Source organism: Streptomyces hygroscopicus subsp. hygroscopicus, from assembly GCF_030269125.1.
Taxonomy (GTDB): Bacteria; Actinomycetota; Actinomycetes; order Streptomycetales; family Streptomycetaceae; genus Streptomyces; species Streptomyces hygroscopicus_C.
Genome location: NZ_BSSM01000025.1, coordinates 1 through 55,990, shown reverse-complemented (window position 1 = coordinate 55,990; position 55,990 = coordinate 1). Strand labels below are relative to the sequence as shown.

Here is a 55,990-nt window from a genome sequence, read left to right as displayed (position 1 = left end):
TTGACGGTGCCGAAGACGCCGAGGGTCTTGGCGGCGGCGGCGTCGACGGGGGCCGGGGTGGGGGCGAGGGGCCGGCGCGAGCGCAGTTCCTTGGCGAGGAGCTTGGTGCGGTAGTCGCGGGGCATGTCGGCGTAGCGCCAGGACTCCTCGCCGAGCCGGTCGAACAACTGGCCGAGGGCGTGGTGGTGGGCGTCGGCGTGTTCGCGGACGTCCATGGTGGCGAGCTGGAGGCCGAAGGCGGCGAGGGTGCGGATGGTGCGGGAGAGGCGGCCGTCGGCGAAGAGCGCGCCGCGGTGCTGCCTCAGGGAGGTCTGGATGAGACGCAGGTCGGCGAGGAGTTCGCCGGTGCCGAGGTAGTCGCGGCCTTCCTCGTGGGAGGTGCCTCTGGCGAGGCGCTGCTTGGTGTTCTCCAGCTTCTGCCGGATGCAGGTGGCCTTGAGCCGGTAGGGCTCCTCTGCGTTGAGGCGCTTGTAGCGGGGGCTGATCTCGGGCAGCCGGTCGAGATCGGCGCGCAGGGAGTCGAGGAGTTCCTCGGTGGCTCCGGTGTAGCGGATGGAGTTGGAGAGGAGACCGCGCAGTTCGTCGATCATCTCCAGGGCGTCGTTGATGCCGTGTTCGTGCTGGAGGATGAGGACGTCCCAGGTGACCTGCGGGGTGACGTTGGGGTTGCCGTCGCGGTCGCCGCCGATCCAGGTGCCGAAGGTGAGGGGGCGGGTGTCGTCGGGGAGCTTGACGCCGACGCGCTCCAGCTCCGCGGTGAGGTCCTCCAGGACGTCGCCGACGGCCTCGGCGTGGAGTTCGTCCAGGTAGTAGATGGCGTTGCGGGCCTCGTCGGCGGGTTCGGGACGTACGACGCGCAGTTCGTCGGTCTGCCAGACGAGGTCGATGTTCTCGGCGAGGCGGATGTCGTGGCGGCGGCGGTCGGAGTCCAGGACGGGGGTGTCCAGGAGGGCCGCGATGCGCCGGAGCTTGTTGAGGACGGAGCGGCGGGCCGCCTCGGTGGGGTGCGCCGTGAAGACGGGCCGCACGTTGAGGTGGTGGACGGTTCCCCGCAGGTGTTCGGGGTCGGCGTCCTTGAGGCGGTCGGCCGTACGGGCGATGAGGCCGCCCTCGGCGGCGCGCCTGGCGCGCAGTTCGCGGCCCCGGTGCACCTGTTCGGTGATGTTGGCGAGGTGGAAGTAGGTGGAGAAGGCGCGCACCAGCTTGGCCGCGGTCTCCAGTTCGGTGCCTCGCAGCAGCTCGGCGGCGGCCTCGCCGTCCTCGCGGGTGAGGCGGCGGACCTTCTCGACCAGTTCGAGGAGCTCGGGGCCTTCCTGCCGTACGAGGGTCTCTCCGAGGAGATCACCCAGGCGGCGGATGTCGGCGCGCAGCTCGCTGCCGGTCGTGGTGGTCTGGTCGTCGGCACTGCTCACAGGTGCGGCTCCTTGCAGTGTTGAAGCTCAGCTGGGTGGAAACCCGGCCGTCTGCCGCGCGGCCTGGTGCCGCATGCGGGCCGGAGCGTCCGGGAAGGAAACTTCAGCGGACCGCGCTGTCCGACCGATTCCAAGGATAGGTGTCGATGGAGACGCGCAGGCTCTCGGGCTCTTGCCGCCGCCCGACACGCTGCCATACTTACGACGCCGTAGGTTACGGAACCGTAGGGACGAACGGACTCCCCGCGTCCGGTTCCGGTGGCCCGGCGCCCACCCCCGACCCTCGACCCCACAGGGGACGCGCATGACCTCACACTCCGATGTGATCGAAGAAGCCCGCGAGGCCACCGACACTTCCACTCCTCTGGCCACGCTGGGCGGTGAGCAGAAGCGGTCGATCGAGCAGATCACACTGCTGCTCTTCATCACCGTGCCGTTCCTGGCGCTGGTGGCCGCGGTGCCGCTGGCCTGGGGTTGGGGGGTGAGCTGGCTCGACGTGGGCCTGCTGGTGTTCTTCTACTACCTCGGGTGCCATGGCATCACGATCGGTTTCCACCGGTATTTCACCCACGGTTCGTTCAAGGCGAAGCGGCCGCTGCGGATCGCGCTGGCGATCATGGGGTCGATGGCGGTGGAGGGGCCGCTGGTGCGCTGGGTGGCCGATCACCGCAAGCACCACAAGTTCTCCGACGCGGAGGGGGACCCGCACTCCCCGTGGAAGTACGGCGAGACGGTGCCGGCGCTGATCAAGGGCCTGTGGTGGGCGCACATCGGCTGGATGTTCGACGAGGAGCAGACGCCGCAGGAGAAGTACGCACCCGATCTGATCAAGGACCCCGCGCTGCGGGCGGTCTCCCGGCAGTTCGTGCTGTGGACGGCGGTGTCCCTGCTGCTGCCCGCGCTGATCGGCGGTCTGGTGACGATGTCCTGGTGGGGCGCGGTCACCGCGTTCTTCTGGGGGTCACTCGTCCGGGTGGCGTTGCTGCACCATGTGACGTGGTCGATCAACTCGATCTGCCACGCGGTGGGCAAGCGTCCGTTCAAGTCGCGGGACCGTTCGGGCAACGTGTGGTGGCTGGCGGTGCTGTCGTGCGGCGAGTCCTGGCACAACCTGCACCACGCCGACCCGACCTCGGCGCGGCACGGGGTGATGCGGGGGCAGATCGACTCCTCGGCCCGGTTCATCCGGATCTTCGAGCGGCTGGGCTGGGCGTACGACGTGCGCTGGCCGTCACGCTCGCGTATCGATTCGCGCCGTAACGACGTGGATGGCGGCTCCCGACGCCGGAAGGAGACCGCCGAGGCGGCATGATTGACGCCGTGGCGACCGATTCCAGCAGCACCAGTCCAGGAACCGACAAGCAGCGGCGGACCCGCCGGACCCGTATGACCGGTGCCGAGCGCCGCCAGCAGCTGCTGGAGATCGGTCGCACCCTCTTCGCGGCGAAGGGCTTCGAGGGCACGTCGGTGGAGGAGATCGCGGCGAAGGCCGGGGTCTCCAAGCCGGTGGTGTACGAGCACTTCGGCGGCAAGGAGGGGCTGTACGCGGTGGTGGTCGACCGTGAGATGCGCCGGCTGCTCGACATGGTGACCAGTTCGCTGACGGCCGGCCATCCGCGTGAACTGTGCGAGCAGGCGGCGTTCGCGCTGCTCGACTACATCGAGGAGTACACGGACGGTTTCCGCATCCTCGTCCGCGACTCGCCGATCCCGCAGTCGACGGGGTCCTTCGCGTCCCTGATCTCCGACATCGCCACGCAGGTGGAGGACATCCTGGGCCGCGAGTTCAAGTCCCGCGGCTTCGACCCCAAGCTCGCCCCCCTCTACGCCCAGGCCCTGGTCGGCATGGTCGCCCTGACGGGCCAGTGGTGGCTGGACGTCCGCCGCCCGAAGAAGGCGGAGGTGGCCGCACACCTGGTGAACCTGGCGTGGCACGGCCTGGACGGGCTGGAGCAGCGGCCGCGGCTGATAGGCCACCGGAAAAGCTGAGGTCCACGGGGGAAGGTGACACCAGTGGTCCCTCCGGTTCCCCTTGCGGATTCATGACCGCGTACTTCAGACCGCGATCGGCGCCGCCCGCTCCCGGCCCGGTGGTCTCGTTGCCGGGGCTGTGTCCGTGACCTGTCGCGTCGCCTGGGAGCCGGGCGCCACGGACCAGGCCCTGCGGTCGAGGACGACCCGGCCGGGCTCGCGTCCGTGTTCACGGGCCGTCGACCAGCTCGCCGAGACGCCTCGCCCGGCCGACTCGACCCCTACGGCCCGGACATCCGCCGCCTGCGTCGGCGACCACCGCGTCCTCCGCGTCATCGATGACGCGGTGGTCCCCATCCTGGTCACCCACCCCGGGCGGACCGCCTGACCGGCTCCAGGAACTCCAGCCGGTTGCCGACCGGGTCCAGCGAGTAGAAGCGCAGATACCCCGGGAGGTTGTCGTCCCAGGTCACGGGCGCACCCTGGGCGGCGATCCGGGCGGCGTACCCCTCGATGCCGCGGACCTCAAGGCCGGGGTGGGCCTTCCGGGCGGGCCGGAAGCCGGCCTCGACGCCGAGGTGGAGGCGGACGGAGCCGGTCTCGAACCAGCAGCCGCCGCGCGCGGCCAGGGCCGGGGGCTTGGGCACCTCGGTCATCCCGAGGACGCCGACGTAGTACGAGCGCAGGGCGTCCTCCGATCCGGGCGGCGCGGCGAGCTGCACGTGATCGACGGCGACGAGCATCGTCAGGCCCCCTTCACGGCCACGGCGAACAGCCGTCGGAAGGGCAGGACCGTGCCGTAGGGCGCGCTCGGGTAGGCGCCGCGGAGCAGGTCCCGGTACTCGGCCAGGAACGCGTCCCGCGCCTCGGGGTCGTCGGCGAGGGCGGTCAGGGCGGGCCGCAGACCGGTGCCCTTCACCCAGTCCAGGACCGGGTCCTCGCCCGCGAGGACGTGGAGGTACGTGGTGTGCCAGACGTCGGGGGCGCAGCCGAGGCGGGCGAGGCGGTCCAGGTAGACGCCCGGGTCGTACACCGAGCCGGTGCGGCGCAGGACCCCGGCGAGCCGGTCCTTCCAGCGGGGGGCCGCGGCCAGTTCGCGCATGAGGGCGTGCAGCGGGGCGTCGATGTTGTCCGGCACCTGGAAGGCGAAGGTCCCGCCGGGCGCGAGGGCCGCGATCCAGTCGGCGAACCGGTCGAGGTGCCCCGGCACCCACTGGAGGGTGGCATTGCTGACGATCAGGTCGTACGGCTCCTCGGGCGTCCAGTCGCGGGCGTCGGCGTGGGCGAACTCCAGGCGGCCGCCGCCGGCCGTGGGGCCCTCGTGCTCGGTGTGGGCGCGGTCCAGCATCTCGGGCGAGTTGTCGTAGCCGGTGATGTGCGCGGTGGGCCAGCGTCCGGCGAGCGAGGCGGTGACGTTGCCGGGGCCGCAGCCGAGGTCCGCGATGCGGGGCCGGGCGCCGGGCAGGGCGGGGACACGGGCGAGGAGGTCGGCGAAGGGGCGGGCGCGGTGGCCGGCGTGCCGGAGGTACTGCTCGGGGTCCCAGGTCGGTGTCGTCATGATGTCCACCTTCCCGCCGCCATTATCTTGATGTCAAGATACTCGACTCAAAGATGCTCGATTCCAAGAGACTTCATGTCGACACAACCACTACACTGATCTCATGGAGGACGAGGTCGATCGGCTGGTCGCAGCGTGGCGCCGGGAGCGCCCGGACCTCGACGTGGAGCCGCTGGAAGTGCTCAGCCGGGTGAGCCGGCTCGCCCGGCACCTGGACCGCGCGCGCCGGCTCGCGTTCGCGGAACACCAGTTGGAGCCCTGGGAGTTCGACGTGCTGACGGCGCTGCGGCGCGCGGGCACGCCGTACCAGCTCTCCCCCGGACAGCTGCTGACCCAGACCCTGGTCACCTCGGGCACCATGACCAACCGGATCGACCGCCTGGCCAAGAAGGGCCTGGTCGAACGCCTCCCCGACCCGAGCGACCGGCGCGGTGTACTGGTGCGGCTGACCGACACCGGCCGGGACCGCGCGGACGAGTCCCTCGCGGGGCTGCTGGCGCAGGAGCGGGCCATCCTCGGCGAGCTGTCCCGGGCGCAGCGGGCGGAGCTGGCGGGACTGCTACGCCAGCTGACCGCCCCGTTCGACAACGTCCCCGGCTAGGTCCACCGGGCCCACCCCGGCCCGCCGGGCGAGGGCGACGGCGGCGAGGGTGGAGTGGACGCCGAGCTTGCCGAGGACGTTCTGCATGTGGGTGCGGACGGTGTGCGGGGAGAGATACAGCCGTTCGGCGACGGCCTTGCGGCCCAGACCCGCGACCATGCAGCGCAGCACCTCCCGCTCCCTGGGTGTGAGGGACTCCACCAGGCGTTCGCTCTCGGTGCGGTGCCTGCGCGCGGCGGTCAGTTCCTTGAGTACGCCGGTCAGCAGGGCGGGCGGCAGATGCGTCTCGCCGCGCAGCACGCCCCGGATCACCGCGAGCAGCCGGGACAGGGAGCAGTCCTTGGCGACCCACCCGCAGGCGCCCGCGCCCAGGGCGAGGGCGGCGCGGCGCGGGTCGTCCTTCTCGGCGAGGACGACGGTGCGGACCGCGGGCTGGGCCGACCGCACCCCCGCGACCAGCGAAAGCCCGTCGACCAGACCCTCCTCGTCCGCCGCCCGGACGGGCACCGTCGGCCGGCCACCGGTCGGCTTACCGCCCAGGTCGGCGTCCACGAGCAGGACGTCGTAGCGGCGGCCCTCGGCGAGGGCCCGCTCCAGACACCGCAGTGCCGCCGGACCGCTGCCGGCGGCGGCGACCTCGACGTCGGGCTCGGCGGCCAGGGCGGCGGCGAGCGACTCGGCGAAGATGCGGTGGTCGTCCACGACCAGGACTCGGATACGAACCACTGAACCCCCTGAACGGCACCGGCCCCCACCGGCGTCGTATCTCAGCGTACGGATACCGGCACGCAGCGGAAGGAGATTTACAGAACTGGCCGTCCGGCGCGTTTATGGTGTGCCGCATGTTTCGTATCGAGGCGGAAGTCGACAAGGCACGACAGGAACTGCTCCGCACCCGGCTGCTGGACACCAACACGGCGGCCTCCCCGGTCCTCGCGGCCCTGCGCGGCACCCCCGCGGAACGCGAAGTCCCGCTCCACGTCTGGGCCCTCGACCCCGCCGGCTCGCTCGCGGGCGGCCTGGTCGGCCACACCTGGACCAGCTGGCTCCACGTCACCTACCTCTGGGTGGACGCCCCGCACCGCGGCACGGGCCTCGGCACCCACCTCCTCGCCCGCGCCGAGCACCTCGCCGCCACCGACCGCGGCTGCTCCGCCTCCCGCCTGGAGACCTGGGACTTCCAGGCCCCGGACTTCTACCGCAAACAGGGCTACGACGTGGTCTGCGAGATCCCCGACTATCCCCCGGGCATCACGGAGTACACGCTGGTGAAACGCCTGGCCTGACGGGGCTCACGCCGAGGGCGGCGGGGGCGGGGCGGGTATGACGGCCGGGGCGGCACCCGGGGTCCGGGCGGCGTGGACGGCGCGGGCGGGGGCGGCTCCAGCGAGCGCCGCGGGCGCGGCGCCGGCAGGCGGGGGGTGAGCGGCGGAGCCGGCCGGGGCGGCGGCGGAGGTTCGGTCGACTCCCCCCTCCACCAGCAGCGGTCCGCCCGCCCGCAGCCGCTCGATCGCCTGCTCGGCCCGGCGCCAGGCGCGCGGATCGTCGTCGCGGCGGAAGAACAGTGCGATGGTGACGGGCCCGCGTTACCCGAGCGGGGGCATCGCGGTACGGCGGGTTTCGGTGGACACCAGCCGATACCCGAGGGCGTGCGCGATCGGTTCGGCCCGCGCCTTGATCGACTCCCCGCCCCGGATCTCGACCATTCCCCGGCCGTCGAACCGGGACCGTATCTCGTCGTCCGTCATCAACCGCGCACACCCCCGTCTCACGACATGCGCCGCGCCCCGGTCCGGCGTCAGACCAAGCGCCGCGCCCCCGCCGACGGTACCGCCTCGAAGACCCGCGGAGCCATGAAGTCCGCTGTCGCGAAGGCTGCTTCCAGGGCCTTGGTCAGGGAGGGGACCTCGGAGGATTCCGCGAGGATGAGGGCCGAGCCGCCGAAGCCGCCGCCGGTCATGCGGGAGCCGAGGGCTCCGTGGGCGAGGGCCGTGTCCACCACGAGGTCCAGTTCCGGGCAGGAGATGCGGAAGTCGTCGCGCAGGGAGGCGTGGCCCTCGGTGAGGATCGGGCCGATGGCGCGGGGGTCGCCGGCGCGCAGGAGGGCGACCGTGCGTTCGACGCGCTCGTCCTCGGTGACGACGTGGCGCACCAGGCGGCGGATCTCCTCCTCGTCGCCCAGGCGGGCGAGCGCCGCGTCCAGGTCGGCGTAGGCGATGTCGCGCAGGGCGTCGACGCCGAGCAGGGCCGCGCCCTTCTCGCAGCCGGCCCGGCGCTTGCCGTACTCGCCGCCGCTGTGGGCGTGCTTGACCTGGGTGTCGACCACGAGGAGGCGCAGTCCCTCGGCCGCGAGGTCGAAGGGGATCTGCTGCTGGGAGAGGTCCCGGGTGTCGAGGAACAGGGCGTGGCCCGGTGCGCAGCACGCGGACGCGGTCTGGTCCATGATGCCGGTCGGCGCGCCGACGTAGACGTTCTCGGCGCGCTGGCACAGGCGGGCCAGCTGCCAGCGGGCGAGGCCGAGGTCGTACAGGTCGTCGAACGCGAGGGCGATCACGACCTCCAGGGCGGCGGAGGAGGACAGGCCCGCGCCCGTGGGCACGGTCGAGGAGAGGTGGACGTCCGCCCCGGTGATCGCGTGACCCGCCTCGCGCAGGGCCCAGACGACGCCCGCCGGGTACGCCGTCCACGCGGAGTCGGTGCCCGGGGCGAGCGCGTCGAGGCGCAGCTCGACGACGCCGCCCTCCATGTCCGCCGAATGCAGGCGCAGCAGGCCGTCGTCCCGGCGGGAGACCGCCGCGACCGCCTGGTGGGGCAGTGCGAACGGCATGACGAAGCCGTCGTTGTAGTCGGTGTGCTCGCCGATCAGGTTGACCCGGCCCGGCGCCGCCCACACTCCCTCCGGGCGCGCCCCGTACAGCTCGGTGAAGCGCTCGGCGACCTGCTGTGCCCCCACTAGTTCTCCTTCGACAGGTTCTGTGCGAACTCCCAGGCGTCCGCGACGATGCCCGCGAGCTCCGCTCGGCTCGGGTTCCAGCCCAGTTTCTCGCGGGCGGTGTCCGCGGCGGCGACCAGGACGGCCGGGTCGCCGCCCCGGCGCGGGGCGACGACCTCGGGGATCGGGTGGCCGGTGACCTCGCGGACGGTCTCGATGACCTGGCGCACGGAGAACCCGTTGCCGTTGCCGAGGTTGCAGATCAGGTGCTCGCCCGGGTTCGCAGCCGTCAGCGCCAGCAGATGCGCGTCGGCCAGGTCCGCCACGTGGATGTAGTCGCGGACGCAGGTGCCGTCGGGGGTCGGGTAGTCGTCGCCGTAGATGGAGATGGCGTCGCGCCGGCCCTGGGCGACCTGGAGGACGAGCGGGATGAGGTGCGACTCGGGGTCGTGCCGCTCGCCGTACGCGCCGTACGCGCCCGCCACGTTGAAGTAGCGCAGGGAGACCGCCGCCAGGCCGTGGGCGTGGGCCTCGCTGGTGATCATGTGGTCGACGGCGAGCTTGGACGCGCCGTAGGGGTTGGTCGGACGGGTCGGGGCGTCCTCGGTGATCGGGACCTGCTCGGGCTCGCCGTACGTGGCGGCCGTGGAGGAGAAGACGAGCTTGCGCACGCCCGCCTCGCGCAGGGCGCCGAGCAGGGCGAGGGTGCCGGCGACGTTGTTGTCCCAGTACTTCTCGGGCTTCACCACGGACTCGCCGACCTGCGAGAACGCGGCGAAGTGCAGCACGCCGTCGTACGAGCGGTCGAGCCACTTCGCGGCGTCGCGGATGTCGCCCTCGATGAAGGCGGCGCCGGCCGGGACCCCCGCGCGAAAGCCGGTGGAGAGGTTGTCGAGGACGGTGACCTCGTGCCCGGACTCCAGCAGATGCTGGGCCACCACGCTGCCGACATATCCCGCGCCACCCGTCACCAGGTACTTCATGAAGTCGCTACCTCTCGCAGTCGCTCGGCCGCGCGTTCCGGCGGCACGTCGTTGATGAACACGCTCATGCCGGACTCGGAACCCGCGAGAAACTTCAGCTTGCCGGAAGTGCGGCGGATGGTGAAAAGCTCCAGATGGAGCGCGAAGTCGTCCCGCGTCACCCCGTCGAATCCGGCGAGCTGCCCGAACGGCGCCTGGTGCCAGGCGGCGATGTACGGCGTCGGCGGCTCGCCGGGGCCGAAGATCCGGTCGAAGCGCCTCAAGAGTTCCAGATACACCTGGGGGAACTCTGTGCGCGCCGCCTCGTCCAGCGCGAGGAGGTCGGGGACGCGGCGCTTGGGGTACAGGTGGACCTCGTACGGCCAGTGCGCCGCGTACGGCACGAAGGCCGCCCAGTGCTCACCCTCCAGGACGACCCGCTCGCCGGCGAGTTCCCGTTCGAGGACCGCGTCGAACAGGTTCTCCCCTCCGGTCCCCGCCCGGTGCGCGGCGAGCGACTGGAGCATCAGCGCGGTGCGCGGGGTGGTGAAGGGGTAGGCGTAGATCTGTCCGTGCGGATGGCCCAGGGTCACGCCGATCTCGGCGCCGCGGTTCTCGAAGCAGAACACCTGCTCGACGCAGGGCAGCTGCGACAGCTCCGCCGTCCGGTCGGTCCACGCGTCGAGCACCAGGCGTCCGTGCTCGGGGGTCAGATCGGCGAAGGAGGCGTCGTGGTCGGAGGTGAAGCAGACGACCTCGCAGCGCCCGGAGTCGCCGGCGAGCGAGGGGAAGCGGTTCTCGAAGACGACGACGTCGTACGAGGAGTCCGGGATCTCGCTGAGCCGGTCGCCCTCGGTCGGGCAGAGCGGGCACCGGTCGGCCGGCGGATGGTAGGTGCGGCCCTGCCGGTGGGAGGCGACGGCGACCCGGTCGCCGAGCAGCGGATCCCGGCGGATCTCGGAGGTGGTGGCCGTGCGGTCCAGCGGGCGCCGGTCGACCGCGTCGCGGACGGTGTCGTCCCGCAGGTCGTAGTAGATCAGCTCACGGCCGTCGGCCAGCAGGGTCGGGGTCTTCTTCACACCGGACTCCTCTCAACAGAATCAAACATAACAGACCACAACCCGACACAGAATCAGATCATCACAATCGAACAAAGATCACCATCATAAGTGTTCATTTTCTCAACACACAGGCGTAGGTTCCGCTCTGATCAGTTCGCGCAACGAAGCGAGTTCTTATGCAAACCCCCACATACGCGCATACGTATCTGGCGGCGGCCGGGCTACGGCTCCCGACCAACTGGCTGGACTACACGATCCTGGCGATCTACTTCGTCGTCGTGCTCGGCATCGGTCTCGCGGCCCGCCGCTCGGTCAGGACGAGCCTCGACTTCTTCCTCTCCGGACGCTCGCTGCCCGCCTGGATCACCGGCCTCGCCTTCATCTCGGCGAACCTGGCGGCCACCGAGATCCTCGGCATGGCCGCCAACAGCGCCCAGTACGGCGCCTACACCGTGCACTGGTACTGGATCGGCGCCATCCCCGCCATGGTCTTCCTCGGCCTGGTGATGATGCCCTTCTACTACGGCAGCAAGGTCCGCTCGGTCCCCGAGTTCCTGCTGCTGCGCTTCGACAAGGCAGCCCACCTGCTCAGTTCGATCCTGTTCGCCTTCGCCGCGATCCTGATCGCCGGTGTCAACCTGTACGCGCTCGCGATCGTGGTCGAGGCCCTGCTGGGCTGGCCGCAGTGGGTGGCCATCGTGGTCGCCGGCGCCTTCGTGCTCGCGTACATCACGCTGGGCGGTCTGTCCTCGGCGATCTACAACGAGGTCCTGCAGTTCTTCGTGATCCTCGCCGCGCTCATCCCGATCACCATCCTCGGCCTGCGCAAGGTCGGCGGCTGGGGCGGGCTGACCCACAAGCTCGCCGAGACCCACGGGCACGACTTCACCACCGCGTGGGGCGGCACCGGGATCGGCAGCAGCAACCCGCTCGGCGCGAACTGGCTGACCATCGTCCTCGGCCTCGGCTTCGTGCTGTCCTTCGGTTACTGGACCACCAACTTCGCCGAGGTGCAGCGCGCCCTGTCCGCGAAGAACCTCTCGGCCGGGCAGCGGACGCCGCTGATCGCCGCGTACCCGAAGATCTTCATCGTCTTCCTGGTGATGATCCCGGGCCTGGTCGCGGCCGCGCTCGTGCCGGGCATCGGCACCAGCGGGTCGGGGTTGCAGTACAACGACGCCATCCCGTACCTGATGCAGGAGCTGCTGCCCAACGGTGTGCTCGGCATCGCGGTCACCGGTCTGCTCGCCGCGTTCATGGCCGGCATGGCGGCCAACGTGTCGTCCTTCAACACCGTGTTCACCAACGACATCTGGGCGAAGTACGTGGTGCGCGGGCGGGAGGACGCCTACTACGTCCGGTTCGGCCGGTGGATCACCGTGATCGGTGTCTGCGCGTCCGTCGGCACGGCGTTCCTCGCGTCGTCGTTCTCGAACATCATGGCCTACCTCCAGACGCTGTTCTCCTTCTTCAACGTGCCGATGTTCGTCGTCTTCATCATCGGCATGTTCTGGAAGCGGGCGTCGGTCAAGTCCGGCTTCTGGGGCCTGCTCGCGGGCACCGTCACCGCGATGGTCAACTACTTCGTCCTCTACAAGAAGGGGATCATCTCCATCCCCTCCGACCAGGGCGCCAACTTCGTCTCGGCGATCGCCGGGTTCGTCGCCGGTGCGGTCGTGATGGTCCTGGTCTCCCTGTTCACCGAGCCGAAGCCGGCGCAGGAGCTCCAGGGCCTGGTCTACGGCACCCGCTCCCCCGGCATGTCCGAGCCGCCGGCCCCCGGTGACGACGCCTGGTACCGCAGGCCCGCCCTGCTGGGCTGGGGCGCGGTCGTGCTCGCCGCCGCCTGCTACATCCCGTTCTCGTTCTGACGCGGGAGGATCGAGGGAACATGTCCGAGAACTCCGAACACCATTACACCGAGGACGAGATCGCGCGGGAGGTCACCGAACTGGAGGCCAGGTCCGCGACGGCCGCCCGCATCTTCGACCTGCGCCGCATCATCGGCGGGCTCTTCGTGGTCTACGGCGTCATCGTCACGATCACCGGCATCACGGACTCGCGGTCCGCGATCGACAAGGCGCAGGGGGTCAACATCAACCTGTGGACCGGGATCGGGATGCTGGCGCTGGGTGCCTTCTTCCTGGTGTGGCTGAAGCTGCGGCCGACGGCTCCGCCGCAGGAACGGCAGGAGTAGCGCCGTCGGGGCGCGGGGGCCGTCCGCCGGCTGCGTGGCCGGTCGCGCGGTTCCCCGCGCCCCTACGGGGCGTTGCGGTCGCCCGCGCGATCCAGCAGTCCCGTGCGGGCGGCCAGGGCCGCCGCCTCCAGCCTCGACCCCACACCCAGCTTCATCAGCACCCGCTGGACATGCGTCCGGGCCGTGCTCGGCGCTATCCGCATGCCGGAGGCGATGACGCGGGTGTCCTCGCCGTCGGCGACGCGGACGAGGACCTCGACCTCGCGGGGGGTGAGGACGCGGAGGAGGCGCTGGGCCTCGTCGTCGGGCTGGGCGGTGGGGTTGAGGAGTTCGGTGAAGGCTTCCTGGAGGAGGGCGGGGGAGACCGCCGACTCACCGGAGCGGGCCTTCAGGATCGCGCGCTCGACGCCCTCGATGCGTTCGTCGTGCCGTACGTACCCCGACGCCCCGGCGGCGAACGCCGCGGCGATCCCCCGGGGCGACGGCACCGGGCCGAGCACCACCACCGCCACCTGCGGCCGCTCCCGCTTGATCTTCGCCACCGGGTCGAAGGCCCCGGGCTCGGCCGGGGCGGCCGTACCCAGCAGACACACCTCCGGCGCCCGCGCGATCACCAGGTCCGCGGCGCCCGCGGCGGGCGCGGCCGAGGCGAGCACCCGGTGCCCGCGCAGTTTCAGCGCCGATGCCAGCGCCTCCGCGAGCAGGCGATGGTCGTCCACGACCATGAGCCGTACTCCCATAGAGAAACCCCCCAGTCCCGCCCATGGATGCCCCACTATGGACGTCCACCGGCCCGAAGGACAGAGGGCCCCCCGGCACCTCGCCCCTTCCATGCCCCCGGAAGCTACACGCTTGTTCGACGCCGCGCCGCCCTGGACAGCAGAAGTGCCCCGGATCGATGACATCCGGGGCACCGCTGACCAAGTCACCCGTTCGGGTGATTGTGCTGCGGCGGTCAGCCGTCCGTGCCGAAGGCCAGCACCAGGTACGACTTGTCGTCGCCCGGGTCCGCCTTGTCGACGAAGACGTCGGACATGTACAGCCGGCCGTTCGCGAAGAGGATCTCCGCGTAGTCCGGCAGCATGCTGCCCTCCGCCCGCCGGACGCTCTCCGCGGAGGGGTTCTCCAGGAGCTTGGTCTCCTTGAAGGTGGAGCCGTCGATGCTGACGATCTGGCCGCCCTTGTCGTACGGCGGCTTCTTGTAGGCGATCAGGTTGCCGCCGTCCATGCGCAGCGGCGACAGCAGATAGCCGTCCCCGGCCTCGGCGCGCTGGCCGGTGGGCTTGCCCGTGGCCAGGTCGAAGGCGACGACCTCGTTGGTCGTGCTGTAGGAGGTCCCGCTGCCGTCGTGCTCCTCGGTCGGCACGAACAGCTTGCCGCCGCCGACGACGACCTCGTGGCAGTCCTCGATCCGGGTGATGCCGTCGCAGCGGCCGCCGTAGGTCTTGCCGGGCGCGGAGATCCGGGCGAGCAGCTTGCCGGTCTTGTTGTCGATGGAGAAGTAGTCGGAGATGCCGCTGCCGTCGCCCGCGCTGTCGCCGACGTCGGCGGCGACCACGAGCGGGTCGGTGGAGACGACCGAGGCGTACTCGATACCCGGGTCCATCTTGTACTCGGAGACGACCTTGCCCGACTGCGGGTCGATGGTCTGGATGGACAGCTGGGTGTTGTCCGAGTCGCCGCAGCTGCGCACCGCGACCAGCTTGGCGCCGCCGCCGTAGCCCGCGTCGTAGCAGTCCTCGCCCGGCTTCGGCTGCCACAGCGGCTTGCCGGAGTCGATGTCGAAGGCCGCGCCGCCGTTGCTGTCGCCGAGCGCGACGGTGCGCTGGGACACCGTCACGTTCTGGTAGTTGACCGGGTAGTCACCGACGTTGACGGTCTTCGTCCACAGCTTCTTGCCCGCGTCGAGGTCGATCGCCGCGATGTCGGAGCAGCCGTCGTACTTCTTGTTCGTCGGCTGGTACGTGATCGCCGTCTTGTGGTCGGCGGTCATATGCCGGCTGGCCGCGCAGACCGGGCCGGGCAGCTTGACCGTCCACAGCCTGGTGCCCTTGACCGGGTCGTAGCCGTCGATCTCGTCCACCCCGGTCTTGGCGTACACCTTGTCGGTCAGCCAGGAGCCCGAGGTGCTCACCGTGTCCCCCACGGAGGGCGTCGGGATCTGGAAGAGGACCTTGGCCGCGGGGTCGGCCGGCACCTTCTCCTTGCCGCCGGTCGAGCCGCCGGAGCCCTTGTCCTGGCCGCCGCCGTTGCCACCGCCGCCGGAGGAGGCGGTGTCCTGCTTGGTGCCGCCGTCACCGGAGCCCGCGACCCAGATGCCGCCGACGACGATCAGCGCGATCACGACGACCGCCGCGATCACGATGTACAGCGTGGTGTTGTTCCGCCCGCCGCCGCTGCCCTGCTGCTGCATCGGCATGGTCGGGGGCTGGCCCGGATAGCCGTAGCCCGGCTGGGCGGGCATGGCGTACGGGTTCTGCTGCGGGGCCCCGTAGGGGGCGGCCGGCGGCTGGCCGTACGGGTTCGGGGGCGCGGCGGGGTAGCCGTAGCCCGCCGGCGGTGCCGGGGGCGGCGGCTGCATCGGCTGCGGGTAGCCGTAGCCGGGCTGGGGCTGCTGCGGGGGGCCGGGCGGCTGCTGGCCCGGGGCGCCCTGCGGGGGCGGCGGGGTCGGCGGGCCGAAACCCCCCTGCTGCGGGGGCTGGTTCGGCGGGGGCGGCTGGGTCATGGCTCGGGTACCTCGGTGACACTCGGAAGGCCGGACGGCGGACGGAACGGGGAGCGGCCGGGCTCAGTTGCCGAAGGCCATGATCAGCTTCTCCTTCGCCTCGTCACTGCCGTTCAGCCGGCCGGACGAGATGATGAAGCGCCCGTCGGCCCAGTCCACGACGCCGTCGTAGAAGGTGTCCTCGATCTCCGCGGTGCCCTGCGGGTTCTGGAGCAGCTTCGTGGTGCCGTGGGAGGAGCCGGCGGTCGGGATCGAGACGACCTGGCCGCCCGCGTCGTACGACGGCTGCACATACGCGATGAGCCTGCCGCCCTCGGTCTTCATCGGCGACATCGGCTCCTCGGCCGGGGACTTGACCCGCCACTTCGCCTTGCCGCTGTCGAGGCTGATCGCGACGATCTCGTTGGCGCCGGTCGTCGCGTCCGTGGGCAGGTACAGCGTGTCGGCGTCGGCCGCGACCCCCTGGCAGCCCTGGAGGTCGCGCTGCAGGATCGCCCAGCCGCAGCGGGGCGAGAACTTCTCGTCGACCTTGACCTGGGAGCGGAACGTGCCGCCCGAGGTGAAGGTGGAGATGTTCCACACCTTCTTGTCCTCGTTGGTCAGGTAGACCACCAGCGGGTTCATCGAGTACACCCGGCTGACCTGCCAGCCCTTCTTCAGGCGCTGGGTCCACTTCACCCTGCCGGTGGCCGGGTCGAGTTCCTGCAGCTCGTCGTGCTCGGTGCTGGTCGACGCCGCGCAGGACGCCACCTGGACCAGCCGGCCGTCGCCGCCCGCGTACCCGGCCGGGAAGCAGGCGTTGCCGTAGCGCTTCTTGTCGTACAGCTTCTTGCCGCTGTCGATGTCGTAGGCCGTGCCCGACTCGGAGCGGCCCACCATCAACGTGCGGCCCACCACGCTGAGTTCGACGTTGAGCGCGCTGTCGAACAGCCCGCCGTCGGCGACCTGGGCGCTCCAGCCTTTCTTGCCGGTGGCGAGGTCGAGCTGCTCCATCTGGTTGCACTTGGCGTTGTCGCCGGCGCCGTTCATGTACGCCACGACGACCTTGCCGTCGTCCGACTTCTGCGGGGTGACCGCGCAGATCTTCTGCGGGAAGTCGAGGGGCCCCCAGGGGGAGCTGCCGTTGCCGGTGTCGTAGGCGAAGACCTGCTTGTACGCCGCCTTCACCACCGTGTTCCCGGCGATCCACATGCCGGGGGCGTCGGCGCCCGAACCGGGGGCGTCCGGCGCCGACTTGTACCAGAGCACCTTCGCCTCGCCGGGCGCGCGGCCCTTGTTGAGGTCCTCGGGGTCGTCGCCGCCGGTGGACGAGGAGCCGGGCGAGGGGGCGCCGGAGGCGGTCGGTGCGCCGCTGCCGCTCTGCTCGGCGACGGGCTTCTTCTTTCCGTCGTCGCCGCCGCTGGTGACGGCGTAGACGGTGCCGGCTATGACGAGCAGCGCGGCCGCCGCGGCACCGACGATCAGTGCCGTCTTCTTCTTGCCGCCGCCGCTCGGGGGCGGGAAGGGACCGCCCGGCGCCGCGCCGGGGGCACCGGGGTACGGCGGCTGCTGCGGGAAGCCGTAACCGGGCTGGGGCTGCTGCCCGTAAGGGCCCGGCTGGGGCTGCTGCCCGTAAGGGCCCGGCTGAGGCTGCTGCGGGTAGCCGTAGGGGCCGGGGGTGCCGGGTGCCGTAGGGGCTCCGTAGGGGCCGGGGGTGCCGGGTGCCGAAGGGGCTCCGTAGGGGCCGGGCTGCTGCGGGTAGCCGTAGCCGGGCCCCGGCTGCTGCGGGGGCTGGGGCGGCTGTCCCGGCTGCGGCGGCGGGCCGGTCCGGGCCTGGGGCGCGGGCGGCGCCGCGGCAGGATCGGCCGACGGCGGATTCCCGGCCGGCTTGGACAGGACCGTCGGCGGCGGGACGGCCGGGGCCGCGGGAGCGGTGGGCGTCGCCGGTGCGGGCGGGGCGCCGAAGCCGCCGCCCTGCGGAGGCTGGTTCCTCGGGTCCCTCGGGTCTCTCGGATCCCTTGGGTCCTGCGGTGCTCCGAAGCCGCCGCTGGGCGACTGGTCGGGCGGCTGAGTCATCAGCGCTCTTCCCCCTCGTTCACTGATTTTTAGCCACGCCCTGAGGTTCTCGACGGACCCTGGGTCGTTGTGCAGACGGTTCTCAGACGGCCTTTCTATCACTCGGTACGGACAGCGGAGCGGGCCGGATCCCTCCCTGTTCCCAAGGGAGGACCGGCCCGTGATGCCGCCGTTACGCGCCTTCACGCCCCCTTCACGCGGCGCACGCGCGCCCTACCGCGCGCCGGGGCAACGCGCTTGCCGTGCTGGCCGATTCGAGGCGGGCGGGGTGCTACGCGTCCTCCGCCAGCTCCAGCCAGCGCAGCTCCAGTTCCTCGCGCTCACCGGCGAGTTCCCGCAACTGGGCGTCCAATTCGGCCACCTTGGCGAAGTCCGTGGCGTTCTCGGCGATCTGGGCGTGCAGCCTGGTCTCCTTGTCGGAGACCTTGTCCAACTGCCGCTCGATCTTCTGGAGTTCCTTCTTGGCGGCGCGCTGGTCGGCGGCGCTCTTCTCCTGCGTGGCCGGCTTGGGCGCGGCGGCGGCGGCGCGCTCGGCGACCGCCTCCTCCATCCGCTGCCGCCGCTCCAGGTACTCGTCGATGCCGCGCGGCAGCATCCGCAGGGCCCCGTCGCCGAGCAGGGCGAAGACCCGGTCCGTGGTGCGCTCCACGAAGAACCGGTCGTGGGAGATGACGATCATCGAGCCGGGCCAGCCGTCGAGGAGGTCCTCCAGCTGGGTGAGGGTCTCGATGTCGAGGTCGTTGGTGGGCTCGTCCAGGAAGAGGACGTTGGGCTCGTCCATCAGCAGCCGCAGCAGCTGGAGACGGCGGCGCTCACCGCCGGAGAGGTCGCCGACCGGCGTCCACTGCTTCTCCTTGGTGAACCCGAAGGTCTCGCACAGCTGGCCCGCGGTCATCTCGCGGCCCTTGCCGAGGTCGACGCGCTCGCGCACGCGCTGCACGGCCTCCAGGACCCGCCAGGTGGGGTCGAGTTCGGCGACCTCCTGGGAGAGGTAGGCGAGCCTGACCGTCCGGCCGACGGTGATCCGGCCGCCGGCCGGCTGCTCCTCGCCCTCGGATCGGGCGGCCTCGGTCATGGCGCGCAGCAGCGAGGTCTTGCCGGCGCCGTTCACCCCGACGAGGCCGATCCGGTCGCCGGGGCCCAGCTGCCAGGTGACGTGCTTGAGCAGCACCTTGGGCCCGGCCTGGACGGTGACGTCCTCCAGGTCGAAGACCGTCTTGCCGAGCCGGGAGGAGGCGAACTTCATCAGCTCGCTGCTGTCGCGGGGCGGCGGCACGTCGGCGATCAGCTCGTTGGCCGCCTCCACCCGGAAGCGGGGCTTGGAGGTGCGGGCGGGGGCGCCACGGCGCAGCCAGGCCAGCTCCTTGCGGACCAGGTTCTGCCGCTTGGCCTCCTCGGTGGCGGCGATGCGCTCGCGCTCGGCGCGGGCGAAGACGTAGTCGGAGTAGCCGCCCTCGTACTCGTACACATCGCCGCGCTGCACGTCCCACATGCGGGTGCAGACCTGGTCCAGGAACCAGCGGTCGTGGGTGACGCAGACCAGTGCCGAGCGGCGGTTCTGGAGGTGCCGGGCGAGCCAGGAGATGCCCTCGACGTCGAGGTGGTTGGTGGGCTCGTCCAGGACGAGCAGGTCCTGCTCCTCGATCAGCAGCTTGGCCAGCGCGATGCGGCGCCGCTCGCCGCCGGACAGCGGGCCGATGACGGTGTCCAGGCCCTTGGGGAAGCCGGGCAGGTCCAGCCCGCCGAACAGGCCGGTCAGCACGTCCCTGACCTTGGCGTTCCCGGCCCACTCGTGGTCGGCCATGTCGCCGATCACCTCGTGGCGCACGGTGGCGGCCGGGTCGAGCGAGTCGTGCTGGGTGAGCACGCCGAGGCGCAGTCCGCCGGAGTGCGTCACGCGCCCGGTGTCGGCCTCCTCCAGCTTGGCGAGCATCCGGATCAGGGTGGTCTTCCCGTCGCCGTTGCGGCCGACGACCCCGATCCGGTCCCCTTCCTGCACACCGAGCGAGACGCCGTCCAGCAGGGCACGGGTGCCGTACACCTTGCTGACGTTCTCGACATTGACCAGGTTGACGGCCATTTCACTCCTGCGCCCGGGGCGGTATCGACATGCGGCTCCGCCGCGTGGGTCAGCTTTCTAGCGTAGGGCCTCGGGGGCGGGGGGTGTCGCGCGAGGGGACGGTCACCCTCCGTGCGCCCGCGACGGGTACCGAACCCGCTCAGACCACCGTCGCCCCCGGCACCGGCCCCTGCGCCGTCCGTACCGTGCGGCAGGTGCCCGAGTCCCGCAGGGCCCGCGCGACCTCCTCCGCCGCGCCGGCGTCCCGCGCGAGGAAGGCCGTCGTCGGGCCGGAGCCGGAGACCAGGGAGGCGAGGGCGCCCGCGTCGCGGCCGGCGGCCAGCGTGGCGGACAGTTCCGGGAAGAGGGACAGCGCGGCGGGCTGGAGGTCGTTCGTGACCGCCGCCGCCAGGGCGTCGGCGTCGCCCTTCGCCAGCGCGTCCAGCAGGTCCCGCGAGGCCACCGGCTCCGGGATCGCGCGCCCCTCGGCCAGCCGGTCGAACTCGCGGAAGACCGCCGGCGTGGACAGCCCCCGCTCGGCCATCGCGAACACCCAGTGGAAGGCGCCGCCGACGTCGAGGCCGGTCAGCTGCTCGCCGCGGCCGACGCCCAGCGCGGCCCCGCCGACCAGACTGAACGGCACGTCGCTGCCCAACTCGGCGCAGATCGCGAGGAGTTCGGCCCGCGAGGCCCCGGTGCCCCACAACGTGTCGCACGCGAGCAGCGCGCCCGCGCCGTCCGCGCTGCCGCCCGCCATGCCGCCGGCGACGGGGATGTCCTTGGCGATGTGGAGGTGCACGTTCGGCTCGACGCCCCGGCGCGCGGCGAGCGCGAGCGCGGCGCGGGCGGCGAGGTTGGTGCGGTCCAGCGGCACCTGGGCGGCGTCCGGGCCCGCGCAGGTGACGCGCAGTTCGTCGGCGGGGGTGACGGTGATCTCGTCGTACAGGCCGACGGCGAGGAAGACGTTGGCGAGGTCGTGGAACCCGTCGGGGCGGGCGGCGCCCACCGCGAGCTGGACGTTGACCTTGGCGGGGACGCGGACCGTGACGCTCACTGCGCTCCTTGGGCTGTGCGGGGGCCGGCGTCAGACGCCGGTCTGGGCGTGCTCGGCGATGCGGGCGAACTCCTCGACCGTCAGCGACTCGCCGCGGGCCTGCGGGGAGATCCCGGCGGCGACCAGGGCGGCCTCGGCGGCGGCCGCGGAGCCGGCCCAGCCGGCGAGCGCGGCCCGCAGGGTCTTGCGGCGCTGCGCGAAGGCCGCGTCGACCACCGCGAAGACCTGCCGCCTCGTGGCCGTCGTCCTGATCGGCTCGGTGCGCCGCACGAGGGAGACGAGCCCGCTGTCGACGTTGGGCGCGGGCCAGAAGACGTTGCGGCCGATGGCGCCGGCGCGCTTGACCTCGGCGTACCAGTTGGCCTTCACGGACGGGACGCCGTACACCTTGGAGCCCGGGGCGGCGGCGAGGCGGTCGGCGACCTCGGACTGCACCATCACGAGGGTGCGCTCGATGCTCGGGAAGGTGTCGAGCATGTGCAGCAGCACCGGGACGGCGACGTTGTACGGCAGGTTCGCGACGAGGGCGGTCGGTGCGGGGCCCGGCAGCTCGGTGACGTGCATCGCGTCCGAGTGGACCAGCGCGAAGCGGTCGGCGCGGGCGGGCATGCGGGCGGCGATGGTCGCCGGGAGGGCGGCGGCGAGGACGTCGTCGATCTCCACGGCGGTGACGCGGTCGGCGACCTCCAGCAGCGCGAGGGTGAGCGAGCCGAGCCCGGGGCCGACCTCCACGACGGTGTCGTCGGGGCGGACCTCGGCGGTGCGGACGATGCGGCGGACCGTGTTCGCGTCGATCACGAAGTTCTGGCCGCGCTGCTTGGTGGGGCGGACACCGAGCGCTGCCGCGAGCTCGCGGATGTCGGCGGGGCCGAGGAGGGACTCGGGGGCGGGGCTACTCACGGGACAAGGGTACGGGGCGGTGGGACACCCCCTTGCCAGGTCCCCGCGCCGGGGCGCCCCGAGGGACCGCGCCGGTGCGCGCCCCCCGCCGCGTGGGCGCGGCCGGCCGCGACGCGCCCCCCGAGAAGCGCGCGGGCCGCCCCCGGTCCTACCCGTGCAACCGCTCCCCGCAGTGCGGCCAGGGACTCTCCCCCCGCCGCACGTACAGCTTCTTCGCCCGGTACGTCTGCTCGGAGGCCGGCGCGTCCTGGGGCCGGCCCGTGCCCCCCAGCGTGTGCCACGTGTGCGTGTCGAACTGGTACAGGCCCCCGTACGTCCCCGAGGAGTCCACCGCGTGCGGATCGCCGCCGGACTCGCACATCGCGAGCCCGTGCCAGTCGAGCGCGTCGACCGGCCGCCCGGCCCGCGGCAGCGGCTTCGTGCCGACGCGGACCACCTGCTTCCGCGGCCGCCGCACCACCTCCGCGCTCTCCCGGCGCGGCTTCTGCCGCACCCCGTTGACCGTGCGCAGCAGGTAGGTGATCCGCCGCAGCCCCGGGCGCCCGGGACGCGCCACGACCTCGGTGCCCCTGAGCAGCGAGGGATCGTAGGTCCGCTCGACCCGGAACGGGATCGCCTGCTCGCGCACCTCCCGCGCCCCGGTCACCCGCAGCACCGTCACGGTCTGCCCGTCGCGCGGGAAGCTGTCGGCCGGGACGGAGAGCGTGTCGTCGGGGCCGAGGGCGACCCCCGCCCTCTCGACCGCCTCCCGTGCCGTCGCCGCGTTGGTGCGGATCGTGCGGGCCCGCCCGTCGGCCATGACGGTGACCGCCCGCTCGGTGCGCACGTCGAGCGCGAGCCCCGCGCGGCCGATGCGCTGGGAGCGCGAGGCCGACAGGTACGCGCCCTCGGCCCGCACCCCCAGCTCCCGCAGCGCCCCGTCCACCGTGTGCGCCGTCGTCCACACCTCGTGCCGCCGACCGTCCAGCGTGAGCCGCACGGGACGGCCGTAGCGCACCGCGATCGCGTCGCCGCCGGTGAGCGGTGTGCCGGGGGCGGGCGCGACCATGTCGTGCTCCCCCACCCGTACGCCCTCCTCGTCGAGCAGCGCGTCCACGTCGTCGGCGAAGGTGTGCAGCGACCGCGGCCGGCCGTCGACGCTGAGCTGGATCGCCCGGTCCTGCGCGACGAACGCGGTGGTGCCGCCGGCCAGGAAGGCCACCACCAGCGCCTGCGGCACCAACCGGCGCACGACGGAGTCCGGGCGTTCGGCCGCCCGCTCCCCGCGCCGGCGCGCGCGCCGCCCAGCGGGGCGCCCCGGCGACACGCCGGGCGCCGTACCGGTCTCCAACCGAGGGTTGCTGCTCACGCCGACACGCTCCAGAGGGGCCGAAAGGTCCGGATCGGGGGCAGAACCTAGCGGAGCCCCGGTCACTCTCCCAAGCGACTCGACCACGGGGTGTCACGAACGCGGGGCTACGCCTCGTAGCCGAAGGCGCGGGCGGTGTTCGCGTTCAGGGCCGTCGCCAGCACGTCTTCGTCGATGCCGCGCACCGCGGCCATCGCGCGCACGGTGACCGGAACGAGGTACGGCGCGTTGGGCCGTCCGCGGTACGGCGCCGGCGTGAGGAAGGGCGCGTCGGTCTCCACGAGGACCAGTTCCAGCGGGGCGACGGCGAGGGCGTCGCGCAGATGCTGGGCGTTCTTGAAGGTGACGTTGCCGGCGAAGGACATGAAATAGCCCTCGCGCGCGCAGATCCCGGCCATCTCGGCGTCGCCGGAGTAGCAGTGGAAGACGGTGCGCTCGGGGGCGCCCTCCTCCTTGAGCACGCGCAGCACGTCCGCGTGGGCCTCCCGGTCGTGGATGACCAGCGCCCTGCCGCGCCGCTTGGCGATCTCGATGTGCGCGCGGAAGGACCGCTCCTGGGCCTCCTTGCCCTCGGGACCCGTGCGGAAGTAGTCGAGGCCGGTCTCGCCGACGCCCCTGACGTGGGGCAGCGCGGCGAGCCGGTCGATCTCGGCGAGCGCCTCGTCCAGCGCCGCCTGCCCGCCCGGCCGCCTGGCCCCCTGCCGCGACCAGCCGTCGGGATCGCCGTGGACGATGCGCGGGGCCTCGTTGGGGTGGAGGGCGACGGCGGCGTGCACGCTCTCGTGCGTCCGCGCGATCTCGGCCGCCCACCGGGAGCCGTCGACGTCGCAGCCGACCTGGACGACCCTGGTCACCCCGACCGACGCGGCCTTCGCCAGGCCCTCCTCCACCGTGCCGGACTGCATGTCGAGGTGGGTGTGGGAGTCGGCGACGGGCACCCGCAGGGGTGCGGGCAGCGGCGGTGCCGCTTTCTTGTCGCCCTGGGAGCCGCTCTGGCCGGCGTTCGAAGGCATGCCCCGATCCTACGGAAGGGGCGAACCCCCGGGGCCGACGCCCAGGGGGCTCCCCCGGCGGCTCAGCCCGCCTTGCGCTGGAAGGGGTGCAGCAGGTCCGACAGATGCCAGTGGTGCTGCGCGCCGCCCGCCCCCTCGCCGTCCGCGGCGATCGGGACCTGGGGCACCTCCACCGGACCGGCCAGCGGCGCGCCGTGCCGATGCCGCGCGCCCGCGCCCCGGACCGACGACACCTGTCCGGCGCGCATGATCCGCACCACGTGGCCGTCGCAGTTGTGGCAGCTGGGGCGGCGCAGCGGCGACGGCACGACGCGGCCGTCGGCCACGTAGACCACGAACTCCTGCCCGTCGGCGTCCGTGTGGTGCTCTATCGCGTACGACTGCTCCCAGCCGTGCCCGCAGCGCATGCAGGCGAATGAATACGACTCGTGAACGACGGCCGTGGCCGTACCGCGGAGGCCGGTCTGCCCTGCGATCTCACCCATGCCAGCTCCTCGTTTCCGCTGGACGAGCACCCCGCTGTCGGGGTCCCTTCGACCAGTGGACGCCTTCGCCGACGCGAATGCACCGGGGCTGTCGAGTGTTGGAGGCGATTTGGGTCTTCCTTGCCGAAAAGACCCTCCGGGCCGCCTCCGCCCTTTGCCAACGGAGACAGCCTTTTGCCGCCCGTTGGCCGTTGTGCTCATCCGAGAAGATCGCTGCTCAGAGGGCTGTTTTTACTCGGGAACGCCGGATGAGCAGGCCCCTCACCGATCGTCGCGCTTCGCGGCGACAACGGCGTCGAACACGATCCTCTTGGGCAACCCCGCCTCCACCGCCACCGCCGCGATCGCCTCCTTGCGGCGCTCCCCGGCCTCCTCGCGCACCCGCACCCGGCGCACCAGCTCCGCCGCGTCCAGCTCCTCCGGCCCGGTCTCGGGCGCGCCCTCGACCACCACGGTGATCTCGCCGCGGACGCCCTCCGCCGCCCAGCTCGCCAGCTCGGCCAGCGGGCCGCGGCGTACCTCCTCGTACGTCTTGGTCAGCTCCCGGCACACCGCGGCCCGCCGCTCGGCGCCGAAGACCTCGGCCATCGCGGCGAGGGTGTCGTCGAGGCGGTGCGGGGCCTCGAAGTAGACCAGCGTGCGCCGCTCGGCCGCGACCTCCCGCAGCCGGGACAGCCGCTCGCCCGCCTTGCGCGGCAGGAAGCCCTCGAAGCAGAAGCGGTCCACGGGCAGCCCGGACAGGGCGAGCGCGGTGAGCACGGCGGACGGTCCGGGCACGGCGGTGACGCGGATGTCCTTCTCGACGGCCGCCGCGACCAGCCGGTAGCCGGGGTCGGACACCGACGGCATGCCGGCGTCCGTGACGAGCAGCACCCGCGCCCCGCCGAGCAGCTCCTCGACCAGCTCCGGCGTGCGCGCCGACTCGTTGCCCTCGAAGTACGACAGCACGCGGCCGCCCGGGGTGACGCCGAGCGCCTGGGTGAGCCGGCGCAGCCGCCGGGTGTCCTCGGCGGCGACCACGTCCGCGGCGGCCAGCTCCTGCGCCAGCCGGGGCGGCGCGTCCGCGATGTCGCCGATGGGGGTACCTGCGAGGACAAGGGTTCCAGTCACGCCCCCATCCTCGCAGGGGTCCGCGACCCGGAGGAAAACGACCGCTTCGCGGCCCGCGCCGCGCATGCACGGGACTCGCACAGCACCGTTCCCTACGATGGCGCGGTGACCAGTACCGCGTCCTCCATGGATCTGAGGCAGGGCCAGGCGCCGCACGACCGGCGGACGCCGTGGCAGCAGCGGCTGCGCCGGTTCGGGTACGCGCCGGCGACGGACGCGCCCGCGGGCGACGTCCGGGACCGGCTGGTGCCGCCGTACGCGGAGCCGAGTCCGCGGCTGTGGCGGGCGCTCGGCGTGCCGCCCGTCCTGGCCGACCGGATCACCCGCTGGTCGGGCTGGGTGGGTCCGCTGCTGGTGACGCTGGTCGCGGGCGTGCTGCGGTTCTGGAACCTGGGCAGCCCGCGGGCGGTGATATTCGACGAGACGTACTACGCCAAGGACGCGTGGGCACTGGTCCACCGCGGCTTCGAGGTCAACTGGGACAAGAACGCCAACGACCTGGTCCTCCAGACGCACGGGCATCTGGCGATCCCGGCGGACGCGGCGTACGTCGTGCACCCGCCGGTCGGGAAGTACGTGATCGGGCTCGGCGAGCTGATGTTCGGGTTCAACCCGTTCGGCTGGCGGTTCATGACCGCGCTGCTCGGCACGCTGAGCGTGCTGATGCTGTGCCGGATCGGGCGCCGGATGTTCCGCTCGACGTTCCTGGGCTGCCTCGCGGGCGGGCTGCTCGCGGTGGACGGGCTGCACTTCGTGATGAGCCGCACCTCGCTGCTCGACGGCGTGCTGATGTTCTTCGTGGTGGCCGCCTTCGGCTGTCTGCTCGTCGACCGGGACCGGTCACGGGCGAGACTGGCGGCCGCGCTGCCCGCCGGGCCGGACGGCCTGGTCCGCCCGAACGCGCGGGTGGCGGACTCCTTCCGGTTCGGCTGGCGCCCCTGGCGCTGGGCGGCCGGGCTGATGCTGGGTCTGGCCATCGGCACCAAGTGGAACGGCCTGTACGTCCTGGCCGCGTTCTGTGTGATGGCGCTGCTGTGGGACGTCGGCGCCCGCAAGGTGGCCGGCGCCCGCTACCCGCGCCTGGCGGTCCTGAAGTACGACACGGGCATCACCTTCCTGGCGACGGTCCCGGTGGCCGTCGCCGTGTACCTCCTGTCCTGGCTCGGCTGGATCCTCTCCCCCACGGACGGCACCGGCGGTTACTTCCGCAACTGGGCGGTCACCGACGGCCGGGGCGGCTTCTGGTCCTTCCTGCCGGACTGGGTGCGCAGCCTGTGGCACTACGAGCACGAGGTGTACGAGTTCCACCTCCACCTGGACTCCCCGCACACCTACCAGTCCAACCCGTGGAGCTGGCTGGTCCTCGGCCGCCCGGTGTCGTACTTCTACGAGTCGCCGTCCCCCGGCTCCGACGGCTGCCCGGCGGACGCGGGGCAGAAGTGCGCGCGCGAGGTGCTGGCGCTCGGCACGCCGCTGCTGTGGTGGGCGGCCTGCTTCGCGATCGTGTACGTCCTGTGGCGCTGGGCGTTCCGCCGCGACTGGCGGGCCGGCGCCATCGCCTGCGCCGTCGCGGCCGGTTATCTGCCGTGGTTCCTCTACCAGGACCGGACGATCTTCTTCTTCTACGCGGTCGTCTTCGTGCCGTTCCTGTGTCTGGCCGTGGCGATGATGATCGGCGCGATCATCGGCCCACCGGGCTCCAACGACACCCGCCGCGTGGTCGGCGCCACCTCCGCGGGCATCCTGGTCCTGCTGATCGCCTGGAACTTCATCTACTTCTGGCCCCTGTTCACCGGCACGGCGATCCCGATCGACTCGTGGCGGGCGCGGATGTGGCTGGACACCTGGGTCTAGCCGGTACGCGCCCGTCCCCCGGGCCGGCTGCCTATGATCATGGGCATGTCCGAACTGCGCGAGCGTGCCGCCCGTCATCTGCTGACGCCCGGGGAGCGGCTCCTGGCGTACGCCTCCGTCGTTCCGGCGGCGAGCGCCAAGGGCGTCAGCGTCAACCTCGGCGGTGTCCTCGCGAACGACCTGATGAACCGGGTCGGCGCCCGGGGCGGTGTGCGGGGCAGCATCGCGTCGCAGATGCCGAGCACCTCCGGCGCGCTGCTGCTGCGCGTGACGGACCAGCGCGTCGGGCTGGTCAAGCCGTTGGACGGGACCCCGGTGTGGGAGGTGCCGAGGACATGGGTGGCACGGGTCGAACGGCGGCCCCGGCTCCAGTTGATGGCCCGGTTCCGGGTGCACTACGCCGACGGCTCCTGGCTGGCCTTCCTCACCATGCGCCGCCGGAACATCGAACGGTTCCGTTCACTCCTCGGCTGACCGCCGATCCGATTGTCGCAACCGTGCTACGGAATGACCGGGGACGTCACCCGCCCCGCTCGGGACTTTAGGGTGAGTTCCGTCGTTGGGGAGTCGAGGGGCTGCGGGGGACCCGGAAGCGCGGAGGAACAGAGGCTGTGGGCAAGAGAAGACGGGTCGCCGAACGGCGCACGGCCCCGCCCGGTGTGATAGGCGGAGTGATCGCCCTGGTCGCCTGCGGCGCCGGACTCACCGCCTACGCGCTGTACGGCGGCGGTTCGGCGGCCGGCGAGTCGAGCGCCACGGCGCACCACGAGAACGTGAGGACCGGCCCCGTCAGCGCGGCCGAGGTGCGGACCGCCGCCACCCGCTTCCTGACCTCCTGGCAGCGGGGCGAGGTCGCCGACGCGGCGGCCGTCACGAACGACCCCTCCGCCGCCACCGCCCTGCTCACCGGCTACGGCAAGGACGCCCACCTCACGGGCGTCACCCTCACCCCGGGCACCGCCACGGGCGCCAAGGTGCCCTACTCCGTCAAGGCGACGCTGGCCTACAAGGGCGTCTCCAGGCCGCTGGCGTACAGCAGTTCGCTCACCGTCGTACGACGGGCGAGCGACGGCAAGCCCCTGGTCGACTGGCACTCCTCCGTCGTCCACCCGGACCTGCGGGACGGCGACACGCTCGTCACCGGCGACTCCGGCACCCCGCCCGTCAAGGCCCTGGACCGCGACGGCGGCGAGCTGACGGCCGCCCGGTACCCCTCGCTGGGCACCGTGCTGGACGGGCTGCGCGAGAAGTACGGCAAGAAGGCGGGCGGCACGGCCGGCGTGGAGCTGCGCGTGGTGCGCGGCAAGGCGTCGCGGAAGGCGAAGCTGTCCGACAAGACGCTGGTGACGCTGAGCCAGGGCACCCCGGGCACCGTGAAGACCACGCTGGACCCGAAGCTCCAGGCGGAGGCCGAGCGGCAGGTCGGCAGGAAGGCGCGCGCCTCCGTGGTCGTGCTGCGGCCCTCCACCGGCGAGATCCTGGCGGTCGCCAACAGCGCGCACGGCTTCAACGTCGGCTTCCAGGGCTCCCTCGCGCCCGGCTCCACGATGAAGATCGTGACCTCGACCATGCTGTTCGAGAAGAAGCTCGTCAGCCCGAACGCCTCGCACCCCTGCCCCAAGACGTACAAGCTCGCGGGCTGGACGTTCCACAACGACGACAACTCCGAGATCAAGAAGGGCACGTTCAAGACCGCCTTCGGCGTGTCCTGCAACAACGCCTTCATCGACTTCGCGCCGAAACTGTCGAACAGCGACCTGACCAAGGAGGCCCAGGAGGTCTACGGCCTCGGCATGGACAACTGGGCCATCGGCGTGCCCTCCTTCGACGGCTCCGTCCCGGTGCAGAGCGGCGCGCAGATGGGCGCCTCGCTGATCGGCCAGGGCGGGGTGCGCATGAACCCGCTGAACATGGCGTCCGTCGCGGCCACCGTGCAGTCGGGCCGCTTCCACCAGCCGTACCTGGTCTCCCCCGACGTGGACCACCGCACCCTGGCGAAGGCCGCGCGCACCATGTCCGCCAAGACGCAGGCCCAGCTCAAGGACGTCATGAAGTTCACGGCGGACTACGGCACGGCCGCCAAGGCGATGGCCGGGCTGGGCCCGGACTACGGGGCGAAGACCGGCTCGGCCGAGGTCGACGGGCAGAAGAAGCCGAACGGCTGGTTCACGGCCTACCGGGGCGACCTGGTGGCCGCCGGCGTGGTGCAGGCCGGCGGGCACGGCGGCGACACCGCGGGCCCGATCGTGGCGGACCTGCTCAGGATGGGCGGCTGACCGGCCCGCCCGTTCAGTTGTGCACCGGCACGGCCGTGTAGGTCCGGCGCAGGAAGCGGATCAGCGCCTTGGAGTCGAACTGGAGCACGTCGACGCCGTCGGCGGAGTGGAACTCCACGACCGCCTGGACCCGGCCGCACGGCCACACCCGAACGGAGCCGCTCTCGGCCGGTGCGCGCAGACCCCGTTCCAGCAGGGCGCGGGAGAAGGTCCACTCATGCGTGCCCGGGAGATCGATCCGTACCGAGCGCGGATCGTCGTCGGGGTCGTACCGCAGCCTCACCGGGACGGCCCCGGGGTCCTCGTCATCCGTGACGACATGGGCGCGCGCGTACTGCTCGATCACAGACATCGGACCGCCCTTTCACACTGAGTGACCTATGCGAAAGCTCTTCATCCGCTTTCTCTCCAATGTCGCACATTTCCCGGGACGCGCCCCCCGAGACGCCTGACGAGAATCTGGCACTTGCAAAAGGTTTGCAACAAGCGTCTAAAATCAAACGGTGCATGTACCTGACGGATTCATCGACGCCCCCACCTCCGCCGTCACCGGAGTGGTCGCCGCCGGTGCCCTCGCGGTGAGCCTGCGCGGCGCCCGCCGGGAACTGGACGAGCGGACGGCCCCGCTGGCCGGGCTGGTCGCCGCGTTCATCTTCGCCGTGCAGATGCTGAACTTCCCCGTCGCGGCAGGCACCAGTGGTCATCTGCTGGGCGGGGCGCTCGCCGCGATCCTCGTCGGTCCGTACACGGGCGTGCTGTGCGTGTCCGTGGTGCTGCTGATGCAGGGCGTGCTGTTCGCCGACGGCGGGCTGACCGCGCTCGGCGTGAACATCACGGACATGGCGCTGGTGACCACGGTGGTGTCGTACGCCGTCTTCCGCGCCCTGCTCGCCGTGCTGCCCCGGGGCCGCCGCTCGGTGACCGTCGCCTCCTTCGTCGCCGCGTTCCTCTCCGTGCCGGCCGCGGCCGTCGCCTTCACCCTCGTCTACGCGGTCGGCGGCACCACCGACGTCTCGATGGGCAAGGTCGCCACCGCCATGATCGGCGTCCATGTGCTGATCGGCGTCGGCGAGGCGGTCATCACCGCGCTGACCGTCGGCGCCGTGATCGCCGTGCGCCCGGATCTGGTGCACGGCGCGCGCGGGCTGCGGCAGCGGCTACGGCTGCGGGTGGCCGGCGAACTGGTGGACGCCCCGGTCGGCACGCCCGCGCCGGCGGCGCGCGCCTCCCGGCGCGGGCTGTGGGCGGGCGGCCTGGCCGCCTCCCTCGTGCTCGCCGGTTTCGTCAGCTTCTACGCCTCCGCGAACCCCGACGGCCTGGAGAAGGTCGCGCACGACAGGGGGATCGACACCAAGGAGAAGGAGCACGCCTCGGCCGGCTCCCCGCTCGCCGGCTACGGCGTCGCGGACGTCTCCGACCAGCGGCTGTCCGGCGGGCTCGCGGGCGTGATCGGCGTCGGGGTCACGGTGGTGGCGGGCAGCGCGGTGTTCTGGGCCGTGCGCGGGCGCCGCGGCGAGGACGCCTCGCCGGTCGACTCGGGTCTGTGACATGGGAGCCGGCCACGCCCATCGGCTGTACCGGCGCGGGGACTCGCCCGTGCACACGCTCCCGCCGCACACCAAGCTCGCCGCCGCATTCCTCTTCGTGCTGGTCGTGGTCTCGACCCCGCGTGAGGCGGTGTGGGCGTTCGCGGTGTACGCCGTGCTGCTCGCGGTCGTCGCCCGGCTCGCCCGCGTCCCGGCCCGGTTCCTGCTGCGGCGGCTGCTGATCGAGGTGCCCTTCGTGGCGTTCGCGGTGCTCATGCCGTTCGTCGCGGAGGGCGAGCGGGTGCACGTCCTCGGCCTCTCACTGAGTGTGAACGGGCTGTGGGGCGCGTGGAACGTGCTCGCCAAGGGCACCCTCGGCGTCGCCGCGTCCGTGCTCCTCGCCGCCACCACCGAACTGCGCCAACTCCTGCTCGGCCTGGAGCGGTTGAAGCTGCCGCCGCTGCTGGTGCAGATCGCCTCCTTCATGATCCGCTACGGCGACGTCATCACCGACGAGATGCGCCGGATGCGGATCGCCCGCGCCTCCCGCGGCTTCGAGGCGCGGGGCGTACGGCACTGGGGGGTGCTCGCCAAGTCCGCCGGCGCGCTGTTCATCCGCTCCTACGAGCGCGGGGAGCGCGTGCATCTGGCCATGGTGAGCCGGGGGTACGCCGGTTCGATGCCCGTCATCGAGGAGGCGACCGCGTCCCCCGCGCAGTGGCGCCTCGCCCTCGCGCTCCCCTGCTCCGCCCTCGTCGTCTGCCTGTTGGGATGGACCCTGTGAATCCGGGATGGACCCTGTGACCACGACCACCGCCTCGCTGGAGGTCTCCGGCCTCGCCTTCGCCTACCCGGACGGCCACCAGGCCCTGTTCGGCGTCGACTTCAGCATCGGGCGCGGCGAACGGGTCGCGCTGCTCGGCCCCAACGGTGCCGGCAAGACCACCCTGGTGCTGCACCTCAACGGCATCCTCGGCGGCGGCGCCGGGACGGTCACCGTGGCCGGACTGCCCGTGGACAAGCGGCACATGGCGACCGTCCGGCAGAAGGTCGGCATCGTCTTCCAGGACCCGGACGACCAGTTGTTCATGCCCACGGTGCGCGAGGACGTGGCGTTCGGCCCGGCGGCGGCCGGCATCAGGGGCGCCGCCCTCGCGGAACGCGTCCGGCAGGCCCTGGACCGGGTCGGCATGGGCCACTTCGCCGACCGGCCGCCGCACCACCTCTCCTTCGGGCAGCGCCGGCGCGTCGCGGTGGCCACCGTGCTCGCGATGGAGCCGGAGATCCTGGTCCTGGACGAGCCGTCCTCCAACCTCGACCCCGCCTCGCGGCGCGAGCTGGCCGACATCCTGCGCTCGCTGGACGTGACGGTCCTGATGGTCACGCACGACCTGCCGTACGCCCTGGAACTGTGCCCGCGTGCGCTGGTCCTCAGCGACGGGGTGATCGCGGCCGACGGCCCGACGGCGGACCTGCTGTCCGACGAGGAGCTGATGCGGGCGCACCGCCTGGAGCTGCCGTTCGGCTTCGACCCGCGCTCGGTGGCCCGGCTCCCCCAGGGGTGACAAACATAACGATTACGGACACTTGATCTCACCGAGGAATCGCAGGCCCACACCCGCTGTTGCACCCGCTGTCGCAGGTGAGCGGAAGGGAACGCGGGACATGGAGGGCGAGGACGTGCTCGTGAACGGCACGGTGGCCGAGGGCTTCGAGCCGGTCAGGGAGGCGTTCGCGGCGAACTTCGCCCTGCTCGGGGAGCGCGGCGCGGCGGTGGCCGTGTACCGCGACGGCCGGCGGGTGGTCGACCTGTGGGCGGGCACCAAGGACGTGGACGGTACGGCGCCGTGGGAGCGCGGCACCGCCCAGATCGTGCGCTCGGCCACCAAGGGCGTGGTGGCCGCCGGGCTCCTGCTGCTGCACCAGCGCGGGGAGCTGGACCTGGACGCGCCGGTCGGCACGTACTGGCCCGAGTACAAGGCGGCCGGCAAGGAGCGCACCCTCGTCCGCCATCTGCCGGCGCACCGCGCGGGCGTGCCCGTCCTGGACCGCCCGCTGACCCCGGCCGAGGCCGCCGACCCCGATCTCGGCGCGGCGGCCGTCGCCGCGCAGGCCCCGGTGTGGGAGCCGGGCACGGACCACGGCTACCACGCGCAGACGTACAGCTGGCTGACCGGGGAGCTGATCCGGCGCGTGACCGGTCGCCCGGTCGGCGCCTGGCTGGCCGACGAGATCGCCGGGCCCGTCGGCGCGGACCTGTGGCTCGGGCTGCCCGAGGCCGGGCAGGGGCGCGTCGGCCGGGTCGGGGACATCGAGGCACCGCAGGCGGCGGGGGCGCTGAAGCTGCGCCCCAAGCGCGCGGTGGCCGCGGCCTACGCCGACCCGGACTCGTTGACCCGGCGCGCCTTCGCGGCGATCACCCCGCTCCCGGACGAGAACGACCCCGCTTACCGCGCCGCCGCCCTGCCCGCCTCCAGCGGCATCGCGACGGCGGACGGACTGGCCCGCGTCTACGCCTCCCTCATCGGCGAACTCGACGGCGGGGTCCGCCTGTTCACCCCCGAGACGATGGAGCTGGCCCGCGCCGGGCAGTCCGCGGGGCCCGACCGGGTGCTCGTGGTGAACACCCGCTTCGGACTCGGCTGGATGCTGCACGGCGGCGCGTCCCCGCTCCTCGCCCCCGGCTCCTTCGGGCACCCGGGCCGCGGCGGCTCCCTCGGCTTCGCCGACCCGGAGTCGGGCATCGCCTTCGGCTACGTCACCAACGGCTTCCGTGCGAGCGTGACGGCGGATCCGAGGGCGCAGGCGCTGGTGCGGGCGCTGCGGACGGCGCTGACGAGCTGAACGGACACCGGGAGGTGCGAATCGCCGGGGGCGCGCCCCTCGGCGAGGCGCGCGCCCCGCACGCGTGGCTCACACGTGGATCGGATGCGACGTCCGCCCCGAATCCGCGTCGATCTCCGCGTGTGCCTTGTCCAGCAGCTCCATGGCGATCTGGTTGAGGGCACGGGCCCCGGCGATCTCCTCGCCGACCCTGGGCTGGTCGTTGTCGACGTGGTGGCGGCTGGCGTGTCCGTGCCCCCGGATCTCGCTGCCGTCGGGCAGGCGCACCAGGGCCACCGCGCGCGTGTGCTGACCGTCCTCCTCGAACTCCAGCTCGACATGCCACCCGACAGCGGGGTGCATCATGGTCCGCGTCTGTTGCATGGTCTGCGTCATGTCGGCCACCTCCGGGAAACGCACGTTCCGGCTGTCTCCAGGGTGCTCCCGGCCGCGGGGAACGTCATCTCGGCGGCCCGGCTCAGTCCTTGCCGTTCTCCCCGCCCTCGCCGTCGAAGCTGGCGAAGTACGCGGCGGCCATGTCCTCCTGGCCGTGCCCCTGGGCGGCCGCGCGGGCGAACCGTTCGGCGGTGGCCTCGGCCACGTCGAGGCGTACGCCGCTCCGCCTGCCCGCGGCCACGATCAGCCGGGCGTCCTTCTCGGCGGTGGTCACCGCGAACGACGCCGGGGTCAGCCTGTCCTCCAGGAGCGCCCCGGACTTGGCCCGCAGATACCCCATGTCGAGCGGGCCGCCGCCGATCAGCTCGAAGAAGTCCCCCGGGTCGACGCCGAGACCCTTGGCGAGGGCCAGTGTCTCGCCGGTGGCCGCGGTGACGGCGAGCACCCAGCTGTTGGCGACCAGCTTCAGCCGGCTGGCGCTGCCCTCGCCGCCGTCCGCGCCGGTCCACAGGGTCTTGGCGCCCACCGCGTCGAACACCGGCGTGACCGCCGCGCGCCCCTCCTCGGGCCCGGCCGCCAGCACGGTGAGCCGGCCGGCCTCGGCGGGCTCCTTGGTGCCGAGCACGGGGGCGTCGTAGAAGAGCAGTCCGTGCTCGCGGGCGAACGCGGCCAGGTCGGTGATCAGCTCGGACCCGGCGGTGGTCGACTGCACCCAGGCGGCCCCCCGGCGCAGCGCCGGCGCGGCCTGGCGCATGACCTCCAGGACGGTGTTGCCGTCGTAGAGCATCGTCAGGACGACGTCGGCGCCCTCGACGGCCTCGGCGGGGGTGCCGGTGATCCGGGCGCCGTCGGCGGCGAGGGGCTCGGCCTTCGCACGGGTGCGGTTCCAGGCGCGCACCTCGAACCCCGCGCGGCACAGATTGCGGGCCATGGCGGCGCCCATGATCCCGGTGCCCAGGACGCTGACGGTCGGCTTGTCGCTCATTGGGGCTCCCTGAAGTCGAGGTGTCCCTCCAGCTTGTCGTACCCCGGCGGGCCTCGCGCCGAGAGGGCCCTGCCTGGCGTGCGGCATCAGCCGTGCGGTACCTACCTCATCATGAGAATCCGACCCGTGCCGCTCCTCGGCTGTGCCCTGACGCCGGCCCTCCTTCTCACCGCCTGCACCTCGCACCACGACCCCGCGCCGGGCCACCGCCCCTCACCCCCGGCCGCGCACCGGAGCGGCGGGGCGGAGGACGAGAAGAAGCTCACGGATCAGGCGCAGTCCGCGCTCGACGCCGTCACCGATCAAGGCAGTTCCATGGTGGAGTCGGGCGTCGAGCGTGTCTCGGACGGCGTGCACACGCGACCCGGGCCGACTCATGGCACGGCCTACGAGCTGACCGTGGTGTGCGCCGGGAAGGGGACCGCGGAGATCGTCGTGGCACCGTCCGGCGCGGGTGGGAAGAAGGCGGTTCCCTGCGACGGGTCCGCGGTCGTCGAGCGGCTGGCGGCCACCGGCCCGCTCAAGGTCGACATCCAGGGTGAGCCTGGCGCGGCGGGCATGATCGCCTGGCGGATCAACAGGGCTTGAGCAGCCCGGGGCGCCGACGGCAGGGCCTATCCGGCGTGCAGCATCAGCCCTATCCCGACGACCAGCAGCCCGGCCGCCGCGATACGGGGTGCCCCGAAACGCTCCCGGAAGAACACGGCGCCGATGGCCGCGCCGACGAGGATGGACGACTCGCGCAGGGCCGCGATCGGGGCGAGGTCGGCGCGGGTCTGGGCCCACAGCACCAGCCCGTACCCGAGCACGGACAGCGCGGCGCCCAGCAGGCCGAGCAGCGCGAAGGGCCGTACGACCGCCACGGTCTCGCGGCGCCAGCGGCAGCAGACGGCGTACGCGGGCACGGCCAGGCCCTGCACCACCATCAGCCAGGCGAGGTAGCCGAGGGAGGAACCGGAGGTGCGCACCCCGATCCCGTCGACCACCGTGTACGAGGCGATGGACAGCCCCGTGGCGAAGGCCGCCCCGATCACCGCCCACTCCGGCCTGCGCCCGCGCACCCCCCACAGGGCCACACCGGTGAGCCCCGCGCACACCAGCCCGATCCCCGCCGCCGCCTGGCCGTCGGGCACCTCGTGGGCGAAGAGGGCCGCGAACACCGTGACCACCAGAGGGGCGGTGCCTCGGGCGATCGGATAGGCCTGCCCGAAGTCCCCGAGCCGGAACGACGTCATCAGCAGCGTGATGTACACGAGATGGATCGCGGCCGAGCCGAGCAGAAAGGGCCATGCGCCGGCCGCCGGAACCGCCGCGAACGGCACCAGCAGCAGCCCTATCAGCACCCCGCCCGCCTGGATCGACACGAAGCCGGCCAGCTTGTCGGTGATGCGGTGGGCGATGGCGTTCCAGCTGGCGTGGGTGACGGCGGCGAGCAGTACGGCGATCGTGACCAGCGGCGTCACGGGTGCTGCTCACGCACGTCCACGAGCGTGGCCCCGGCGTGGGTGACGAGCTCCTTCGGCTCCATGGGGAAGACGGCGTACGGCGTCCCGGCGGCGGCCCACACCACGTCGTGCGCGAGCAGCGAACGGTCGGCGAGCACCCGGGTGCGGGTCCGGTGCCCGAAGGGCGGCACGCCCCCGATGGCGTACCCGGTGACCTCCCGCACCACCTGGGCGTCGGCCCGGCCGACCTTCTTCACCCCGAGTTCCTCGCGCACCCGCTCCACATCGACGCGGGAGGCCCCGTCCATCAGCACCAGGACCGGCGCCCCGTCGGCCGCGAACACCAGCGACTTGCAGATCTGGCTGAGTTCGCACCCGATGGCGTCGGCGGCCTCCACCGCCGTCCGCGTCCCCTCCGGAAATTTCCGCGCGCGCCCGAGCACCTCCTCCAGGCCGAGTTCCTTCAGCGCTTGCGCGAAACGCGGGTGCGCGCCGGATCCGTCGGTACCCGTGGCTGTAGTCGTCATGCGGGCACGTTAACGACGCCCACCGACCAGGGCGAGGAAATTTACCCAGGTGGCGGACGTGACGGTCAGGTGTGCGGTGCGGGGGGTCTTGGAGTCGCGGACGTGGACGGTGGTGGGGGTGGTGGCTACTTCCACGCAGTCGCCGGGTTCGCCACTGCTGCTGTAGCTGCTCTTGAACCAGTGGAGTTCCAGCGTGCTCATAGTCTCCCCAGCGCTTGCTCGATGAAGGCTTGCGACTCCCTTGGGGTGAGAGCCTGCGCCCGGATCATGCCGTAGCGCAACTCCAAGATCCGCAGTTCTCTGGGGCTTTGGACCGGACGGCCGTTGAACGCTCCGTCGGAGCGCCCGATCGCCGTGCCGTCCGCGAACTTCAGTACTTCGATGAGGCCCTGGGTGCCCGCGTGATCGTGACGTCTGGTCGGCATCACCTGGAGCGTGACGTGTCGCAACCGGGTGAGTTCCAACAGGTGTTCCAGCTGGCGGCGCAGCACCGCCTCCGAGCCGTAAGGGCGCTCCAGCGTCACCTGCTCCTGGACGAAGCCGAGCGTCGGCGCGGGCTCCCTCTCGAAAACGGACTGCCGGGACACGCGCGCCGCGGTCTCCCGCTCGATGACGTCGTCCGGCAGTGCGGGCTGTGTCATCTCGAACAGCGTGCGGGTGTACTCGGCCGTCTGCAACAGCCCATGGATGTTGTGGTTGCTGTACAGCAGCATCTCCACGGCCCGGTCCTCCAGCTCTTTCAGCCGGCGCACCTTCTTCGGGTACCGGGCCCTTCTCATGTCCTCCATGAAGGCCCGCAGATGGCCGCTCGCGTGCAGCGTGTGGTCGGCCTTGTCCAGGAACTCCGGGCGGGGAATGCGCTGCCCCCGCTCGATCTTCCGGATCAGGTCCTCCCCGTACCCCAGCAGTTCCGCCAGTTCGGCGGGCCGCATCCCCGCCGCCTCCCGGCACACCTTCAGCAGCCGCCCCACCGCCTGCACCAGCGGTTCGATCTCGTCCCCGGGCTCGACGTCCCAACCGGCCTCGTCCACACCGTCGTTCACGTGCCACCTCCCGTCGCTGCCGTACCCCGTACAACGCGTGGGACCGCCGATTCAGCACGGGACAGATCCGGGACAAGAAAGAAGCCGGTGAGGGTGCGGCCCCGTCCCCACGGGCACCCTCACCGGCGGCTCTTCTCAGGAGCGGTGCGTCAGACGCGTACCAGCTCCCGCTCGTCCTCCTTGCCCTCGGCGGAGGACGAGCGCAGGCCCTCACCCTCGACGTCCACGTTGGGCAGAACCCGGTCCAGCCACTTCGGGAGCCACCAGGCGCGCCTGCCCAGCAGGGCGAGGACGGCCGGGACGATGGCCATGCGGACGATGAAGGCGTCGAAGAAGACGGCGATGGCGAGGCCGAAACCGATCATCTTGACCATGGACTCGCTGGAGCCGATGAAGCCGGAGAAGACGGCGATCATGATGACGGCGGCGGCGGTGACGACGCGGGCACCGTGCCGGAAGCCCGTCACCACGGCCTGGCTCGGCTTCTCGCCGTGCACGTACGCCTCGCGCATCCGCGTGACCAGGAAGACCTCGTAGTCCATCGCCAGACCGAAGACCACGCCCACCATGAAGATCGGCATCATCGACATGACCGGACCGGTCTGCTGGACGTTCATCAGACCGGACAGCCAGCCCCACTGGAAGACCGCGACGACCGCGCCGAGCGCCGCGAGCACGCTGAGCAGGAAGCCGAGGGCCGCCTTCAGCGGGACGAGGACCGAGCGGAAGACCACGATCAGCAGGAGGAAGGCCAGGCCCACCACCAGGGCGAGGTAGGGCAGCAGCGCGTCGTTCAGGCGCTGGGAGACGTCGATGTTCATCGCCGTCGCGCCCGTCACCAGGAGCTTGGCATCCGTCTTCGCCTCGATGTCCGCGCCCTTGTCACGGATCGCGTGCACCAGGTCCTCGGTGGACCTGGAGGACGGCTTGGACTTCGGGACCACCGTGATGATCGCCGTGTCGCCCGCCTTGTTGGGCGTGGCCGGGGTGACCGCGACGACGTCCTTCAGGCCCTTGATCTCCTTGCCGACCTCGGCGAAGGCCTTCTGGGGACGGGCACTGTCCTTGCCGTCGACGACGACCATCAGGGGGCCGTTGAAGCCGGCCCCGAAGCCCTCGGACAGGAGGTCGTAGGCGCGGCGCTGGGTGGTGGAGGTGGGCTGGGAGCCGTCGTCGGGCAGGCCCAGCTCCAGGGACGCGGCCGGGACCGCCGCCGCGCCGAGGCCGATCACCCCGAGGAGGAGGACGGCGACGGGGCGTCGTACGACGAAGCTCGCCCAGCGGCTGCCCATGTTGGGGCGGCCCGGCTTCTTCGCCGGACGGCCGCCGCCGAGCAGCTTGCTCTTCTCGCCGGCCGGCTTGACCTTGCGGCCCGCGTAGCCGAGCAGCGCGGGGATCATGGTCAGCGCGATCAGGACGGCGATGGCGACCGTGCCCGCCGCCGCGACGCCCATCTTGGTCAGCATCGGGATGTCGACGACGGAGAGCCCGACGAGGGCGATGACGACGGTCAGACCGGCGAAGACCACCGCGGAGCCCGCGGTGCCGACGGCGCGGCCCGCCGCCTCCTCGCGCTCGCGGCCCTCGGCGAGTTCGGCACGGTAGCGGGAGACGATGAACAGGGCGTAGTCGATGCCGACGGCGAGGCCGATCATCGTGGCCAGGGTGGAGGTCGTGGAGCCGAGGTCGAGGGCGGAGGCGAGGGCGGTGATCGCGGAGACGCCGATGCCCACGCCGATGATCGCGGTCAGCAGCGGCAGCCCGGCGGCGAGCAGGGAGCCGAAGGTGATCACGAGGACGACGGCGGCGATGCCGATGCCGATCACCTCGCTGGAGCCGGTCTCGGGCGCGGCGGTGAGCGCGTCGCCGCCGACCTCGACGGTCAGCCCGGCGTCCCGCGCGTCCTGCGCGGCCTGCTTCAGGGCGTCGCGCGAGGAGTCCTTCAGCTCCATGCCGGAGACCTTGTACTTCACCGAGGCGTAGGCGATGGAGCCGTCCCGGCTGACGGCGTGCCCGGCGTAGGGGTCGGCGACGGAGACGACCTCGGCGCCGTGCCCCAGCTCGCGCACCGTCTTCTCGACGGCGGCCTTGTTGAGTCTGTCGGTCATCTTCTCGCCGGCCGGAGCCTTGAAGACGACCCGTGCGGTGGCGCCGTCGGCGCTCATCCCGGGGAAGCGCTGTTCCAGCAGGTCGAAGGCCTTCTGGGCCTCGGTCCCGGGGATCGAGAAGGAGGAGTTGCCGGCGGGCGGCGCGGAGGCGGCGCCCACCCCGGCGAGGGTGAGCAGCGCGACCCATATGAGGGCGACGAAGTGCCGTCGCCTGAAGGCGAGGCGGCCGAGCCGGTACAGGAATGTGGCCATGGAGGCGTACTCCCGGTCAGGTCGTGGGGTTCATCAGGGCAGGGGTGATCAGCCCGACGACGTGAGCGGTGACGTCAGGTGGTGGGCTTGTCGGGGAGGTGTGCGCGGAGGTCAGGCGCCGAGGGCGGGGAGGATCACGGCGTCGACGTACGAGATGAGGAAGTCCCGGGTGGGCGGCTGGTCCTCCAGGAGGGTCCGGGTGGCGAAGCCCCCGACCATCATGTGCACCAGGAAGTCGATCGCCGGACAGTCCGGGCGGACCTCGCCGCGGTCGATGGCCCGCTGGAGCATCTGCCGGCTCTTGCCGATCTCCGCATCGACGATCTGCTCCTTGAACGCGTCGCGCAGGTCCTCGTTGTGGTGCATCGCCATGGCGACGCCCCGCATCAGGGCCGAGTTGCGCGCCATGGTGCAGTCGTCCTCCATCGCCACGAGGGCGTGCAGGTCGCCGCGGAGGGTGCCGGTGTCGATGTCCTCGACGTGGCCGCGCTTGGTGTGCCGCAGCGCCTTGACCACCAGCTCGGCCTTGCCGCCCCACTGGCGGTAGAGCGTGGCCTTGCTGGACCGGGTGCGGGCGGCCACGGCGTCCATGGTGAGGGCGTCGTAACCGACCTCTCGGAGCAGGTCGAGCACGGCCCCGTACAGTTCGGCCTCGCGCTCGGGGGTGATACGACTGCGACGCGCAGCCGTGACGGCCTCGGTCATGTCGCTCACCCTTCCGCTCCGGTACTTCCTCGTCGTCCATGCGTCTTCGTACGTGAACGAAGATACCCCTCCCCCGTGCGAAACGAAACCGTTTCGTACGTGTGCTCGGTCACGAACGTGAGGGGCGCATAAGGGAGGGCGCGAGGGGCCGGGGAGGAGGGCGCACGAGTTGCCCGCCCCCGGCCGCGGGAAAAGCATGGGGAGGGTGAGCTATCTGCGTTTCCCCCACCTCAGCGGCGACCTGCTCTGCTTCGTGGCCGAGGACGACCTGTGGCTGGCCCCCCTCGACGCCCCGGGCCGCGCCTGGCGGCTCACCGCGGACCGCACCAAGACCGGGCACCCGCGCTTCTCCCCCGACGGCCGCCGGATCGCGTACACGAGCTGGCACAGCCTGGTCCCCGAGATCCAGCTCGTGGACGTCACCGGCGGACCCGCGCGCCAGCTGACGTACTGGGGCAGCACGGACACCCAGGTGTGCGGCTGGTCCCCGGACGGCGACATCCTGGCGGTGGCCTCGCACCAGCAGCCGTTCTCCTACTTCACCTGGGCCTACAAGGTGACCCCCGACGGCGATCCGGGCGGCCGGCTGCCCTGGGGCCCGGTCACCGAGATCCAGGTCGCCGACCTCGCCGGCGAGCGCAAGACGCTGCTCCTCACCGGCACCCCGCCGCACGAACCGGCCTCCTGGAAGCGCTACCGGGGCGGCGCCACGGGCCGGCTGTGGCTGCACGGCGAGCGCCTGCTGCCCGACATCGACGGCCATCTGGCCAGCCCGGTGTACGTCGCCGGGCGGATCGCCTTCCTCTCCGACCACGAGGGCGTCGGCAACCTCTACTCCTGCGCCTACGACGGCACCGACCTGCGCCGCCACACCGACCACGACGCCTTCTACGCCCGGCACGCGTCCAGCGACGGCACCCGGGTGGTCTACCAGTGCGCGGGCGACCTGTGGATCGTCGACGACTTCTCCCCGCACGGCACCCCGCGCAAGCTCGACATACGCCTCGCCGGGCCCGCCGCGGGCCGCCGCCGCTACCAGGTGCCGGCCGCGCAGAACGTGGACGGCATCTCCGTGGACGAGACCGGCCGGGCCAGCGCGGTCGTGGTGCGCGGCAGCCTGTACTGGCTCACCCACCGCGACGGCCCGGCCCGCACCATCGCGGACACCCCCGGCGTCCGGGTCCGGCTGCCGGAGATGCTCGGCCCCATGGGGCAGGTGGCCTATGTGACCGACGCCGAGGGCGAGGACGCGGTGGAGATCGCCCAACTGCCCCGCGCCACCGGCGACCGACCGCCCCGCCGGCTGGCCTCCGGGGCCCTCGGCCGGGTCCTGGAGATGATCCCCGACCCGGCCGGCGAACGCCTGGCCGTCGCCTCGCACGACGGCCGGCTGCTGCTGATCGACGTACCCGAGGAGCCCGGCGCCGGGGTCCCGGAGTCGCCCGGCACGGGAGTCGGCGCGGAGTCCGAGGGCGGCACGGTCACCGAGCTGATCCGCTCCGTCAACGGGCCCGTCCGGGACCTGGCCTTCTCCCCCGACGGCTCCTGGCTCACCTGGTCCCACCCCGGCATCGGCCGCTCGCTGCGCCAGATCAAGCTGGCCCGCATCAAGGACCGGCTGATCGTGGACGTCACCGACGGCCGCTTCGAGGACGAGACCCCCGTCTTCACCCGCGACGGCCGCTACCTCGCCTTCCTGTCCTGGCGCGGCTTCGACCCGGTGTACGACGTGCACACCGGCGACCTGTCCTTCCCGCTCGGCAGCCGCCCCTACCTGGTGCCGCTGTCCTCGGCGACCCCCTCGCCCTTCGCCCTGAACCCCGAGGGCCGTCCGGCGGCCGGCGGACTCGACCCGGCGGAGGACGAGGAGACCGGGGAGGCGGGCGCCGTGACGGTCGAGGTGGAGGGCCTGGCGAGCCGGGTCACCCCGTTCCCGGTGATCGCCTCCAAGTACTCCTCGCTGCACCCGGTCGCGGGCGGCGGCCTGGTCTGGCTGCGCTGGCCGATCTCCGGCGCGCTCGGCGAGACCTTCGCCAACCCGGCCGACACCAGCGGCCGCCCGACGCTGGAGTACTTCAACATCACCAAGGCGAAGAAGTCCGAACTCGTCGGCCACCTCGACTGGTTCGCGGTGAGCGGCGACGGCACCCGGCTCGTGGTGGTGGACGAGGGCGAGCTGCGCGCGGTGCCCTCCGGCGAGGTCGGCGACGTCGACAGCACCGTCTGGATCGACCTGCGCCGCATCCTGCACGAGGTGGACCCGCCCGCCGAGTGGCGCCAGGCGTACGACGAGGCGGGGCGGCTCATCCGCGCCTACTTCTGGGACCCCGGCATGAGCGGCATCGACTGGGACGCGGTGCTCGACCAGTACCGCCCGCTGGTCGAACGGGTCGCCTCGCCCGACGAGTTCGCCGACCTGCTGCGCGAGGTCCTCGGCGAACTCGGCACCTCGCACGCCTACGTCACCGCCTCCCGCCGCAACGAGGGGCCGCCCCACTACCAGCGCTGGCAGGGCCTGCTCGGCGCCAACCTGGTGCGCCGGGACGCCGGTTGGACGGTACGGCGGATCCTGCCCGGCGACTCCTCCGACTCCAAGGCCCGCTCCCCGCTCGCCGGCACCGGCATCCGCGAGGGCGCGGTCCTCACCCACGTCGACGGCCGCCCGGTCGACCCGGTCAAGGGCCCCTTCCCGCTGCTGGCCGGCTCCGGCGGCACGACCGTGGAGCTGACCTTCGCCCCCGCCGAGGGCACCGGGGCGCCCCGCCGGGTCGCCGTCGTCCCGCTGATCGACGACCGGCCGCTGCGCTACCAGGACTGGGTGGCCAAACGCCGGGAAGTGGTGCGGGAGTTGAGCGGCGGCAAGTGCGGCTACCTGCACATCCCCGACATGGGCGGCTCGGGCTGGGCCCAGTTCAACCGCGATCTGCGCATGGAGGTGTCCCGTCCGGCACTGATCGTGGACGTGCGCGGCAACGCGGGCGGGCACATCAGCGAGCTGGTCATCGAGAAGCTGACCCGGACGATCCTGGGCTGGGACCTGACGCGCAACGCCCAGCCGGTGTCGTACACCTCGAACGCGCCCCGCGGCCCGGTCGTCGCCCTCGCGGACGAGGCGACCTCCTCCGACGGCGACATGATCACGGCCGCGTTCAAACTCCTCGGCCTGGGCCCGGTGGTGGGGCAGCGCACCTGGGGCGGCGTCGTCGGCATGACCGGCCGCCACCGCCTCGGCGACGGCACCGTCATCACCGTGCCCATGAACGCCGCCTGGTTCGACGCCTACGGCTGGTCCGTCGAGAACCACGGCGTCGCCCCCGACCTGGAGATCCTCCGCACCCCCCTGGACTGGGCCGAGGGCCGCCACGCCCAGATGGACGACGCGATCCAACTGGCCCTGAAACTCCTGGAGTCCAACCCGGCGGCCGTTCCGCCGGACTACTCCGACGTCCCCGACCGCACCCGCCCGAAACTGCCACCGAGGGCGCCGTGAGCCGCCCCTGAGGGCGAGGGCCCCGTGAGGCGCCCCAGGCGCCCCTGAGGGGACGCGGGGCACGCACGCCGGCCGTCCCAGGACGAGCGCGGGGCGCCCCTCGAAGCGAAGGGCGCCCCGCGAACCCGGCCGAAGCCGAGCGCCTCGGCTACGCGTCGTAGTCGTGGTCCAGCCGGTCCTGCATCTCCATGTCGTCCATGTCCTGACGGCCACGGTTCGGCTGCTGACCCTGCTGGGGGCGCTGGCCGCGCTGGGGCTGGCCCGGCTGCTGGCCGGCGCGCTCACGCGCCTGACCCAGCTTGTCCTTGCCCTTCTGCTGCCACTGGCCCTGGTCCTGGCGCTGCTGGTCCTTCATACCCATGTGGGTTCACTCCTGTGGTGAGTGAGGGTGGGGAGTCGGCCCCTCAGCGGGGCCACGACCAGATTCACACGCCCGACCACGCTACGCATGTGGATCAGTCACGGTGCGTGACGCGCTCCGCCTCGTCCGCCGCACCGCCCGCGCCGACCAGCCCGGACCGCATGCCCTCCAGCCGGGGCGCGAACCGCTTCATCTCCCGCTGCCCGACCGAGCCGATGAGCGCCGGGAGGTACCCGCGCACACCCTGCATCCCGCGCAGCCACCACTGCGCGTACACATGCGACGAGCGCCGCTCGATCCCCGCGACGATCCGGTCCACCGCGGGCCCGAGCGGGTACGTCTTGTTGGACGGCCACGGCAGCCGCTGCCGCAACTCCCGCATGACGTCGTCCTGATCGGCCCCGCGCACCATGTCCGTGTCGGTCCACGACAGATACCCGACGCCGACCCGCACCCCCTGGTACCCGACCTCGGCCCGCAGGCTGTGCGCGTACGCCTCCACCCCGGACTTGGACGCGCAGTACGCCGTCATCATCGGCGCCGGGGTGATCGCCGCGAGGGACGCGATCTGCAGCAGGTAGCCGCGGCTCTCGACCAGCACCGGCAGGAAGGCGCGGGCGGTCACCGCCGAGCCGATGAGGTTGACCTCGATCACCCGCCGCCAGGCGACCGGGTCGGAGTCGATGAACGGACCGCCCGTCGCCACACCGGCGTTGGCGACCACGATGTCCACCTTGCCGAACCGCGCCTTCACCTCCCGCGCCACCCGGGTCATCGCCTCGTGGTCGGTGACATCGGCGTACCAGTAGGCGCTTTCGCTGTGCAGCCGCCCGGAGACCTCCTTGAGTGCCTCCTCCTCCAGACCCACCAGCGCCACCTTCGCGCCCCGCGCGGAGAGCTTGCGCGCCAGCAGCTCGCCGACGCCGCGCGCCGCTCCGGTGACGACCGCGACCTGTCCCTCGAGATCGACCCTGCTCATGCGCCCTCCTTGATCGGCTCGGGAGCGGGTTCGCCGGCCCCCGTGACATACGTGGTGACGAGTTCCCGGATACGGCCCGTGACCTTCTCGGGCTCCTCCACCGGGGTCATGTGACCGGCCCCGGGCAGCTCGGTGAGCCCGGCGCACCGCGGCAGTTCGGCGACCACGGCGTGGGCGTGCACCGGCGGCAGCAGGCGGTCGGCCGTGCCGTGCAGGACCGCGGTGGGCATGTCCAGCTTCCGCACGCCGTGGTCGAGATCGAGCGTCGCGAGCACCTGGGACCAGGCGTGGCGCACGCCGGTCGGGCAGCCGTGCACGATCCGCGCGCACGCCTCCACCATCTCCGGTGTCGAACGGGCGCCCATCGTGCCGTACTTGAGGGTGCGCTTGGCGAGCGGTGTGACCGGTCCGAGCGGGGCGCGCGAACGGAGGACGCGCCCGCTGAGCCAGGTGCGCGCCGGGCCCTCGCGCAGCGGCAGCACCCGGGTCTCGGCGACCAGCCGCGAACTGCCGGTGCTGGCCAGGAGGACAGCCGCGGCGTGGGCGCGGAACCGGGGCCGCCCGGCCGCCGCCATGACCGTCATGCCGCCCATGGAGTGCCCGACGACCAGGGCCTGTTCGCCGTCCACGAGCGTCGCGGCGAGCACCGCCTCCAGGTCGTCGGCGAGCGCACGGGTGGTGCACACGGGGCTCGCGGGGCTGCGCCCGTGCCCCCGCTGGTCGTACACGATCACCCGGTGGTCGGCCGCCAGGTCCCGGATCTGCGCCGCCCAGAAGGCCGTCGAGCAGGTCCAGCCGTGGGAGAGGACGACCGGGGGCGCGTCCTTCGGCCCGTGCACCTCGACGTGCAGCCGCGCGCCGTCGGTGGAGGGGACGGCGAGTTCCCGGACCGGGACGGGCGGGGCGTAGGCGCCGGAGGTCATGTGGGGGGCCCGGGAGCCGCTCATGCGGCGACCTCGCTGTCCTTCGAGGTCTTCGCGTCCTCGCGGGCCGCGGGGGTTCGCGCGGCCTCGGGGGCCTCGGCGGCCTCCCGCGTCACGGCCCCGCGGATCACCTCGTACTCCCCCACGTCCACCCGCCGGGTCGCCCGCCGGAACTCGGTCGTCGTACCGGGCCACACGGTGGTGTTGCGCCCGTTCGCGTCGATGTACCAGCTCGTGCAGCCGCCGGTGTTCCACACGGTCCGCTTCATGCGCTCCTGGACCTTGTGGTTCCAGGCGGCGACGGCACCGGGCCGGGCGTCGAGGGCGGTACGGCCGCCGAGCACGTCCAGCTGGCGCAGGTAGTCGGCCATGTAGTTCAGCTGGGACTCGATCATGAGGATCATCGAGGAGTTGCCGAGGCCGGTGTTGGGTCCGATGACCGTGATGAAGTTCGGGAACCCGCTGGCCGTGGCACCGCGCAGCGCCTGCATGCCGTCCTTCCACGCCTCGGCGAGCGTGACGCCCTCCGCGCCGACCACGCGCTCGGCGATCGGCATGTCCGTGACGTGGAAGCCCGTACCGAAGACGATCGCGTCGACCTCGGCCTCCGTGCCGTCCGCGGCGACGAGCGTCGATCCCCTGACCTCGCTGAGCCCGCTCGCGACCACCTCCACGTTGGGCCTGGTCAGCGCCGGGTAGTAGGTGTTGGACAGCAGGATCCGCTTGCAGCCGATGCGGTAGTCGGGGGTGAGCTTGGCACGCAGGGCCGGGTCCTTGACCGCGCGGGCCATGTTGCGCTTGGCGAGCTGCTCGACCAGGCCGAGTTCGTCGGGGCGCTTGGTGAACGCCTGCACCTGGAGCTCGCGGATGCCCCACAGCAGCCCGCGCCGCAGCTGGGTGGTGAGCGGCAGGGAGCGGTGCAGCCAGCGCTCGGCGGGGCTGATGGCGCGGTCCACGCGGGGCATCACCCAGGGCGGGGTGCGCTGGAAGAGGGTGAGCCGGCCGACCTGGGACTGGATGGCGGGCACGATCTGGATGGCGGAGGCGCCGGTGCCGACCACGGCCACGCGCTTGCCGCGCAGGTCGTAGTCGTGGTCCCAGCGCGCGGAGTGGAACACCTTGCCGGGGAAGGAGTCCAGGCCCGGGATGTCGGGCACCTTGGGGTCGGACAGCGGCCCGGTGGCGGAGACGACGACGTCGGCGGTCAGCGAGCCGCGCGTGGTCTCGATGTGCCAGCGCAGGTTCTCCCGGTCCCAGCTGAGCAGCTCGACCTCGGCGCCGAAGCGGATCTGCGGCCGAAGACCGAAGACGTCGGTGACGTGCTCCAGGTACGCGCGGATGTGCCGCTGCCCGGAGAAGGTGCGGGGCCAGTCGGGGTTGGGCGCGAAGGAGAAGGAGTACAGATGGGAGGGCACGTCACAGGCGCACCCGGGGTAGTCGTTGTCCCGCCAGGTGCCGCCGACGCCCTCGGCCCGTTCCAGCACGACGAAATCGGTGATCCCCTCGCGGCGCAGCCGCACGGCGGCACCCAGTCCGCCGAAGCCGGACCCGATCACCGCCACCCTCACATGCTCGTGCTCGGCCATCCCGGAGCCTCCACGCCTCGCCCAGTAATACTGCCAGTGAACACTGGCACGATGGGACTGTAGAGCAGCTCCGTACCGAGCGGTAGGGGTCGCGGGAAGGAAAGTTACCGGCGGTACACCATAGGCTTCGGGCGTGGCAGCAGACACAGGAAACCCGGAGGCAACCCGTCAGGGCCCGCGCGAGTACCGCACGGAGGAGCTGGCGCGGCTGGCCGGCATCACCGTGCGCACCCTGCGCTTCTACCGCGAGCGCAAGCTGCTGCCGCCACCCCGCCGCGAGGGCCGGATCGCCTGGTACGACGACCACCACCTGGCCCGGCTGCGCACCATCGCGGCGCTGCTGGAGCGCGGCCACACGCTGACCGGCATCGCGGAGCTGGCGGAGGCCCTGGACGAGGGCCGGGACGTCGCCGACCTGCTCGGCGTCGGCACCCCCAGCGAGGAGGAACCGGTCCGCCTCACCCCGGAGGAACTCGCGGCCCGATTCGAGGGCGAGGTCACCCCGGAGAACCTGGCCGCCGCGATGAAGCTCGGCTACCTGGGCACCGACGGCGACAAGATCGTCCACATCAGCCGGCGCCTGCTGGACGTCTCCTCCGCCCTGGTCCGCGAGGGCATCCCGCTCGCCGAGGTGCTCTCCGCCGCCGCCCGCGTCCGCGCCCACGCCGAGGCCCTGGCCTCCCTGTTCACCGACCTGATCCTCCGCCACGCCCCGGAGGAGGACCTGCACCGCCTGCGGCCGCTGGCCCGCAGCGTGGTGGAGGCGGAGCTGTCACTGGCGATGGACAGGCGGCTGAACAAGGGGGACGGGGACTAGGGACCGTAGACGACGGTCACCGGCGCGTGGTCGGACCAGCGCTCGGCGTGCGTGGCCGCCCGCTCGACGCGCGCCTTGAGCGCCCGCGCGGCGAGGCCCGGCGTGGCCGCCTGGTAGTCGATGCGCCATCCGGAGTCGTTGTCGAAGGCCCGCCCCCGGTACGACCACCACGTGTAGGGGCCGTCGGCGTCCGGGTGCAGGGTGCGTACGACGTCGACGTAGCCGCCGTCCTCCGGTGCGAACACCTGGCCGAGCCAGGCGCGCTCCTCGGGCAGGAAGCCGGAGTTCTTGGTGTTGCCGCGCCAGTTCCTGAGGTCGGCCTCGCGGTGGGCGATGTTCCAGTCGCCGCAGACGACCACCTCGCGCCCCTCGGCGGCGGCCCGTTCGCGCAGCGCCTTGAGGTGGACGAGGAACTCCGCCATGAAGCGGGTCTTCTCGTCCTGCCGCTCGGTGCCGACCTCTCCGGAGGGCAGGTAGAGGGAGGCGACGGTGACGCCGGGCAGGTCCGCCTCGACGTAGCGTCCGCTGCCGTCGAACTCGGCGGAACCGAAGCCGACCCGGGTCCGGTCGGGCTCACGCCGGGTGTACAGGGAGACGCCCGCGCGCCCCTTGGCGGCGGCCGGGGCGTGCACGACATGCCAGCCGTCGGGCTGCCGCACCTCCTCGGGCAGCTGGTGCGGCTCGGCGCGCACCTCCTGGAGGCACACGACGTCCGCCTCCGTGGCGGCCAGCCAGGGCACGAAGCCCTTCTTGGCGGCGGCCCGCAGTCCGTTCACGTTCACCGAGGTCACAGTCAGCACCGAAGCACGATACCGGCACACTGGACGCAGCCCTCACGACCGAGGGGTCCCTCCCGCACGGAAGCGCGATGCCCAGATGAACCTTCGCCGCGTACGTTTCGACCACCCTGACGCCATGAAGCTGAACGACGCGGTGCAGGCCGAGTACGCCCTCCGGTACGGCGACGACGGCGACGAGACCTTCCTCACCCCGGAGGACTTCCTCCCGCCCCGGGGCGTGTACCTGATCGCGTACGACGAGTCCGACCGCCCGGTGGCCACCGGCGGCTGGCGCAGCCAGGAACTCAACGACGAGGGCTACGCGGACGGCGACGCCGAGCTGAAGCGCATGTACGTGATCGAGGAGATGCGCGGTCGCGGCCTGGCCCGCCGGATCCTGGCGACCCTGGAGGAGGACGCCCGCGCGGCCGGGCGCCTGCGCATGGTCCTGGAGACGGGCACCAAGCAGCCGGAGGCCATCGCCCTGTACGCCTCCAGCGGCTACGCGCCCTGCCCCAAGTTCGGCTTCTACCGCTTCCACGAGGAGAGCCGCTGCTTCGCGAAGGCCCTCTAGGACTTTCCCCCGGATCGGGTCGGCTCCGAGCAACGGCGCTCTGCGGCCGACCGGTCCCCGCGCGGGGGAGTCGGCACGTGACGACAGCGCCGCAGCGGTGCGCCCCGGGCCCCGCGACCCCGACGGGATCTCACGCCGCGCCGACGGGCGTCCGCCCTGGTGGCCCGGCCGACTTCCGCACGCGGCGGGCGAATTGCCATCAACGTGTCAGAGCCCCGGTCGGTTTCCCGACCGGGGCTCTGAGCTGCGTGGACCTGAGGGGATTTGAACCCCTGGCCCCCTCGATGCGAACGAGGTGCGCTACCGGACTGCGCCACAGGCCCTTGCAACGAGTGAAACTCTAGCATCCCGATCGGGGTGCTTGGAAATCCGTTCCCGAACTGGTCAGGGGTGGCTTCCCGGACACGGCGGCCGTCACTCGTTGGCGGCGCGCGGACGGTCCCCGTCCTCGTACTGGTCGAAGAGCGGGGTGCGGCCGCGCTCCCGGGACCGGCGGGCGGAGGCGGCACGGCGGGCGTCGCCGCGGCCGTCGGCCGGCCGGTCCGCCGAGGCCGCCGGCGGCTCGTCCTCCTCGGCCGCGGGCGGCCGGTTCGCCTCCTGCTCGGGGGCGACCGAGCTGGACCGTGCCGAGCTCCAGGTGTCGGGCCCGCCCAGGTCGACGCCGGAGGTGGCCCGGGGCGCGACCGGCGCGGTCACGTACGTGGGCAGGGGCACCGGCACCGGGTCCCAGCTGTCCCCGTGTCCCGGCCGCCGCTGCCGCTCGCGCTGCTGGTCGACCCACTCGGCGTGGTCGGTCTGCTCGACCAGGGCGCGCCGGTCGGCGGCGAGGGTGGAGAGGCCGGGGTCCGTGTCGGTCCCCGTGGCCTCCTCCGGTTCGTCGGCTGCGTGGGCGGCCTCCGGGGTCACACGCCGGCGCGGCTGGCGCTCGCGCAGCCGCTGGGCGGCGGCCTCGGCGCGGCGGCGGTCCATCTGGTAGGCGAAACGGCGGCGTTCCTGGACGCGCAGATAGGCGATGTACGCACTGAGGAGCACGGCCGGCGCGGCGGGCGCCCACAGGAAGGCGAGGCCGCCGACGGCGGCGACGATCGCGCCGACGGTGAAGGCGAGGAAGAGCAGCACCGTGGTGCGCCGGCGGCGCGCGAGCACCTTCGTGCGCCGGGCGCGCGCTGCGGCCGCCTGTGCCGAGGGGCTGCGTCGGGGCGCGGGCGCGTGCTGCTGTGCCGGGCCCGCGACGACCGCGGGGGTCTGGGCCCGCTCGGGTTCCGGGTTCCGGGACGCCTCGGGCCCGCCCTCCACCGTGACCTGACGGCGGGTCGGAGGCACGGCGAAGGCCCGGACGTCCACCGAATCGGTGACGGCGTCCGGATCGACGGCGTCCGGCTCCCCCTCCCGGGTGGAGCGCGCCCGCAGGTCCTTGGCGTATCGGCGCTCCATCCCCGCCCGTCCGGACAGCAGCCGGATGGCGGTGCTGAAGCGTTCCGTCGGACGGGCCTCGTTCAGCTCGTCCTGCCTACGGAGCCACATCGGCACCAAGTAGGCGGCCCAGGCCCCGACAATGACTGCGTAGATGAGGCCGCTGCTGCTCACGCCTCACACGGTAGAGGGGTTTGGCTTGAGGCATCGGCCAATTGGGCCGGTGTGTCGCACGATCTGGCTGATATTTCCAGCATTTTTTGCGACCGATGCGATCAGCGGACCCTCCCTGCGGGGTAATTCAATGCCACAGGGCGGTCGGCGGCCGATCAATTTCGAACAAATATTCAATTACGTGTTCTGTGGATTTCGCGGCCCCTGCGACGTGGAGCGCGCCCGCCGCCAGCGCCCGAGGAGCCCGTCCGGCACCTCCTCCGCGGTGAGCGCGAAGACCAGATGGTCGCGCCAGGCGCCGTCGATGTGCAGATAACGCGGGCGCAGCCCCTCCTCGCGGAATCCGAGTTTCTCCACCACCCGGCGGCTGGGCCGGTTCTCGGGGCGAATGCACACCTCGATGCGGTGCAGCCCGACGGTGCGGAAACAGTGGTCGACCGCCAGCGCGACGGCCGTCGGCATCACCCCGCGCCCGGCCACCGACTCGTCCACCCAGTAGCCGACGTGCCCCGAGCACATCGAGCCCCAGGTGATCCCGGCGACCGTCAACTGCCCGACCAGGCGCCCCTGGTACTCGATGACGAAGGGCAGCATCCGGCCCGCGTGCGCCTCGCGGCGCAGGTGCCGGACCATCTGCCGGTAGGTCGGCCGGTGCGCGACCGGGCCGCTCGGGGTGGGCGGCGGGATCGTGGCCTCCCACGGGCGCAGCCAGTCGCGGTTGCGCCGGTTCACCTCGCGCCACTCCCGCTGGTCGCGCAGCTTTATCGGCCGGAGGACGACATCGCCGTCCGCCAGCACGACCGGCCAGGTGGACGCGTTCAGCTCGCACCCCCCGTACCGGGTCTGGCGTGGTCGCCGCCGCGGATCTGGTCGACGGCGTGGGCCAGCAGGGGCTCCAGGACGGCGAGGCCGTCCTTCACCCCGCCCGTGGACCCCGGCAGGTTGACGATCAGGGTCCGGCCCGCGACCCCGGCGATGCCCCGGGACAGCGCGGCGGTCGGCACCTTGCCCATCCCGAACGCCCGGATGGCCTCGGCGATGCCCGGTACCTCGTGGTCGATGACGGCGCGGGTCGCCTCGGGGGTGCGGTCGGTCGGGGTGAGGCCGGTGCCGCCGGTGGTGACGATCGCGTCGTACCCGGCCGCCGCGCCCTCGCGCAGGGCGGCCTCGACCGGTTCCCCGTCGGGCACGACCCGGGGGCCGTCCACGGCGAAGCCGAGGCGCGCGAGGCCGTCCGCGACCAGCGGGCCGCCCCTGTCCTCGTAGACCCCGGCGGCGGCCCGGTTGGAGGCGGTGATCACCAGGGCGCGGTAGCTCATGCCCGGCTCCAGTCGCCCGACTTGCCGCCCGTCTTCTCCTCCACGCGTACGTCCGTGATGACCGCTCCCTTGTCGACCGCCTTGACCATGTCGATCACGGTGAGCGCGGCGACCGTCACCGCGGTGAGGGCCTCCATCTCGACGCCCGTGCGGTCCGTGGTCTTCACGGTGGCAAGGATCTCGACGGCGTCGTCCGCGACCGACAGATCCAGTTTCACACCCGACACCGACAACGGGTGGCACAGCGGGATCAGATCCGGGGTGCGCTTGGCGCCCATGATGCCCGCGATCCGCGCGGTGGCCAGCGCGTCCCCCTTGGGTACCCCCTCCCCCCGCAGCAGTTCGACCACGCGGGGCGAGACCAGGACACGGCCGCTGGCGCGCGCGGTGCGCGCGGTGACGTCCTTGCCGGACACGTCGACCATGCGGGCCGCGCCCGCCGCGTCGATGTGCGTGAGGTGGTCCTGGGCGGAGGGTCCGGGGGTCTGCCCCCGGGACGGTTCGGTCATGCTGTGCGGCGCTCCCGGTCCGGGCCCGCGCCGTGCGGTGCGCGGGCCTGCTGTGCGCGACACGGTACCGCCAAGTAGCCTCGCGCAGCCGCCCAGGACGTACCTCAGCCGAGCGGTACGACCTCCACCTCGGTGCCGGGCTCGACGGACTCCGTGTCCTCGGGCACGACGATCAGCGCGTCCGCGTGCGCCAGCGCCGCCACCAGGTGCGAGCCCGCGCCGCCCACCGGGGTGACCTCCCCGTCCGCGTACCGCCCCCGCAGGAACTGCCGGCGGCCCTTCGGGGAGCGCAGCGCCTTGTCGGCCCTGAGCGTGGCCCGCACGCGCGGCCGGTGCAGATCGGTGAGACCCATCAGGGCGCGGATCGCGGGGCGGACGAACAGCTCGAAGGAGACGTACGACGACACGGGGTTGCCGGGCAGCGCCAGCAGGGGCGTGTGGTCGGGGCCGATGGAGCCGAAGCCCTGGGGCTTGCCGGGCTGCATGGCGAGCCTGCGGAACTCGACGCCGCCGCCCGGCACGTCCTCGTCGCCGACGTCCGCCAGCGCCTCCTTGACCACGTCGTACGCCCCGACGCTCACGCCGCCCGTGGTGACCAGCAGGTCGGCGCGGATCAGCTGGTCCTCGATGGTCGAGCGCAGGGTCTCGGCGTCGTCGGCGACGGCGCCCACCCGGTAGGCGATGGCACCCGCGTCCCGCGCCGCGGCGGTGAGGGCGAAGCTGTTGGAGTCGTAGATCCGGCCGCGGCCCAGCTGCTCGCCGGGCTGGACGAGTTCGCTGCCGGTGGAGACGACGACCACGCGCGGACGCGGGCGCACCCGCACCGTGCCGCGGCCGATCGCGGCGAGCAGGGCGATCTGCGGCGGGCCGAGGATCGTACCGGCCTCCAGGGCGCGGTCGCCGGCCTTCACGTCGCTGCCCTCGGACCGCACATGCGCGCGCGCCTCGACGGGCCGGTGCACGCGCACCTGCCCCTCGGCGTCCTCGGGGGCGAGGCTGCGGGCGCGCATGCCGCCGGCCGGGCCCTCGCCGAGCCCGCCGTCGGTCCACTCGACGGGGACGACGGCCTCGGCGCCGGGCGGCAGCGGGGCGCCGGTCATGATCCGGGCGGCCTGGCCGGGTCCGACCCGCACCGGGTCGTCCGCGCCGGCCGCGACGTCCCCGACGACCTCCAGGACGGCCGGGAACTCCTCGCTCGCGCCCGCGACGTCCGCGACGCGCACCGCGTACCCGTCCATCGAGCTGTTGTCGAAGGGCGGCAGCGACACCGGCACCGTGACGTCCTCGACCAGGACGCAGCCCTGGGCGTCGAGCAGTTGGAGTTCGATGGGCTCCAGGGGCTGGACGGCGGAGAGGATGTCCTCCAGGTGCCGGTCCACCGACCACAGGTCGTCTTCGCCGGTCGGGCGGGTCGCGGCGTTGCTCAACTCTGCTCCATCTCCTCGGCTACGTAACTGCGGAGCCAGGTGCGGAACTCCGGGCCCAGGTCCTCACGTTCGCACGCGAGCCTGACAATGGCACGCAGGTAGTCTCCTCGGTCGCCGGTGTCGTAGCGACGGCCCTGGAAGACGACGCCGTGCACCGGGCCGCCGAGCTTCTCGTCGTCGGCGAGCTGCTGGAGCGCGTCGGTCAGCTGGATCTCCCCGCCGCGGCCCGGCTCGGTCTTGCGGAGTATGTCGAAGA

The 55,990-nt window shown here is 72.4% G+C and carries 54 protein-coding genes, 1 tRNA gene and 1 pseudogene (1 of these 56 cut by a window edge); 17 read left to right on the top strand and 39 right to left on the bottom strand.

Going from position 1 to position 55,990, the window contains the following annotated elements; genetic code table 11:
* On the bottom strand, positions 1-1,412 hold the 5' portion of the coding sequence (gene ppc / locus QSK45_RS35685) for a phosphoenolpyruvate carboxylase (protein WP_285563091.1). The gene continues 1,321 nt to the left of window position 1, outside the view; the window shows 1,412 of its 2,733 coding nt (coding positions 1-1,412); it begins with the start codon at positions 1,410-1,412; the stop codon falls past the left edge of the window.
* Positions 1,413-1,716: 304 nt separating this feature from the next.
* On the opposite strand from ppc, the gene QSK45_RS35680 reads away from it, so the two are divergent.
* Both QSK45_RS35680 and QSK45_RS35675 read left to right on the top strand, forming a co-directional pair.
* Positions 1,717-2,724, top strand: coding sequence for an acyl-CoA desaturase (locus QSK45_RS35680; RefSeq protein ID WP_285563090.1), 1,008 nt, complete (start codon positions 1,717-1,719; stop codon positions 2,722-2,724).
* Entirely contained in the window at positions 2,721-3,401 is a 681-nt protein-coding gene (locus tag QSK45_RS35675; RefSeq protein WP_285563089.1) for a TetR/AcrR family transcriptional regulator, read from the top strand. Before QSK45_RS35680 ends, QSK45_RS35675 begins: the two co-directional genes overlap by 4 nt.
* A gap of 344 nt (positions 3,402-3,745) precedes the next feature.
* On the opposite strand, the gene QSK45_RS35670 is transcribed toward QSK45_RS35675, so the two are convergent.
* Together QSK45_RS35670 and QSK45_RS35665 are read right to left on the bottom strand one after the other, a co-directional pair.
* On the bottom strand, positions 3,746-4,126 hold the full coding sequence (locus tag QSK45_RS35670) for a VOC family protein (RefSeq protein ID WP_285563088.1): 381 nt from the start codon (positions 4,124-4,126) through the stop codon (positions 3,746-3,748).
* Between the two features lie 2 nt (positions 4,127-4,128).
* Positions 4,129-4,941 carry a trans-aconitate 2-methyltransferase gene (locus QSK45_RS35665; RefSeq protein WP_285563087.1) on the bottom strand — a complete coding sequence of 271 codons (813 nt, stop codon included), beginning with the start codon at positions 4,939-4,941 and terminating at the stop codon, positions 4,129-4,131.
* A 103-nt stretch (positions 4,942-5,044) separates the two neighbouring features.
* Here QSK45_RS35665 and tamR point away from each other — a divergent pair, with 103 nt between their 5' ends.
* Positions 5,045-5,542 carry a MarR family transcriptional regulator TamR gene (gene tamR / locus QSK45_RS35660; RefSeq protein ID WP_285563086.1) on the top strand — a complete coding sequence of 166 codons (498 nt, stop codon included), beginning with the start codon at positions 5,045-5,047 and terminating at the stop codon, positions 5,540-5,542.
* On the opposite strand, the gene QSK45_RS35655 is transcribed toward tamR, so the two are convergent.
* On the bottom strand, positions 5,501-6,268 hold the full coding sequence (locus QSK45_RS35655) for a LuxR C-terminal-related transcriptional regulator (protein WP_285563085.1): 768 nt from the start codon (positions 6,266-6,268) through the stop codon (positions 5,501-5,503). The genes tamR and QSK45_RS35655 overlap by 42 nt on opposite strands.
* 104 nt (positions 6,269-6,372) lie before the next feature.
* Between QSK45_RS35655 and QSK45_RS35650 the strand changes: the two genes are divergently transcribed.
* Positions 6,373-6,828 (top strand): GNAT family N-acetyltransferase, encoded by a 456-nt coding sequence (locus QSK45_RS35650; RefSeq protein WP_285563084.1) that lies wholly within the window; start codon positions 6,373-6,375, stop codon positions 6,826-6,828.
* 300 nt (positions 6,829-7,128) lie between these two features.
* Here QSK45_RS35650 and QSK45_RS35645 read toward each other — a convergent pair whose 3' ends face one another.
* The 4 genes from QSK45_RS35645 to galT are packed head-to-tail and all read right to left on the bottom strand — an operon-like array spanning position 7,129 to position 10,515.
* Positions 7,129-7,290, bottom strand: a complete 162-nt coding sequence (locus QSK45_RS35645; RefSeq protein ID WP_285563083.1) for a hypothetical protein — start codon at positions 7,288-7,290, stop codon at positions 7,129-7,131.
* Positions 7,291-7,340: 50 nt separating this feature from the next.
* On the bottom strand, positions 7,341-8,495 hold the full coding sequence (galK, locus tag QSK45_RS35640; RefSeq protein WP_285563082.1) for a galactokinase: 1,155 nt from the start codon (positions 8,493-8,495) through the stop codon (positions 7,341-7,343).
* Entirely contained in the window at positions 8,495-9,457 is a 963-nt protein-coding gene (galE, locus tag QSK45_RS35635; protein WP_285563081.1) for a UDP-glucose 4-epimerase GalE, read from the bottom strand. The genes galK and galE overlap by 1 nt, the downstream gene beginning before the upstream one ends.
* Entirely contained in the window at positions 9,454-10,515 is a 1,062-nt protein-coding gene (gene galT / locus QSK45_RS35630) for a galactose-1-phosphate uridylyltransferase (RefSeq protein ID WP_285563080.1), read from the bottom strand. The genes galE and galT overlap by 4 nt, the downstream gene beginning before the upstream one ends.
* 158 nt (positions 10,516-10,673) lie before the next feature.
* Between galT and QSK45_RS35625 the strand changes: the two genes are divergently transcribed.
* Both QSK45_RS35625 and QSK45_RS35620 read left to right on the top strand, forming a co-directional pair.
* On the top strand, positions 10,674-12,368 hold the full coding sequence (locus QSK45_RS35625; protein WP_285563079.1) for a sodium:solute symporter family protein: 1,695 nt from the start codon (positions 10,674-10,676) through the stop codon (positions 12,366-12,368).
* 20 nt (positions 12,369-12,388) lie between these two features.
* Positions 12,389-12,694 (top strand): hypothetical protein, encoded by a 306-nt coding sequence (locus QSK45_RS35620; RefSeq protein WP_285563078.1) that lies wholly within the window; start codon positions 12,389-12,391, stop codon positions 12,692-12,694.
* A 62-nt stretch (positions 12,695-12,756) separates the two neighbouring features.
* Here QSK45_RS35620 and QSK45_RS35615 read toward each other — a convergent pair whose 3' ends face one another.
* The 10 genes from QSK45_RS35615 to rsmI form a co-directional block, all read right to left on the bottom strand.
* Positions 12,757-13,434 (bottom strand): helix-turn-helix transcriptional regulator, encoded by a 678-nt coding sequence (locus tag QSK45_RS35615; protein WP_285563077.1) that lies wholly within the window; start codon positions 13,432-13,434, stop codon positions 12,757-12,759.
* A gap of 215 nt (positions 13,435-13,649) precedes the next feature.
* On the bottom strand, positions 13,650-15,419 hold the full coding sequence (locus QSK45_RS35610; protein WP_285563076.1) for an outer membrane protein assembly factor BamB family protein: 1,770 nt from the start codon (positions 15,417-15,419) through the stop codon (positions 13,650-13,652).
* A gap of 63 nt (positions 15,420-15,482) precedes the next feature.
* Positions 15,483-17,474, bottom strand: coding sequence for an outer membrane protein assembly factor BamB family protein (locus QSK45_RS35605; protein WP_285563075.1), 1,992 nt, complete (start codon positions 17,472-17,474; stop codon positions 15,483-15,485).
* A 271-nt stretch (positions 17,475-17,745) separates the two neighbouring features.
* The gene (locus tag QSK45_RS35600) at positions 17,746-19,554 is read right to left on the bottom strand and encodes an ABC-F family ATP-binding cassette domain-containing protein (protein WP_285563074.1); all 1,809 of its coding nucleotides are present in this window, start codon (positions 19,552-19,554) and stop codon (positions 17,746-17,748) included.
* Between the two features lie 139 nt (positions 19,555-19,693).
* A complete protein-coding gene (locus QSK45_RS35595) occupies positions 19,694-20,587 on the bottom strand; it encodes a 4-(cytidine 5'-diphospho)-2-C-methyl-D-erythritol kinase (protein ID WP_285563073.1) in 894 nt (297 codons plus the stop codon).
* 30 nt (positions 20,588-20,617) lie between these two features.
* The gene (gene rsmA, locus QSK45_RS35590; protein WP_285563072.1) at positions 20,618-21,487 is read right to left on the bottom strand and encodes a 16S rRNA (adenine(1518)-N(6)/adenine(1519)-N(6))-dimethyltransferase RsmA; all 870 of its coding nucleotides are present in this window, start codon (positions 21,485-21,487) and stop codon (positions 20,618-20,620) included.
* A gap of 148 nt (positions 21,488-21,635) precedes the next feature.
* Positions 21,636-22,922 carry a resuscitation-promoting factor gene (locus QSK45_RS35585; protein WP_490993664.1) on the bottom strand — a complete coding sequence of 429 codons (1,287 nt, stop codon included), beginning with the start codon at positions 22,920-22,922 and terminating at the stop codon, positions 21,636-21,638.
* Between the two features lie 20 nt (positions 22,923-22,942).
* Positions 22,943-23,848, bottom strand: coding sequence for a TatD family hydrolase (locus QSK45_RS35580; RefSeq protein WP_285563071.1), 906 nt, complete (start codon positions 23,846-23,848; stop codon positions 22,943-22,945).
* 62 nt (positions 23,849-23,910) lie between these two features.
* On the bottom strand, positions 23,911-24,333 hold the full coding sequence (locus QSK45_RS35575) for a hypothetical protein (RefSeq protein WP_285563070.1): 423 nt from the start codon (positions 24,331-24,333) through the stop codon (positions 23,911-23,913).
* A gap of 261 nt (positions 24,334-24,594) precedes the next feature.
* Entirely contained in the window at positions 24,595-25,443 is an 849-nt protein-coding gene (gene rsmI, locus QSK45_RS35570) for a 16S rRNA (cytidine(1402)-2'-O)-methyltransferase (protein WP_285563069.1), read from the bottom strand.
* A gap of 105 nt (positions 25,444-25,548) precedes the next feature.
* Between rsmI and QSK45_RS35565 the strand changes: the two genes are divergently transcribed.
* From QSK45_RS35565 to QSK45_RS35555, 3 genes are all read left to right on the top strand, one after another.
* Positions 25,549-27,297 carry a dolichyl-phosphate-mannose--protein mannosyltransferase gene (locus tag QSK45_RS35565; RefSeq protein WP_285563068.1) on the top strand — a complete coding sequence of 583 codons (1,749 nt, stop codon included), beginning with the start codon at positions 25,549-25,551 and terminating at the stop codon, positions 27,295-27,297.
* Positions 27,298-27,342: 45 nt separating this feature from the next.
* Positions 27,343-27,771 (top strand): hypothetical protein, encoded by a 429-nt coding sequence (locus tag QSK45_RS35560; RefSeq protein ID WP_285563067.1) that lies wholly within the window; start codon positions 27,343-27,345, stop codon positions 27,769-27,771.
* A 137-nt stretch (positions 27,772-27,908) separates the two neighbouring features.
* The gene (locus tag QSK45_RS35555) at positions 27,909-29,573 is read left to right on the top strand and encodes a penicillin-binding transpeptidase domain-containing protein (RefSeq protein ID WP_285563066.1); all 1,665 of its coding nucleotides are present in this window, start codon (positions 27,909-27,911) and stop codon (positions 29,571-29,573) included.
* Between the two features lie 13 nt (positions 29,574-29,586).
* On the opposite strand, the gene QSK45_RS35550 is transcribed toward QSK45_RS35555, so the two are convergent.
* Positions 29,587-29,925 carry an SsgA family sporulation/cell division regulator gene (locus tag QSK45_RS35550; protein WP_285563065.1) on the bottom strand — a complete coding sequence of 113 codons (339 nt, stop codon included), beginning with the start codon at positions 29,923-29,925 and terminating at the stop codon, positions 29,587-29,589.
* Positions 29,926-30,076: 151 nt separating this feature from the next.
* Between QSK45_RS35550 and QSK45_RS35545 the strand changes: the two genes are divergently transcribed.
* The 4 genes from QSK45_RS35545 to QSK45_RS35530 all read left to right on the top strand — a co-directional run bounded on the left by QSK45_RS35545 (position 30,077) and on the right by QSK45_RS35530 (position 33,943).
* Positions 30,077-31,120 carry an energy-coupling factor ABC transporter permease gene (locus QSK45_RS35545; RefSeq protein WP_285563064.1) on the top strand — a complete coding sequence of 348 codons (1,044 nt, stop codon included), beginning with the start codon at positions 30,077-30,079 and terminating at the stop codon, positions 31,118-31,120.
* Position 31,121: 1 nt separating this feature from the next.
* The gene (gene cbiQ / locus QSK45_RS35540) at positions 31,122-31,883 is read left to right on the top strand and encodes a cobalt ECF transporter T component CbiQ (RefSeq protein ID WP_285563063.1); all 762 of its coding nucleotides are present in this window, start codon (positions 31,122-31,124) and stop codon (positions 31,881-31,883) included.
* Positions 31,884-31,890: 7 nt separating this feature from the next.
* Entirely contained in the window at positions 31,891-32,664 is a 774-nt protein-coding gene (locus tag QSK45_RS35535; RefSeq protein ID WP_285563062.1) for an energy-coupling factor ABC transporter ATP-binding protein, read from the top strand.
* A gap of 100 nt (positions 32,665-32,764) precedes the next feature.
* Positions 32,765-33,943: a serine hydrolase domain-containing protein gene (locus tag QSK45_RS35530; RefSeq protein WP_285563061.1), complete on the top strand. Its 1,179-nt coding sequence runs from the start codon at positions 32,765-32,767 to the stop codon at positions 33,941-33,943.
* Between the two features lie 69 nt (positions 33,944-34,012).
* Here the strand turns inward: QSK45_RS35530 and QSK45_RS35525 are convergent, their stop codons facing one another.
* Positions 34,013-34,288, bottom strand: a complete 276-nt coding sequence (locus QSK45_RS35525) for a DUF1876 domain-containing protein (RefSeq protein WP_285563127.1) — start codon at positions 34,286-34,288, stop codon at positions 34,013-34,015.
* A gap of 112 nt (positions 34,289-34,400) precedes the next feature.
* On the bottom strand, positions 34,401-35,303 hold the full coding sequence (locus QSK45_RS35520; protein WP_285563060.1) for an NAD(P)-dependent oxidoreductase: 903 nt from the start codon (positions 35,301-35,303) through the stop codon (positions 34,401-34,403).
* Positions 35,304-35,414: 111 nt separating this feature from the next.
* On the opposite strand from QSK45_RS35520, the gene QSK45_RS35515 reads away from it, so the two are divergent.
* Positions 35,415-35,891, top strand: a complete 477-nt coding sequence (locus tag QSK45_RS35515; protein WP_285563059.1) for a DUF6023 family protein — start codon at positions 35,415-35,417, stop codon at positions 35,889-35,891.
* Between the two features lie 26 nt (positions 35,892-35,917).
* Here QSK45_RS35515 and QSK45_RS35510 read toward each other — a convergent pair whose 3' ends face one another.
* The 6 genes from QSK45_RS35510 to QSK45_RS35485 form a co-directional block, all read right to left on the bottom strand.
* Positions 35,918-36,766, bottom strand: coding sequence for an EamA family transporter (locus QSK45_RS35510; protein ID WP_285563058.1), 849 nt, complete (start codon positions 36,764-36,766; stop codon positions 35,918-35,920).
* Positions 36,763-37,275, bottom strand: a complete 513-nt coding sequence (locus QSK45_RS35505) for a YbaK/EbsC family protein (protein WP_285563057.1) — start codon at positions 37,273-37,275, stop codon at positions 36,763-36,765. Before QSK45_RS35505 ends, QSK45_RS35510 begins: the two co-directional genes overlap by 4 nt.
* Before the next feature lie 9 nt (positions 37,276-37,284).
* On the bottom strand, positions 37,285-37,476 hold the full coding sequence (locus QSK45_RS35500; protein WP_285563056.1) for a DUF397 domain-containing protein: 192 nt from the start codon (positions 37,474-37,476) through the stop codon (positions 37,285-37,287).
* Positions 37,473-38,318 (bottom strand): helix-turn-helix domain-containing protein, encoded by an 846-nt coding sequence (locus QSK45_RS35495; RefSeq protein WP_285563055.1) that lies wholly within the window; start codon positions 38,316-38,318, stop codon positions 37,473-37,475. The genes QSK45_RS35500 and QSK45_RS35495 overlap by 4 nt, the downstream gene beginning before the upstream one ends.
* Positions 38,319-38,467: 149 nt before the next feature.
* Complete coding sequence (locus tag QSK45_RS35490; protein ID WP_285563054.1) at positions 38,468-40,678, bottom strand: MMPL family transporter; 2,211 nt, start codon at positions 40,676-40,678, stop codon at positions 38,468-38,470.
* Positions 40,679-40,789: 111 nt separating this feature from the next.
* Entirely contained in the window at positions 40,790-41,383 is a 594-nt protein-coding gene (locus QSK45_RS35485) for a TetR/AcrR family transcriptional regulator (protein WP_285563053.1), read from the bottom strand.
* Positions 41,384-41,588: 205 nt separating this feature from the next.
* Here QSK45_RS35485 and QSK45_RS35480 point away from each other — a divergent pair, with 205 nt between their 5' ends.
* On the top strand, positions 41,589-44,873 hold the full coding sequence (locus tag QSK45_RS35480) for a S41 family peptidase (RefSeq protein WP_285563052.1): 3,285 nt from the start codon (positions 41,589-41,591) through the stop codon (positions 44,871-44,873).
* Between the two features lie 148 nt (positions 44,874-45,021).
* Here the strand turns inward: QSK45_RS35480 and QSK45_RS35475 are convergent, their stop codons facing one another.
* From QSK45_RS35475 to QSK45_RS35460, 4 genes are all read right to left on the bottom strand, one after another.
* Entirely contained in the window at positions 45,022-45,234 is a 213-nt protein-coding gene (locus QSK45_RS35475) for a hypothetical protein (protein WP_285563051.1), read from the bottom strand.
* 94 nt (positions 45,235-45,328) lie between these two features.
* On the bottom strand, positions 45,329-46,213 hold the full coding sequence (locus QSK45_RS35470) for an SDR family oxidoreductase (RefSeq protein ID WP_285563050.1): 885 nt from the start codon (positions 46,211-46,213) through the stop codon (positions 45,329-45,331).
* Entirely contained in the window at positions 46,210-47,160 is a 951-nt protein-coding gene (locus QSK45_RS35465) for an alpha/beta fold hydrolase (protein WP_285563049.1), read from the bottom strand. The genes QSK45_RS35470 and QSK45_RS35465 overlap by 4 nt, the downstream gene beginning before the upstream one ends.
* Positions 47,157-48,722, bottom strand: a complete 1,566-nt coding sequence (locus QSK45_RS35460) for a flavin-containing monooxygenase (RefSeq protein WP_285563048.1) — start codon at positions 48,720-48,722, stop codon at positions 47,157-47,159. The genes QSK45_RS35465 and QSK45_RS35460 overlap by 4 nt, the downstream gene beginning before the upstream one ends.
* A gap of 133 nt (positions 48,723-48,855) precedes the next feature.
* Between QSK45_RS35460 and QSK45_RS35455 the strand changes: the two genes are divergently transcribed.
* Positions 48,856-49,539, top strand: coding sequence for a MerR family transcriptional regulator (locus tag QSK45_RS35455; RefSeq protein WP_285563047.1), 684 nt, complete (start codon positions 48,856-48,858; stop codon positions 49,537-49,539).
* On the opposite strand, the gene QSK45_RS35450 is transcribed toward QSK45_RS35455, so the two are convergent.
* Positions 49,536-50,330 (bottom strand): exodeoxyribonuclease III, encoded by a 795-nt coding sequence (locus QSK45_RS35450; protein ID WP_285563126.1) that lies wholly within the window; start codon positions 50,328-50,330, stop codon positions 49,536-49,538. The two genes, QSK45_RS35455 and QSK45_RS35450, sit on opposite strands and share 4 nt — an antisense overlap.
* An 85-nt stretch (positions 50,331-50,415) precedes the next feature.
* Between QSK45_RS35450 and QSK45_RS35445 the strand changes: the two genes are divergently transcribed.
* Complete coding sequence (locus QSK45_RS35445; RefSeq protein ID WP_285563046.1) at positions 50,416-50,892, top strand: GNAT family N-acetyltransferase; 477 nt, start codon at positions 50,416-50,418, stop codon at positions 50,890-50,892.
* Positions 50,893-51,141: 249 nt separating this feature from the next.
* Here QSK45_RS35445 and QSK45_RS35440 read toward each other — a convergent pair.
* The 7 genes and pseudogenes from QSK45_RS35440 to QSK45_RS35410 all read right to left on the bottom strand — a co-directional run.
* A tRNA-Ala gene (locus QSK45_RS35440) sits at positions 51,142-51,215 on the bottom strand.
* Positions 51,216-51,306: 91 nt separating this feature from the next.
* Entirely contained in the window at positions 51,307-52,479 is a 1,173-nt protein-coding gene (sepX, locus tag QSK45_RS35435) for a divisome protein SepX/GlpR (protein ID WP_285563045.1), read from the bottom strand.
* Between the two features lie 177 nt (positions 52,480-52,656).
* Complete coding sequence (locus QSK45_RS35430; RefSeq protein ID WP_285563044.1) at positions 52,657-53,277, bottom strand: GNAT family N-acetyltransferase; 621 nt, start codon at positions 53,275-53,277, stop codon at positions 52,657-52,659.
* A 20-nt stretch (positions 53,278-53,297) separates the two neighbouring features.
* Positions 53,298-53,798 (bottom strand): MogA/MoaB family molybdenum cofactor biosynthesis protein, encoded by a 501-nt coding sequence (locus QSK45_RS35425; protein WP_285563043.1) that lies wholly within the window; start codon positions 53,796-53,798, stop codon positions 53,298-53,300.
* Positions 53,795-54,307 carry a cyclic pyranopterin monophosphate synthase MoaC gene (gene moaC / locus QSK45_RS35420; RefSeq protein WP_285563042.1) on the bottom strand — a complete coding sequence of 171 codons (513 nt, stop codon included), beginning with the start codon at positions 54,305-54,307 and terminating at the stop codon, positions 53,795-53,797. Before moaC ends, QSK45_RS35425 begins: the two co-directional genes overlap by 4 nt.
* 104 nt (positions 54,308-54,411) lie before the next feature.
* Positions 54,412-55,734, bottom strand: a complete 1,323-nt coding sequence (glp, locus tag QSK45_RS35415; RefSeq protein ID WP_285563041.1) for a molybdotransferase-like divisome protein Glp — start codon at positions 55,732-55,734, stop codon at positions 54,412-54,414.
* A pseudogene (locus QSK45_RS35410) lies at positions 55,731-55,990 on the bottom strand (UTP--glucose-1-phosphate uridylyltransferase); the annotation flags it as partial. The gene glp and the pseudogene QSK45_RS35410, both read right to left, overlap by 4 nt.

Bases quoted from the DNA above. Each gene is read 5' to 3' on its own strand.
- QSK45_RS35535 (WP_285563062.1), top strand. From the start codon at position 31,891: ATGGACCCTGTGACCACGACCACCGCCTCGCTGGAGGTCTCCGGCCTC.
- cbiQ (WP_285563063.1), top strand. From the start codon at position 31,122: ATGGGAGCCGGCCACGCCCATCGGCTGTACCGGCGCGGGGACTCGCCC.
- QSK45_RS35465 (WP_285563049.1), bottom strand. From the start codon at position 47,160: ATGAGCGGCTCCCGGGCCCCCCACATGACCTCCGGCGCCTACGCCCCG.
- QSK45_RS35665 (WP_285563087.1), bottom strand. From the start codon at position 4,941: ATGACGACACCGACCTGGGACCCCGAGCAGTACCTCCGGCACGCCGGC.
- QSK45_RS35475 (WP_285563051.1), bottom strand. From the start codon at position 45,234: ATGGGTATGAAGGACCAGCAGCGCCAGGACCAGGGCCAGTGGCAGCAG.
- QSK45_RS35470 (WP_285563050.1), bottom strand. From the start codon at position 46,213: ATGAGCAGGGTCGATCTCGAGGGACAGGTCGCGGTCGTCACCGGAGCG.
- QSK45_RS35485 (WP_285563053.1), bottom strand. From the start codon at position 41,383: ATGACCGAGGCCGTCACGGCTGCGCGTCGCAGTCGTATCACCCCCGAG.
- QSK45_RS35490 (WP_285563054.1), bottom strand. From the start codon at position 40,678: ATGGCCACATTCCTGTACCGGCTCGGCCGCCTCGCCTTCAGGCGACGG.
- QSK45_RS35680 (WP_285563090.1), top strand. From the start codon at position 1,717: ATGACCTCACACTCCGATGTGATCGAAGAAGCCCGCGAGGCCACCGAC.
- QSK45_RS35530 (WP_285563061.1), top strand. From the start codon at position 32,765: ATGGAGGGCGAGGACGTGCTCGTGAACGGCACGGTGGCCGAGGGCTTC.
- QSK45_RS35610 (WP_285563076.1), bottom strand. From the start codon at position 15,419: ATGACCCAGCCGCCCCCGCCGAACCAGCCCCCGCAGCAGGGGGGTTTC.
- QSK45_RS35600 (WP_285563074.1), bottom strand. From the start codon at position 19,554: ATGGCCGTCAACCTGGTCAATGTCGAGAACGTCAGCAAGGTGTACGGC.
- QSK45_RS35500 (WP_285563056.1), bottom strand. From the start codon at position 37,476: ATGAGCACGCTGGAACTCCACTGGTTCAAGAGCAGCTACAGCAGCAGT.
- QSK45_RS35675 (WP_285563089.1), top strand. From the start codon at position 2,721: ATGATTGACGCCGTGGCGACCGATTCCAGCAGCACCAGTCCAGGAACC.
- tamR (WP_285563086.1), top strand. From the start codon at position 5,045: ATGGAGGACGAGGTCGATCGGCTGGTCGCAGCGTGGCGCCGGGAGCGC.
- QSK45_RS35615 (WP_285563077.1), bottom strand. From the start codon at position 13,434: ATGGGAGTACGGCTCATGGTCGTGGACGACCATCGCCTGCTCGCGGAG.
- QSK45_RS35605 (WP_285563075.1), bottom strand. From the start codon at position 17,474: ATGACTCAGCCGCCCGACCAGTCGCCCAGCGGCGGCTTCGGAGCACCG.
- QSK45_RS35580 (WP_285563071.1), bottom strand. From the start codon at position 23,848: ATGCCTTCGAACGCCGGCCAGAGCGGCTCCCAGGGCGACAAGAAAGCG.
- QSK45_RS35645 (WP_285563083.1), bottom strand. From the start codon at position 7,290: ATGACGGACGACGAGATACGGTCCCGGTTCGACGGCCGGGGAATGGTC.
- QSK45_RS35520 (WP_285563060.1), bottom strand. From the start codon at position 35,303: ATGAGCGACAAGCCGACCGTCAGCGTCCTGGGCACCGGGATCATGGGC.
- QSK45_RS35670 (WP_285563088.1), bottom strand. From the start codon at position 4,126: ATGCTCGTCGCCGTCGATCACGTGCAGCTCGCCGCGCCGCCCGGATCG.
- QSK45_RS35505 (WP_285563057.1), bottom strand. From the start codon at position 37,275: ATGACGACTACAGCCACGGGTACCGACGGATCCGGCGCGCACCCGCGT.
- QSK45_RS35560 (WP_285563067.1), top strand. From the start codon at position 27,343: ATGTCCGAACTGCGCGAGCGTGCCGCCCGTCATCTGCTGACGCCCGGG.
- moaC (WP_285563042.1), bottom strand. From the start codon at position 54,307: ATGACCGAACCGTCCCGGGGGCAGACCCCCGGACCCTCCGCCCAGGAC.
- QSK45_RS35425 (WP_285563043.1), bottom strand. From the start codon at position 53,798: ATGAGCTACCGCGCCCTGGTGATCACCGCCTCCAACCGGGCCGCCGCC.
- QSK45_RS35575 (WP_285563070.1), bottom strand. From the start codon at position 24,333: ATGGGTGAGATCGCAGGGCAGACCGGCCTCCGCGGTACGGCCACGGCC.
- QSK45_RS35515 (WP_285563059.1), top strand. From the start codon at position 35,415: ATGAGAATCCGACCCGTGCCGCTCCTCGGCTGTGCCCTGACGCCGGCC.
- QSK45_RS35550 (WP_285563065.1), bottom strand. From the start codon at position 29,925: ATGTCTGTGATCGAGCAGTACGCGCGCGCCCATGTCGTCACGGATGAC.
- QSK45_RS35460 (WP_285563048.1), bottom strand. From the start codon at position 48,722: ATGGCCGAGCACGAGCATGTGAGGGTGGCGGTGATCGGGTCCGGCTTC.
- QSK45_RS35445 (WP_285563046.1), top strand. From the start codon at position 50,416: ATGAACCTTCGCCGCGTACGTTTCGACCACCCTGACGCCATGAAGCTG.
- QSK45_RS35620 (WP_285563078.1), top strand. From the start codon at position 12,389: ATGTCCGAGAACTCCGAACACCATTACACCGAGGACGAGATCGCGCGG.
- QSK45_RS35625 (WP_285563079.1), top strand. From the start codon at position 10,674: ATGCAAACCCCCACATACGCGCATACGTATCTGGCGGCGGCCGGGCTA.
- QSK45_RS35650 (WP_285563084.1), top strand. From the start codon at position 6,373: ATGGTGTGCCGCATGTTTCGTATCGAGGCGGAAGTCGACAAGGCACGA.
- QSK45_RS35525 (WP_285563127.1), bottom strand. From the start codon at position 34,288: ATGATGCACCCCGCTGTCGGGTGGCATGTCGAGCTGGAGTTCGAGGAG.
- galE (WP_285563081.1), bottom strand. From the start codon at position 9,457: ATGAAGTACCTGGTGACGGGTGGCGCGGGATATGTCGGCAGCGTGGTG.